47 protein-coding genes, 1 tRNA gene and 2 pseudogenes (2 of these 50 cut by a window edge) are annotated in these 57,671 nt (G+C 41.6%); 31 read left to right on the plus strand and 19 right to left on the minus strand.

Annotated features, from left to right (window positions below; all coding sequences use genetic code 11):
• The 3 genes from FTV11_RS03155 to FTV11_RS03165 form a co-directional block, all read left to right on the plus strand.
• Nucleotides 1-727 carry the 3' portion of an alkene reductase gene (locus tag FTV11_RS03155; RefSeq protein ID WP_111884475.1) on the plus strand. Its footprint begins 362 nt before the window's first position, so only the last 727 of its 1,089 coding nucleotides appear in the window; its start codon lies off the left edge, out of view; its stop codon occupies nt 725-727.
• An 87-nt stretch (nt 728-814) separates the two neighbouring features.
• Entirely contained in the window at nt 815-2,095 is a 1,281-nt protein-coding gene (locus FTV11_RS03160; protein ID WP_180073365.1) for a 3-deoxy-D-manno-octulosonic acid transferase, read from the plus strand.
• Between the two features lie 325 nt (nt 2,096-2,420).
• Nucleotides 2,421-3,131 carry a 16S rRNA (uracil(1498)-N(3))-methyltransferase gene (locus tag FTV11_RS03165; protein ID WP_180065201.1) on the plus strand — a complete coding sequence of 237 codons (711 nt, stop codon included), beginning with the start codon at nt 2,421-2,423 and terminating at the stop codon, nt 3,129-3,131.
• On the opposite strand, the gene FTV11_RS03170 is transcribed toward FTV11_RS03165, so the two are convergent.
• Complete coding sequence (locus FTV11_RS03170) at nt 3,117-4,088, minus strand: mechanosensitive ion channel family protein (protein WP_078193200.1); 972 nt, start codon at nt 4,086-4,088, stop codon at nt 3,117-3,119. The genes FTV11_RS03165 and FTV11_RS03170 overlap by 15 nt on opposite strands.
• 123 nt (nt 4,089-4,211) lie before the next feature.
• Nucleotides 4,212-4,790: a DUF805 domain-containing protein gene (locus tag FTV11_RS03175; protein ID WP_180073366.1), complete on the minus strand. Its 579-nt coding sequence runs from the start codon at nt 4,788-4,790 to the stop codon at nt 4,212-4,214.
• A 284-nt stretch (nt 4,791-5,074) separates the two neighbouring features.
• On the opposite strand from FTV11_RS03175, the gene acs reads away from it, so the two are divergent.
• Together acs and FTV11_RS03185 are read left to right on the plus strand one after the other, a co-directional pair.
• Entirely contained in the window at nt 5,075-7,018 is a 1,944-nt protein-coding gene (gene acs, locus FTV11_RS03180) for an acetate--CoA ligase (RefSeq protein ID WP_180073367.1), read from the plus strand.
• A gap of 305 nt (nt 7,019-7,323) precedes the next feature.
• Nucleotides 7,324-8,502 (plus strand): acyl-CoA dehydrogenase family protein, encoded by a 1,179-nt coding sequence (locus tag FTV11_RS03185; RefSeq protein WP_180073368.1) that lies wholly within the window; start codon nt 7,324-7,326, stop codon nt 8,500-8,502.
• A 70-nt stretch (nt 8,503-8,572) separates the two neighbouring features.
• Here the strand turns inward: FTV11_RS03185 and FTV11_RS03190 are convergent, their stop codons facing one another.
• The 4 genes and pseudogenes from FTV11_RS03190 to msuE form a co-directional block, all read right to left on the minus strand.
• Nucleotides 8,573-9,187, minus strand: a complete 615-nt coding sequence (locus FTV11_RS03190) for a riboflavin synthase subunit alpha (RefSeq protein WP_180073369.1) — start codon at nt 9,185-9,187, stop codon at nt 8,573-8,575.
• Between the two features lie 125 nt (nt 9,188-9,312).
• Nucleotides 9,313-10,731, minus strand: a complete 1,419-nt coding sequence (locus tag FTV11_RS03195) for a deoxyribodipyrimidine photo-lyase (protein WP_180073370.1) — start codon at nt 10,729-10,731, stop codon at nt 9,313-9,315.
• Between the two features lie 496 nt (nt 10,732-11,227).
• Nucleotides 11,228-12,334, minus strand: a pseudogene (sfnG, locus tag FTV11_RS03200) (dimethylsulfone monooxygenase SfnG).
• 39 nt (nt 12,335-12,373) lie between these two features.
• The gene (gene msuE, locus FTV11_RS03205; protein ID WP_078190544.1) at nt 12,374-13,105 is read right to left on the minus strand and encodes an FMN reductase; all 732 of its coding nucleotides are present in this window, start codon (nt 13,103-13,105) and stop codon (nt 12,374-12,376) included.
• Between the two features lie 374 nt (nt 13,106-13,479).
• Between msuE and FTV11_RS03210 the strand changes: the two genes are divergently transcribed.
• The gene (locus FTV11_RS03210; protein WP_078190543.1) at nt 13,480-14,130 is read left to right on the plus strand and encodes a response regulator transcription factor; all 651 of its coding nucleotides are present in this window, start codon (nt 13,480-13,482) and stop codon (nt 14,128-14,130) included.
• Nucleotides 14,131-14,555: 425 nt separating this feature from the next.
• Here FTV11_RS03210 and FTV11_RS03215 read toward each other — a convergent pair whose 3' ends face one another.
• Together FTV11_RS03215 and FTV11_RS03220 are read right to left on the minus strand one after the other, a co-directional pair.
• Nucleotides 14,556-15,305 (minus strand): hypothetical protein, encoded by a 750-nt coding sequence (locus tag FTV11_RS03215; RefSeq protein WP_171525947.1) that lies wholly within the window; start codon nt 15,303-15,305, stop codon nt 14,556-14,558.
• A 447-nt stretch (nt 15,306-15,752) separates the two neighbouring features.
• A complete protein-coding gene (locus tag FTV11_RS03220; RefSeq protein WP_180022766.1) occupies nt 15,753-19,241 on the minus strand; it encodes a PAS domain-containing hybrid sensor histidine kinase/response regulator in 3,489 nt (1,162 codons plus the stop codon).
• 181 nt (nt 19,242-19,422) lie between these two features.
• On the opposite strand from FTV11_RS03220, the gene FTV11_RS03225 reads away from it, so the two are divergent.
• Together FTV11_RS03225 and FTV11_RS03230 are read left to right on the plus strand one after the other, a co-directional pair.
• The gene (locus FTV11_RS03225) at nt 19,423-19,755 is read left to right on the plus strand and encodes a DUF485 domain-containing protein (protein ID WP_078190540.1); all 333 of its coding nucleotides are present in this window, start codon (nt 19,423-19,425) and stop codon (nt 19,753-19,755) included.
• 1 nt (nt 19,756) lies between these two features.
• Nucleotides 19,757-21,472 (plus strand): cation acetate symporter, encoded by a 1,716-nt coding sequence (locus tag FTV11_RS03230; RefSeq protein ID WP_180002715.1) that lies wholly within the window; start codon nt 19,757-19,759, stop codon nt 21,470-21,472.
• 88 nt (nt 21,473-21,560) lie between these two features.
• On the opposite strand, the gene FTV11_RS03235 is transcribed toward FTV11_RS03230, so the two are convergent.
• On the minus strand, nt 21,561-21,935 hold the full coding sequence (locus FTV11_RS03235) for a hypothetical protein (RefSeq protein ID WP_180008801.1): 375 nt from the start codon (nt 21,933-21,935) through the stop codon (nt 21,561-21,563).
• Nucleotides 21,936-22,189: 254 nt separating this feature from the next.
• On the opposite strand from FTV11_RS03235, the gene FTV11_RS03240 reads away from it, so the two are divergent.
• Nucleotides 22,190-22,885: an ion channel gene (locus FTV11_RS03240; protein ID WP_180025902.1), complete on the plus strand. Its 696-nt coding sequence runs from the start codon at nt 22,190-22,192 to the stop codon at nt 22,883-22,885.
• A 58-nt stretch (nt 22,886-22,943) separates the two neighbouring features.
• Here FTV11_RS03240 and omp33-36 read toward each other — a convergent pair whose 3' ends face one another.
• Nucleotides 22,944-23,819 carry a porin Omp33-36 gene (gene omp33-36 / locus FTV11_RS03245; RefSeq protein ID WP_180025903.1) on the minus strand — a complete coding sequence of 292 codons (876 nt, stop codon included), beginning with the start codon at nt 23,817-23,819 and terminating at the stop codon, nt 22,944-22,946.
• 1,098 nt (nt 23,820-24,917) lie between these two features.
• Between omp33-36 and FTV11_RS03250 the strand changes: the two genes are divergently transcribed.
• On the plus strand, nt 24,918-26,624 hold the full coding sequence (locus FTV11_RS03250; RefSeq protein ID WP_180073371.1) for a diguanylate cyclase: 1,707 nt from the start codon (nt 24,918-24,920) through the stop codon (nt 26,622-26,624).
• 59 nt (nt 26,625-26,683) lie between these two features.
• On the opposite strand, the gene FTV11_RS03255 is transcribed toward FTV11_RS03250, so the two are convergent.
• Nucleotides 26,684-27,493 (minus strand): toxin-antitoxin system YwqK family antitoxin, encoded by an 810-nt coding sequence (locus FTV11_RS03255; protein WP_168379426.1) that lies wholly within the window; start codon nt 27,491-27,493, stop codon nt 26,684-26,686.
• 202 nt (nt 27,494-27,695) lie between these two features.
• Here FTV11_RS03255 and blaOXA point away from each other — a divergent pair, with 202 nt between their 5' ends.
• A complete protein-coding gene (blaOXA, locus tag FTV11_RS03260) occupies nt 27,696-28,547 on the plus strand; it encodes a class D beta-lactamase (RefSeq protein ID WP_373685394.1) in 852 nt (283 codons plus the stop codon).
• Between the two features lie 552 nt (nt 28,548-29,099).
• Here blaOXA and FTV11_RS03265 read toward each other — a convergent pair.
• Both FTV11_RS03265 and uvrA read right to left on the minus strand, forming a co-directional pair.
• The gene (locus tag FTV11_RS03265) at nt 29,100-29,450 is read right to left on the minus strand and encodes a hypothetical protein (protein ID WP_180073372.1); all 351 of its coding nucleotides are present in this window, start codon (nt 29,448-29,450) and stop codon (nt 29,100-29,102) included.
• Between the two features lie 59 nt (nt 29,451-29,509).
• Nucleotides 29,510-32,341 (minus strand): excinuclease ABC subunit UvrA, encoded by a 2,832-nt coding sequence (gene uvrA / locus FTV11_RS03270; protein WP_180025908.1) that lies wholly within the window; start codon nt 32,339-32,341, stop codon nt 29,510-29,512.
• Between the two features lie 179 nt (nt 32,342-32,520).
• On the opposite strand from uvrA, the gene FTV11_RS03275 reads away from it, so the two are divergent.
• From FTV11_RS03275 to FTV11_RS03285, 3 genes are all read left to right on the plus strand, one after another.
• Nucleotides 32,521-32,904 (plus strand): hypothetical protein, encoded by a 384-nt coding sequence (locus FTV11_RS03275; RefSeq protein ID WP_180002741.1) that lies wholly within the window; start codon nt 32,521-32,523, stop codon nt 32,902-32,904.
• Between the two features lie 134 nt (nt 32,905-33,038).
• Nucleotides 33,039-33,377, plus strand: a complete 339-nt coding sequence (locus tag FTV11_RS03280) for a GlpM family protein (protein WP_180002743.1) — start codon at nt 33,039-33,041, stop codon at nt 33,375-33,377.
• Between the two features lie 189 nt (nt 33,378-33,566).
• Nucleotides 33,567-34,289, plus strand: a complete 723-nt coding sequence (locus tag FTV11_RS03285; protein ID WP_180010619.1) for a hypothetical protein — start codon at nt 33,567-33,569, stop codon at nt 34,287-34,289.
• 111 nt (nt 34,290-34,400) lie between these two features.
• Here the strand turns inward: FTV11_RS03285 and tenA are convergent, their stop codons facing one another.
• Nucleotides 34,401-35,066: a thiaminase II gene (gene tenA / locus FTV11_RS03290; RefSeq protein ID WP_078193179.1), complete on the minus strand. Its 666-nt coding sequence runs from the start codon at nt 35,064-35,066 to the stop codon at nt 34,401-34,403.
• A gap of 207 nt (nt 35,067-35,273) precedes the next feature.
• Between tenA and FTV11_RS03295 the strand changes: the two genes are divergently transcribed.
• The 3 genes from FTV11_RS03295 to ssb all read left to right on the plus strand — a co-directional run bounded on the left by FTV11_RS03295 (nt 35,274) and on the right by ssb (nt 38,518).
• Nucleotides 35,274-36,359 carry a DUF475 domain-containing protein gene (locus FTV11_RS03295; protein ID WP_180073373.1) on the plus strand — a complete coding sequence of 362 codons (1,086 nt, stop codon included), beginning with the start codon at nt 35,274-35,276 and terminating at the stop codon, nt 36,357-36,359.
• Nucleotides 36,360-36,514: 155 nt separating this feature from the next.
• A complete protein-coding gene (locus FTV11_RS03300; RefSeq protein WP_111884498.1) occupies nt 36,515-37,879 on the plus strand; it encodes an MFS transporter in 1,365 nt (454 codons plus the stop codon).
• Nucleotides 37,880-37,930: 51 nt separating this feature from the next.
• Complete coding sequence (ssb, locus tag FTV11_RS03305) at nt 37,931-38,518, plus strand: single-stranded DNA-binding protein (RefSeq protein WP_078193176.1); 588 nt, start codon at nt 37,931-37,933, stop codon at nt 38,516-38,518.
• A 123-nt stretch (nt 38,519-38,641) separates the two neighbouring features.
• Here ssb and FTV11_RS03310 read toward each other — a convergent pair whose 3' ends face one another.
• The gene (locus FTV11_RS03310) at nt 38,642-39,106 is read right to left on the minus strand and encodes a hotdog fold domain-containing protein (protein WP_180050626.1); all 465 of its coding nucleotides are present in this window, start codon (nt 39,104-39,106) and stop codon (nt 38,642-38,644) included.
• Nucleotides 39,107-39,239: 133 nt separating this feature from the next.
• On the opposite strand from FTV11_RS03310, the gene FTV11_RS03315 reads away from it, so the two are divergent.
• Together FTV11_RS03315 and ahpC are read left to right on the plus strand one after the other, a co-directional pair.
• Entirely contained in the window at nt 39,240-39,878 is a 639-nt protein-coding gene (locus FTV11_RS03315) for a TetR/AcrR family transcriptional regulator (protein WP_180059338.1), read from the plus strand.
• Between the two features lie 162 nt (nt 39,879-40,040).
• Complete coding sequence (gene ahpC / locus FTV11_RS03320; RefSeq protein ID WP_078190520.1) at nt 40,041-40,604, plus strand: alkyl hydroperoxide reductase subunit C; 564 nt, start codon at nt 40,041-40,043, stop codon at nt 40,602-40,604.
• 64 nt (nt 40,605-40,668) lie between these two features.
• Here the strand turns inward: ahpC and FTV11_RS03325 are convergent, their stop codons facing one another.
• Nucleotides 40,669-41,595 carry a LysR substrate-binding domain-containing protein gene (locus FTV11_RS03325; protein WP_180073374.1) on the minus strand — a complete coding sequence of 309 codons (927 nt, stop codon included), beginning with the start codon at nt 41,593-41,595 and terminating at the stop codon, nt 40,669-40,671.
• A 106-nt stretch (nt 41,596-41,701) separates the two neighbouring features.
• Nucleotides 41,702-42,334 (minus strand): isochorismate family cysteine hydrolase YcaC, encoded by a 633-nt coding sequence (ycaC, locus tag FTV11_RS03330; protein ID WP_180025950.1) that lies wholly within the window; start codon nt 42,332-42,334, stop codon nt 41,702-41,704.
• A 322-nt stretch (nt 42,335-42,656) separates the two neighbouring features.
• Here ycaC and FTV11_RS03335 point away from each other — a divergent pair, with 322 nt between their 5' ends.
• From FTV11_RS03335 to FTV11_RS03345, 3 genes are all read left to right on the plus strand, one after another.
• Nucleotides 42,657-43,535, plus strand: a complete 879-nt coding sequence (locus FTV11_RS03335; protein ID WP_180025915.1) for a pirin family protein — start codon at nt 42,657-42,659, stop codon at nt 43,533-43,535.
• Nucleotides 43,536-43,965: 430 nt separating this feature from the next.
• Complete coding sequence (locus tag FTV11_RS03340) at nt 43,966-45,264, plus strand: FAD-dependent oxidoreductase (protein WP_180073375.1); 1,299 nt, start codon at nt 43,966-43,968, stop codon at nt 45,262-45,264.
• 1 nt (nt 45,265) lies between these two features.
• On the plus strand, nt 45,266-46,093 hold the full coding sequence (locus FTV11_RS03345) for a cyclopropane-fatty-acyl-phospholipid synthase family protein (RefSeq protein ID WP_180073376.1): 828 nt from the start codon (nt 45,266-45,268) through the stop codon (nt 46,091-46,093).
• Between the two features lie 51 nt (nt 46,094-46,144).
• Here FTV11_RS03345 and FTV11_RS03350 read toward each other — a convergent pair.
• Both FTV11_RS03350 and FTV11_RS03355 read right to left on the minus strand, forming a co-directional pair.
• A tRNA-Thr gene (locus FTV11_RS03350) sits at nt 46,145-46,220 on the minus strand.
• 190 nt (nt 46,221-46,410) lie between these two features.
• Nucleotides 46,411-46,638: a hypothetical protein gene (locus FTV11_RS03355; RefSeq protein ID WP_078190515.1), complete on the minus strand. Its 228-nt coding sequence runs from the start codon at nt 46,636-46,638 to the stop codon at nt 46,411-46,413.
• Between the two features lie 710 nt (nt 46,639-47,348).
• Here FTV11_RS03355 and FTV11_RS03360 point away from each other — a divergent pair.
• From FTV11_RS03360 to FTV11_RS03400, 9 genes and pseudogenes are all read left to right on the plus strand, one after another.
• Nucleotides 47,349-47,764, plus strand: a pseudogene (locus tag FTV11_RS03360) (tyrosine-type recombinase/integrase); the annotation flags it as partial.
• Nucleotides 47,765-48,019: 255 nt separating this feature from the next.
• On the plus strand, nt 48,020-50,473 hold the full coding sequence (locus FTV11_RS03365; RefSeq protein WP_180073377.1) for a hypothetical protein: 2,454 nt from the start codon (nt 48,020-48,022) through the stop codon (nt 50,471-50,473).
• Between the two features lie 295 nt (nt 50,474-50,768).
• Nucleotides 50,769-51,740 carry an inovirus-type Gp2 protein gene (locus FTV11_RS03370; RefSeq protein WP_168378415.1) on the plus strand — a complete coding sequence of 324 codons (972 nt, stop codon included), beginning with the start codon at nt 50,769-50,771 and terminating at the stop codon, nt 51,738-51,740.
• A gap of 104 nt (nt 51,741-51,844) precedes the next feature.
• The gene (locus FTV11_RS03375) at nt 51,845-52,123 is read left to right on the plus strand and encodes a hypothetical protein (protein WP_117006646.1); all 279 of its coding nucleotides are present in this window, start codon (nt 51,845-51,847) and stop codon (nt 52,121-52,123) included.
• 22 nt (nt 52,124-52,145) lie between these two features.
• Nucleotides 52,146-53,177: a DUF932 domain-containing protein gene (locus FTV11_RS03380; RefSeq protein WP_180073378.1), complete on the plus strand. Its 1,032-nt coding sequence runs from the start codon at nt 52,146-52,148 to the stop codon at nt 53,175-53,177.
• 175 nt (nt 53,178-53,352) lie between these two features.
• Nucleotides 53,353-54,411, plus strand: coding sequence for a YqaJ viral recombinase family protein (locus FTV11_RS03385; protein WP_180073379.1), 1,059 nt, complete (start codon nt 53,353-53,355; stop codon nt 54,409-54,411).
• A 195-nt stretch (nt 54,412-54,606) separates the two neighbouring features.
• A complete protein-coding gene (locus tag FTV11_RS03390; protein ID WP_180073380.1) occupies nt 54,607-55,491 on the plus strand; it encodes a hydrolase or metal-binding protein in 885 nt (294 codons plus the stop codon).
• A gap of 79 nt (nt 55,492-55,570) precedes the next feature.
• Nucleotides 55,571-55,801 carry an AlpA family transcriptional regulator gene (locus FTV11_RS03395; protein ID WP_004884796.1) on the plus strand — a complete coding sequence of 77 codons (231 nt, stop codon included), beginning with the start codon at nt 55,571-55,573 and terminating at the stop codon, nt 55,799-55,801.
• A 265-nt stretch (nt 55,802-56,066) separates the two neighbouring features.
• Nucleotides 56,067-57,671: the 5' portion of a class I SAM-dependent DNA methyltransferase gene (locus FTV11_RS03400; RefSeq protein ID WP_180073381.1), read on the plus strand. It continues 681 nt past the right edge of the window; the window shows 1,605 of its 2,286 coding nt (coding positions 1-1,605); the start codon lies at nt 56,067-56,069; its stop codon lies off the right edge, out of view.

Below are 57,671 nucleotides of genomic sequence, written 5' to 3' on the forward strand. Positions count from 1 at the left end.
GGTACAACAGGCGGGTTATGTCAGTCTGCTTCGCCCAAAACGCGAATATGTCGTGCCACGTCCATTAGAGATTGCAGAAATCAAAAGCATTGTAGAACAATACAAACAGTCTGCGATCAAAGCCAAAGAAGCCGGTTTTGATGGTGTGGAATTGCATGCGGCCAATGGTTATTTGATCGATCAATTCCTACAAAGCAAAACCAATTTACGTGAAGATGAGTATGGTGGTTCTGTCGAAAACCGCGCACGTTTATTGCTTGAAGTGGTGGATGCGCTGATCGAAGTGTGGGGTGCAGGTCGTGTAGGTGTACATCTTGCGCCGCGTGGTGATGAACACGACATGGGCGATCATGATCCACGTGAAACCTTTGGCTATGCCTTAGAGCAGTTGGGGCAGAGGAAGATTGCATTTTTCTTTACCCGTGAATATCTGGCGGATGACAGTATTAGTGATTATCTGAAACAGCGCTCAAATGGTGTGCCATATATTGCCAATATGCGTTTAAGCCGTGAAGATGCTGTAGATTTATTGGCCTCAGGTAAAGCCGATGCGGTGTCTTTTGGTAAAGCCTATATTGCCAATCCAGATTTGTTTGAACGTTTGCTAGCGAATGCTGCACTGAATGAATTGCAGTTGGAAAACATGATTGGAACAGATGTTGCCGAAGGCTATATTGATTATCCAAGCATGAAAAATAAATTTGGTTCAGGTCGTTCAACCTATTAATCGACACTTGAATACGCATTATCCATTAACATGTGGATAATGCTCTGATATATTCTGCCGATTCAAACCGTTTTTGAGCGTAATAATTTGACTACTCCTTTTTGGTATAACGCAGCTTTGGCGCTGATTAAGCCGCTATATCAATGGCGCATCAAAAAACGTGCTGAAGATCTCCAACTATATCAGCAAGAGTGTCTTGAGCGCTTTGGGCCATTTCAGCCGGTTAAAAACCGCAATGCAATTTGGTTTCATGTGGTTTCCGTCGGAGAAACCAACGCTGCACAGCCGCTGATTGAATATTATCTCAAAGCAGGTCATCCGGTCTTAGTCACCAATACCACCAAAACCGGACAAGCGCGTGCGAAACAATTATTTTTAAAAGCACCGTATGAATCGCTGTTTCAGGCCGTGTATTTGCCGGCAGATCAAAAAAAATTAGTCCGTCGTTTTATCGAAAAATATCAACCGAAAATGTTGGCTCTAGTCGAAACTGAACTCTGGCCAAATTTGATGATTGAAGCCGATCAGGCTAACGTTCCGAGTTTATTAATTAATGCCAGATTATCTGAAAAATCGGCGAAGGGTTATGGCAAAGTCCCGAGTTTGACGCAGCCGATGCTAAAGAGTTTAAAACAATTATTAGCGCAAGATCAGGCAACTTTAACGCGATTTATTGGGTTGGGTGCAAACCCGCATACCAGTCAGGTCGTCGGTAGTATCAAGTTTGATATTCATGCGCCTGATAGCTTTGTGCAACAAGCAGCGCAGTTGCGTCAAGATTGGGCTTTGCAAGATCGTAAAATCATCACCATTGCCAGTACGCATGCGCCCGAGGAACAAAAACTACTCGCAGCGCTGCAGCCGATTTTGCAACAACAGCCTGAGCTGTTATGTATCGTCGTACCACGGCATCCTGAACGCTTTGATGAGGTTTTTGTAGAAGCGCAGAAACTGAATTTACGTACACAGCGCCGCAGTTTAAAGCAAACGATTCAGCCTGAAACGCAAGTGTATTTGGCAGATAGTATGGGTGAATTATGGCTTTGGCTGGCACTGAGTCAGGCGTGCTTTGTCGGCGGGTCTTTAAATGAACCTGGTGGTGGGCATAATATTTTGGAGCCCATTACGTTACATGTCCCGACAGTATTAGGTCAGCATTATTTTAATTTTCAAACCATTGTGGATGAATTTGTAGCGGCCCATGCGGTTGTGGTTGTGCAGGATTTTGAGCAGGCGGCCAGTGCATTGGTTGAGATCATTCAAAATACTGCGAAAGCGCAGGCTTTAAATGATGCAGCTCAGCTGATTATGCAAAAGAATACTGGGTCGCTGCAAAAGCATATTCAGGTGATTGATCAATACCTTTGAATTTACAACCATGATTTAAATTGGTTGATGCTTTAAATAGATGAATGAATAGGCTCGACAGAGTCTTACATTTAAGATTTGAAGAAAGGGGTTAGCCTTCGGTTGGAGGTACTCTTACGAAACGTTGTTTCTCATTCGGTAAAATGAGATGCGAAGCTTCGCAAGGAAATCATCTTGCGGTGCAATGCAGCTCACGACAAAACGCGTCGAATTTTTATGTCTAACAAATAATCGCTGAAATTTGAGTGATTCTATTGAGTGTTGCCTCGAACAGTTGTGGATGACGTTTTCGCGTATCCAATTGAACTGGGTAAGAGAATTTTTTATGAACATCGTCCTGCTTGACCCACGTCAAACTGAATCTGAACTGTGGAGTATCAGTGCTAAACGCCAAATTGAGCATTTAAAAACCCATGTTGATGTACAGGTGGGCGATACCCTCAAAGTCGGGATTCGGGAAGGAAAGCGTTATTTAACCCAAATCGTCAGTATTGCGGATCACGGCATTCAACTTAAACCCTTACAAGAAGAAGAAGTACCTGCAAAGCATCCGGTGACTTTAATTGTGGCAATGCCTCGTCCGAAAGTGTTGCGCCGTCTGATCATGGATGCCGTTACCTTAGGCGTAGAAAAAATTATTTTGCTGCACAGTTATCGCGTGGATAAAAGCTATTGGCAGACCCCATTTTTACAGCAGCTCGATCACTATGTGACATTAGGTTTGGAGCAGGCAGGTGACACCATTGCGCCCAAAATTGAATTGTATAAACGCTTTAAACCCTTTGTGGAGGATGTTTTACCGAGCAGGATCTCGTCAGACTATCCGGCTTATGTGGCGCATCCTTATGTTGAAGATGTGATGCCCGCAGGGATTCAACATGGATGTACGATCATTATTGGGCCTGAAGGTGGATTTATCCCTTATGAGGTCGATTTGCTCATAAAAAACGGTTGCCAAGCAGTCAGCTTAGGCAACCGAATTATCCGGACAGAAACTGTGATTCCGTACGTTTTAGGGCGATTATTTAGCTGTTGACGCTTCTGTCTCAGCTTGATCACCACGGTAAACTTTAACTTCCTGTACAGGGTAAGGAATTGAAATACCATTTTGATTGAATGCTTGGATAACGTGTTCTTGCACTTCACTGATCGAGTTCGCAGTGGTGGTCTCTGTGGTATCTACCCACCAACGGACATTCAGATTGACCGAGAAATCAGCCAAAGCATTCACGTTTACGGTAAACGCAGGTTGGCTCAAAATGGTTGGGTCTTTGTCCAAAATAGCCAAAACAATATTTTTAGCTTTTTGAATATCATCTTCATAACCAATACCCACCACAAATTCACAACGACGACGTTGATAAGCGGTATTCACCGTTACCGCACTGGTGTAAACCGTCGCGTTTGGAATCACGATACGACGACCATCTGGAGAACGTAGGAAGGTTGCACGGATCTGAATATCTTCAACTGTACCTTCCATTCCTGACACAATAATATCATCACCGATTTTGAACGGTTCGCCGAGGAGAATCAAAATACCCGACAGTAAGTTCTGGAAAATATCTTTAAACGCGAAACCGATTGCGACCGAACCAATCCCCAAGGCACTCATGAGCTGACCCGGTGTGAACCCAGGGATCGCAATGACCATTGCAATTAGGAAACCGAAGAACATAATGGCTGAGCTACCCACACGGTTCAGGACCAAAACTAGATTTTGTTTTGAATAAGAACGGTCAGTGAGCGCTTTACGAACAAAGAATCTAAAGAGTTTAGACAGTAGATAGAAGATCGTAAAAACAATTAATGCGATACAAATATAAGGCAGGCGTTCCCAAAATCCGTCGACGAATTTATCGATCGTTGAGTATGCGTCATTATATTTAGAAGTATGTTCCAGCACGGTTTGTGCGGTTTTTTCAGTTGCCTCTTGCAAAAGTTGAGTCGTGCCTTGAGTGACATCACTCAAGGCATTTTCTTTTTCAGCCACGAGTTTTCCAAATGTTCCGGTTTTTCGCTATTTTGCCTGAAATTAGTGGCGAAAATAACCCTCATTTACAGGCTTGCGAACAGATGTATCAAAATTCAGACAGGCTCAAATTTGGTTAGTGGCTTAGAAATATTCAGTACCTTGTTGAATGATTTCTGTTGGCGATTCAATTTCACCGCTACCCATCATATACGAGGTGATGCTACCTGTAGCCAAGAGCGACAAGACACTGATTAAAATCATCAACCATGCCAGAATTTTTTCCCAAACCGCAGCAGGGCGTGGCGCGCCGTATTGATTTACGGTCGGTGTGCCTGAGGCCAATAATAAATACAGGATAAAGAACAAATTGATCACGGGGATAAATAATAATAGTAGCAACCAACCGGCTTTATTGAGGTCATGCAGCCGACGCACGACAAAGACACAATAAAAATAAATGTAGAGAATAATAATCGCCAAATAGGCGAGGCCAGATACCCCAGTAAATATGCCAACAAATTGCTCATTTAACGCCATAGTATTGATATTGAAAATACCCACGGCAAGGCTTAAAGCGATCAAGGCAAAAAAGCTGATGATATTGAGAAAGCCGTACCAACCAATCATGCTCAGTCGACCAAAACGTCCATCAGGTTTCAGGGGATTATCCGCTGTAGTGGTCGTCTGACGGGAAAAGAAAGAAGAGTCATTGGTATTCATGCTTGGGTCAACTCAACGTGTATGGAAGAATAAAAAAGCGGAATGCTGAGTAAAATTACCTTTGCATTATAGGTTCAAATGAACTGATCAGATACTGAATTGAAACATGTTTTTGTTGAAATTTTGCTCAAAAATATGCTTTAAATGGGAAGGAATAATACGACCAAAGCATGATTGCTGCGATTAAAAATTAATCGTCATACTGCTGTGATGCAGAAATTATAAAAGTAGAAATGTGGCATGGCATCTCGTGATGAGATGAATCAGATCAAGGAAAATACAATATGAAAGAGATCTATCCAGTACCTGAAAGTTTTAAAAAAACCGCGCGCATCAATGAATCGGAGTACTTTGAGCGTTATCAAAAATCAATTGAACAACCAGATGAGTTTTGGGCGGAGCAAGCGCAAAAGATCGATTGGATCAAACCGTTTACCCAAGTTAAAAATACCAATTTTAAGCAAGATGATTTCAAGATCGAGTGGTTTGCTGACGGTGAACTGAATGTCAGTGCCAACTGCCTCGATCGACATTTAAAAGAACATCCACATAAACCGGCCATTATTTGGGAAGGTGATCATCCTTCACGGCATAAAATCATTTCTTTTGAAGAACTGCATGATGAAACTTGCCGTTTTGCCAATGTGCTGAAAAAACATGGCGTGGGTAAAGGCGACCGTGTGGTGCTGTATATGCCAATGGTACCCGAAGCGGCAATTGCGATGTTGGCTTGTACCCGAATTGGTGCAGTACACTGCGTGGTTTTTGGCGGATTCTCACCAGACTCATTGGCAAGTCGTATTGATGATAGTCAGGCGAAAGTCGTGATTACTGCGGATTGTGGGATGCGTGGTGGTAAGCCCATCCCACTCAAAGAAAATGTCGACCTTGCACTCGACATCGAAGGCACATCTTCGGTTCAAAATGTCATTGTGGTGCACCGTACAGGTAACCCGATCGAAATGAAAGCGGATCGTGATTTGTGGTATCACATGGAAATCATGTCGGTTAATGATATTTGTCCACCTGAACCCATGAATGCCGAAGACCCGCTGTTTATTTTATATACATCAGGTTCAACTGGAAAACCGAAAGGTGTATTGCATACCACGGGAGGCTATTTAACCTATGTGAATTGTACTTTCCGTGAAGTTTTTGACTTAAAACAAGATGATGTGTTTTGGTGTACCGCAGATGTCGGATGGATCACTGGGCATTCATATGTATTGTATGGTCCCTTGTCGAATGGTACCACGACCGTGATGTTTGAAGGGGTGCCGCAATATCCAAGTTGGGCACGTACCGGACATATTGTCGATAAGCACAATGTCACCATTTTATATACGGCACCGACTGCAATTCGCGCCATGATGCGAGAAGGCGATGCCTTTGTCCGAGAAAGTGACCGCAGTAGTTTGCGTTTACTGGGTTCGGTGGGTGAACCCATTAACCCAGAGGCATGGAATTGGTACTACACCGTGGTAGGTGAAAGCCGCTGTCCAGTGGTGGATACATGGTGGCAAACAGAAACGGGTGGTTTCATGATTACGCCATTGCCGGGGGCAACTGATTTAAAACCGGGTTCGGCGACGCGTCCATTTTTTGGTGTACAACCTGCGATAGTTGATGCTGAAGGCAATGAGCTTGAAGGCGCCGTAGAAGGTAACTTGGTGATTAAGGATTCTTGGCCGGGACAAATGCGAACCATTTGGGGTGATCCTGAGCGCTTTATTGAAGCTTATTTCTCCACTTATCCGGGGACGTATTTTACAGGTGATGGCGCACGTCGTGACGAGTCTGGCTATTATTGGATTACGGGTCGTGTGGATGACGTCTTGAACGTTTCAGGGCATCGATTGGGAACGGCTGAAATTGAAAGTGCGCTGGTTGCACATGATGCTGTGGCAGAGTCTGCGGTGGTGGGTATGCCGCATGATATTAAAGGACAGGGGATTTGCGCCTTTGTCACCCTACAAGCAGGGACAGCTGAGACGGATGAGTTACGTCAGGAACTGGTGGCTTGGGTACGCAAAATCCTTGGACCAGTGGCAACGCCAGATGCATTGCATTGGGCGCCGGCCTTACCGAAAACCCGTTCTGGTAAAATCATGCGCCGAATTTTAAGAAAAATTGCGGCCAATGAGCTGGACTCTTTAGGCGACACTTCGACCTTGGCAGAACCTCAAGTGGTTGAACATTTGATTGTGACGGTTTATCCGAAGTCATAAGAGCAATTTGAGCATGAGTGATAGCGTTCTGATGAAAGTTCACTATCGCTCATACGACGGGTTATTAAGGCAATATTGAACGTCCTTTCCCTTAGGAAAGTTGATTAGGAAGAAGGGATGTTCATGATGCTTTTAATCCACCGTACATACGACGTATAAAAAGACCAAGCCATAAGTCGCCTGAATTTAGGTGGCTTAGATTTCATGAGATATAGATTTTACAGATATAGACTGCAGGCATTGAGATAAGCTGAATGCCTGCGCTTTGTTAAGCTAAAACGGTAACAGAATAATCAGATAGACATATGAACGCTTCAACTCCATTGACTCAAGATCCAATCGATATTGCCCAAAAACTGGCGGCAGAATTTGCCACCACGGCTGCTCAGCGTGATAAGCAGGGGGGAAATCCCAAAGCTGAACGTGATTTGATTCGTCAAAGTGGTTTGCTTGCACTGTCCATTGGACAGCAATATGGTGGACAGGGTGCAGATTGGCAGACGATTTTTAAAACCATTCAAACCATTGCCCAAGTGGATAGCTCATTGGCGCATGTTTATGGTTTCCATCATTTATTGATTGCAACCGTACAGTTGTTCGCGCAGCCAGAGCAATATGGCCCATGGTTTGAACAGACTGCACGTGAGCATTTATTTTGGGGCAACACCTTAAACCCTTTAGACCGCCGTACTACAGCGACGCAACTGTCTGAACATGAATATGTGTTTCATGGCGATAAAAGTTTTTGTTCGGGTTCCATGGATTCTGACATTTTGCTGTGTTCTGGGTTCAATGATGACGGAAAATTATTGATCGGGGTGATTCCTACAGCACGTGAAGGCGTCAGTTTTCTCGGCGATTGGGACAATATGGGACAACGTCAAACCGACAGTGGAAGCAGTCATTTTGAACAGGTCAAAATTTCCAAAGATGAATTACTACTGAACCCGGGGCCTTTGAGTACGCCGTATTCCAGCTTGCGTCCATTGATTGCACAGTTGATCTTTGTGCATTTGTTTTTAGGGGTGGCAGAAGGAGCTTTTGAAACAGCAAAACAGACGGTTCAAAACCAAAAGGCGTGGTCAAAATCATTGGCTGAAAATGCAGTGAATGACCCATTTATTCAAAAGCATTTTGCTGAGTTTTATGTGCAATTAGAAAGTGTACGTTTATTGGCAGATAAAGCGGTTCAGCGTTTGCAAGGGGCTTGGGAGATTGGTGAAGCTTTGACGGCGGAACAACGTGGAGAAGTCTCTATTGCGATTGCAACAGCCAAAATTGCGGCCACCAATAGTTCGCTGTACATTACGCAAAATATTTTCCAAGTGATGGGCGCACGTGCCACGACGGCCAAACTGAATTTAGACCGCTTCTGGCGCAATGTGCGTACCCAGACCCTGCACGATCCGATTGATTATAAATATCAGGAAGTTGGTGAATGGGTGCTCACAGCCAAAGTGCCAGATCCAAGTTTTTATTCTTAAACGTATATTGCAAATGAGCCAATAAAAAGCCTCCGAAAGGGAGGCTTTTTGCAATGTGCTGTCAGTCGATTTAACGCTGATGAATACTTTCTAAGGTATCGACTAAGGTTCGCGTTGTTTGATCAATTTCATAATTCACGGCATCACCGACTTGGACATCTTTCCATGTAGTGAGGCGCAGTGTTTCAGGAATGAGATCGATTGAAATTTCACTATTGGCACGATCAACACGGTTCACAGTCAAACTGCAACCATTGAGTCCAATAAAACCTTTGAGAAAGAAATATTTAATATTGCCTGCCGGAATGTGAATATCGAGATGAAAGGTTTCCCCGCGATGTTCTAAGTTTTTGATCGTGGCTGTGCCTTCGATATGTCCATATAGATTGTGACCACCATTTTCTGCGCCAACTTTGGCTGAGCGTTCGACATTGACCTCATCACCGGCCTTGAGAGCTTTTAGCGTGGTGAGTTGATTGGTCAAATCTGAGACATCAAAATGTACTTGGTTGGCTGCCAAATCAATATGTGTGGCCGTTAAACACACGCCATTAATCGCCACACTTGCCCCGATAAAGACATCATGAAAAAAATTCTGATGATTTGAAATCACCAAGGTTGTGAAGCCATTGCCTTGACGAATGTCTAAGACTTTTTCTAAACCTTGCACGATGCCTGTATACATGTGAGCGTCTCTAAAATGATTTGCGTTTTCTGTATTGTAGGGACAAAACGACCGATCGGCTATGCCTTAGAGTGACCATTTCAGTACAGCGTTTTGATCCCTAGCAGTTCGATCTTGGCAATGGCCTACAATGCTCGGAAAGTTTCAATTGCAGCTAAGCGAGACTGCTTTAAATCGACGATCGGTTGAGGGTAGTTCAATTCTAGTTGAGGATTTTTGGCAAAGGGTTGGTGAATTTGTTTGGCATCCAAATCTGCCAGTTCAGGTAGCCATTGACGTAAATAATCCCCGTTCGGATCAAATTTCTGAGATTGGCTGATCGGGTTAAAAATCCGAAAATAAGGTACAGCATCTGTACCCGTCGAGGCGCACCATTGCCAACCGCCATTATTGGCTGCTAAGTCACCATCGACAAGGTGCTGCATAAACCATTGCTCCCCCAACCGCCAATCGATCAGTAGATTCTTACTGAGGAACATGGCACAAATCATCCGCACCCGATTATGCATCCAACCCGTAGCCAGTAGTTGACGCATCCCTGCATCGACAATTGGAATGCCTGTCTGACCTTGCTGCCATGCAGCCAAGTCTTGTGGTGCATGGCGCCATTTTATTTTTAAGGTTTTGGTTTGAAACGGCTGGTGCTGAGATACCTGCGGGTAGTCAAATAAAATGTGTTGGTAAAATTCACGCCAAAGTAGCTCATCGAGCCACGTTTGTTGCCCTCTGTGGTCGATCTGGAAATAGCCACCTTGTTCACGAAACAGGGCTTGCAGACATTGGCGAATAGACAAGATGCCCAAGTTGAGATACATGCCAATTCGACTGGTAGCATTGAGCGCTGGATAGTCCCGATCATCAGCATAACGACTCAGATGTTGTTCTATAAATTCATCTAAGCACTGCTGTGCATGATTTTCCCCAATCGGCCAAAGCTCGATTTGAGCTGCTAACAGCCCTGCGGGATAAAAAGGACGAAGATCGAATTCGGTTTGCCACAGAGGATGCTGGGCGAGAGCCGTTTGGGCTTCGATCGCAGGATAACAACTGGGCACACTGATGCTCAATTTCTCGTAGCAATTTTTCTTAAATGCACCGAAAACTTGATAAGGATGTCCAGATTGATTGCGAATACTGCCAACAGGAAACAGGGTGCGGTCATGGTACAGCTCAACAGAGATGTGCTGCTGTTCTAATAACTGTTGTACTTCGCGATCTCGTTTAAGTTCATTCACACCATGTTCAATATGTGCATGAACAGTGTGTATATTGAGCTGAGTACATAAGGTTAATAGCTCAGTGGCGATGTCTGACCAATGGGGAATATGCTGAATAATCAGTGGAATATTTAGTTCAGCCAATTGCTGTCGCAAAAGTTCCAGTTGGGCAAGATAGCGATGGATTTTAATAGGGGCATCATCATGCCTTGCCCATTGTTCAGGAGAAAGCGCAATAAATGCAACCGTTTGACCAGACTGTGTCGCCTGCCACAGTGCGCTATGGTCATGTTGTCTTAAATCTTGTCGAAACCAAACAAGTTGCATGTTTATTGCCTCGTTTTTGTTGGAAATATCACCAGAATTACGGGGGTATCTATTGGTAATGAAATTATCTAAAAAATCGATTTCTATAAAAAAACCATATAATATCTATGGTTTAACTTAACCGATTGCGCACAATCCTGTCAGCTTAAGCGTACAAGTAACGAAGTTTTTAGACGCTATGCGCGCTTTTAAATTTTACCTAAGATTAACTTATACAGGAACAGGACGTTCCGGAACATAAAACAATAACAAAGTGTTCACCATCAGGACTGTGAAGCAAGACAGGAGTCATGCTTAAGTATCCATATAGAAAAAGCCCGACAGGATGTCGGGCTTTTTCTTTGTCTATAGTGTTAGCTCATTTTCTAGAATCAAAGCATATCTTTAAATGGGACTCGAGATAAAAAATCCCCTAAGCCGAGCCTTAGGGGAGGAAAGTGAAGTGAGCCGATTGTGATTATTATGCTGATTTTATGAGCTGTGACTGCATCAACAATTATGCTGATTTAGCCTGCACAACTTGCTGCTGTTGAGCTTCCAGTTCACGAACCAGTGGCAACACTTTTTCGCCAAAGTATTCCACTTCTTCAATGAAGTGGAGAAAACCTGAGAGAACCAAATCGACGCCTACACTTTTGAGTTCCACAATGCGTTCTGCAATTTGTTGTGGCGTGCCAATCAGATTGGTTTTAAAGCCGTCGTTATATTGAACCAAATCTTCAAAATTTGATTTTGCCCAGTTACCTTCGCCTTCTTTGGTGGATGCACCTGCTTCACGAGTTGCATCGCCAAAAGCATTGACCGCTTCGGTATTGGCATTGTCGATAATAGCTTGAAGCACCGCTTGGGCTTCTTCCTCCGTATCTCGGGCAATGATGAAGGCATTCACCCCGATTTTGACCTGATGGTTGTTGGCTTTGGCTTTTTTACGAATATCATCGATCTGCTTTTTCAACTCAGCAGGGGTATTGCCGTTGGTGAAGTACCAATCGGAAACACGGGATGCCATGTCACGTGCTGCACGTGAACTGCCACCTTGGAAGATTTCGATATGCGGTTTTTGCACCGGTTTTGGAGATAGGGTGTAGTCTTTAAATTGATAGTATTTACCATCAAAACTAAAGTTATCCTGCGTCCACACGCCTTTTAGGCTACGAATGAATTCTTCAGAGCGCGCATAACGTTGATCATGCTCGGGCCATTCTTCACCAATCGCATCAAACTCTCCACGGAACCAACCACTCACGACATTAATCGCAATACGGCCATTGGTAAGATGATCGATGGTCGCCAATTGTTTTGCAGCCAGAGCCGGTTTCCAAGGGCCGGGTAAAATCGCTGCAATGACTTTGAGCTTTTCGGTTTTGGCCAAAATACCATGACTGAAACTAACCGATTCATGTTGATTTTCCGCGTTATAGCCTGCGGTAAAACGAATTTGAGTCAGCGCATAATTAAAGCCACTTTTTTCTGCAGCTTGTGCCAAACGCACGTTATAGTCATAGCTCCAATCGGTACGCTGTTAAATATTACTGACCACCAAACCACCACTGACGTTTGGTACCCAATACGCAAATGTAATGTTTTTTTCTTGTACTGACATTTTGCAAACCCTCGGGATCGAATTGTTATGCTGTGGTGTTTAGGCCACTTGCGTTTTTGGCTTTTTACTATGCAGTCGAGCTTCAGCGGCATCCAAACTTGGAACAGCTGCAGAAGGAAGGACTTCTTCTTGCTCGATTTGCTTATTAATGCCCAAGTTTTGGTTGGCTTGTTGAGACTTGGCTTTCACCACTTCAGCACGCTGACCTTTGGCTGGAGCCCATTCCAAAATCGGCAGCGCACGTGCTACAGCTAAAGTAATGCGGTCACGCAGTAATTCACTATGAATGGTGTATTCAGGGGTGAAATCACGATCTGTTGCATAGACACCGATCGGTAATGTTTGCGCTTGGAAGAAACTGAACAATGGACGCAGTTGATGTTCAAGCACTAAGGCATGGCGTTCAGAACCACCCGAAGCTGCAAGCAAGACAGGTACATCGACCAATGCAGTTTGTTCGACAAAGTCAAAGAAGTGTTTAAATAGACCTGTAAATGAAGCACGGTAAACTGGCGTTCCAACAATCAGTGCATCAGCAGCTTCAACGGCAGCAAGGTCATCTTGTACACGTTGTGGCAATTGGTTACGGTAAATCGCGCCACCTAATAAATTGCCAATTTCACTAAACTTAATAAAATGCACATTGATTGGAGTCGCATCACCGAGCTCATCAACAATGGCTTGTACCAAAGCTTCAGTTTTAGATGGATTGTTTAGACCACCTGACACAGCAACAATATTCAGGGGTTTTTGTAGATTAACTTGAGACATTTTTTAAACCTAAAAGTGTGGTTTCTCGGAATGCCTTTTATTAATCCCGATGGGTGGATCACTGTAAAATAACGAAAATCAGAAAAGTTATCTGATTTTTAGATATATTGGAAAAATCACAAGATTCGTGAAATTTCGAATTTTAAACTGTTGATATTTCAACATATAATGCTTAGATATAAGCATTTTTACTGTGTTGATAAAATTTATATGAAAATATGATTAGATTTAAAGATTTATAGAAAATGTGAAAAAAGACGCATTTTAGGTGAAAATCTACATTTTAAATGCAAAAAAATAAGTTCTTGCATATCCTTCACATAGCATGTGTGGTTAGAATAGGGTCATTGTGCACAAGATCTCTCACGTTGCTTATGAATATTTTAATCGTTGATGATCACCCGCTGTTTCGTCATGCTTTAATTCAGGCGGTTCGTTATAGTTTGCCTCAGGCGCAAATTCATGAGACTGCAGCAGTCAATGAATGCTATGAACGTCTTGAAAATGGCCCTGAGCCTGATCTTGTGTTATTGGATTTAAACTTGCCAGGTGCTTCAGGCTTTTCTGCCTTGGTGCATATTCGCGCACAATATCCATCGATTCCAATCATTGTGGTCTCTGCGCATGAAGAAGCGTCGATTATCCAACGTGCGATTGCACATGGTGCGATGGGTTATATTCCAAAATCTGCGCATCCAAGCCACATTGGTGAAGCGATTCGTCAAGTCTTAGAAGGCGAGATTTGGTTGCCACCAAATTTACCTGCCAACATGAACTTTGACCCACGTGCTGCAGATGAAACAGCATTGGCAGAACGTATTCAGTCTTTAACACCGCAACAATTCCGTGTGTTAATGATGGTGGCGGAAGGTTTGTTGAATAAGCAAATTGCCTATGAGTTAGATGTATCTGAAGCAACTATTAAAGCGCATGTAACGGCGATTTTCCGTAAGTTAGGCGTACAAAACCGAACTCAAGCTGTATTGGCAATTAATGCATTGAATATTGAAGAAAAGAAAATCTAAGGATTTTTTCAAAAAAAAGACCTCCATCGTGGAGGTCTTTTTTTATGCTGTTTAAGCGATAGAACAATGCGAATTAAACCAATAACTGATATTACGCACCTAAAAGTAATTTCGCATTTTTAAAATGATTTTTAAGTCAGTTCGACGGAGTCTTACATCTAGGGATTAAATAAAGGGATCAGCCTTCGGCTGGAGGTACTTTTGTTTCGGCAAAAGTACCCAAAACCATTGTCATCCGCAAAACTCGTTCACTTGCGCCAAATTATTCAAAGTATCGCAAAAACATTTGTGATTAGAAGTCGTCCTGTCTCAAACACTTGCGGATGACGTTACCGCGTATCGTTCTTTTATTTGAATCAAATTGTGCTTCTGATGTTACTGCGTAACATCAGTTAATACCTTATATAAACAACTTCAACAATAACTTAAGCAATATAGTCTTGCTTAGGCGTCAGATCGGTACAGTACAAAGGGTTGAGCGCACATTGTAATTCATCAATTTGTTCATCGGACACATAGCCGCGCGCTTTGAGATAATCCGCGACACGGTCATCACGTAAACTCAGGAAAGCAGCATCATAAACACCCAAATCCACAAATAGAGCTGCGGTTTCTAAGCTGTTAAAACGGTCCAGATAAACATCATTGTCATACATCAGGAAGATATGGTCTTGCTTGGAGTTGGCATCAACATTTAAACGTTGTGCCAATTCAAATGGCGCTGTTTTAATAAATAGTAAATCGGATAATTCATCAAACTGTGTTTTATCCAGCTGGTTTTTGTCGGTTTTGACTTTACCGAGCCAAGCTTTAAATACTAAGACCGCACCACCACGCAGTAGCATGCTCCAAATCTGATGACGGGTGTCCAAACCTAAGCCATTGGATTCTGCTTCTAAATTTTGCAGCAGTAGGTCTTCTTGCTCTGCCAGTCGATCGAATAAGCCAAGGCCTTGAGGTTTGTAGGCATTCGGCGCAAAGACATCAAAATTCAGTTCATCAAACACTTGTAACGCGAGAGGAACGGCACTGCGATAGAGTGTTTCCAACGCTTCGACTTGCACATCACTTAATTTGCTGAACTTAAATAGCTGACGCCAATCGATCTCTGGCAAAATGGCATTGGCACCATACTGACGATGAAACTGTAGATTTTGATCAAAACCATGCGGCATTGTTTCTGAAATATTCACAAGATCACTCCTAATATGCGGGGGAGATCAGCTTCTCAAGTGTTGAGTTATGACGCTTCTTGAATTGGCTTGAAACTGATCAACTTCTTATGAATATTTTTAAAACGAACGGCCGCAGCTAAATATACGACTAAAGTTTTAGTTTTTATTTTTGGTTATAAAAATATGATTTAAATCAAATAGATTTTTAATTGTAACTAAGTGTACAAGTGTTCACTCACGCATTCGATATCTTTTGCCATAGGCAATCTTAATTTGATATTTATGGCTAATAAATAGACGAAATATCGGGGCTATTTTGAATGGTCTTGCCGTTGAGACAAATTTTTTTGCCAGTTAGGTAAGTTTAAGTAAAAGCAAGGTAAACAAAAGCCCATTTCATGTGAATGAAATGGGCTACTTTTCACAGAGCGATGTCCTGTAACAACGCTACTGATTTGAAATTTTTAAACCAGATAACCATGAACGCAGTGAAGCCGGTTTCAATGGTTTTTTCAGTAAGACGATGTTTAACTCTTTTAGACGTTGCGGTAGTTCAGGATCAGAATCTGCGGTAATCAGCGCCACAGGGACATTTTCCTGACGGTTATCTAAAATAAAGTCGAGACCGATCTTGTTGTTATTCAAGTGTTGGTCAACCAACCAAACTTGAATATTTTCTTGTTGAATCAACTCCATGGCCTGTTCAGGTTCAGTGGCTTTAAAGACTTGATAGCCCCATTTGGTCAGTAAGGTCGACATCCCTTCCAAAATGGTTTCATCATTGTCTAAGCACAGAATCTTATAGGCTTTGGTCTTCAGCGGAACCGCTTGAGTCGGTGCAGCGACCACTTTTGGCGCAGCGACCACAGGCACTTCAATCATAAAACACGAACCATGACCAAGTTCTGAGAACACATGCACTGGGTAGTCGAGTAGGCTGGTCATGCGTTGCACGATGGCTAAACCTAAACCTAGACCCTGTTCGCCCCAAGGAGAGGTATGTCCACAGCGTTCGAACTCTTGGAACAACTTAATGCGCTGTTCTTCCGCGATCCCTGGACCTGTATCCCAAACGCCAATACGAATATGTCCTGGACGTGCTGAACGTAGCACACCCACCACAACACGACCACGCGCCGTATAGCGTAGGGCATTGCTGACGAAGTTTTGAATAATACGACGAATCCACTGTGGGTCGGTGTCAATCCAGAACTGAGCATCATGTACGGTCAGTTTGATATTACGCTGTGCTGCAATCGATTTAAATTGCAGTTCAAGATCGCTGAGTAAGTCATGCAGCGGATAAGGTTGACGTTTCGGTTGAATGGTTCCGCCTTCGAGTCGTGCAATATCCAAGAGGGCAGAGAGCATACTTTCCGCACCATGCAGCGCACGATCTAGTTGCTGAAGCGTTTTACGATCATCGTCATTTTGTACGCTTTGCTCGAGGGCGGTACTGAACAGGCGAGCAGCATGCATCGGTTGCAATAAGTCATGGCTTGCGGCAGCAATAAAGCGGCTTTTCGACATATTGGCTTTATCGGCTTGCTCACGTGCCAATTGTTGTTCAGACAGGGCATCTGCCAACTGTTGCGTACGGTCTTGTACACGTCCTTCAAGCAAGGCTTCATTTTCACGGAATGCAGTAATATCGGCAAAGGTCGTCACGAAACCGCCGCCTTCGATTGGGTTCCCGCGCATCTGAATTACACGGCCATCTTTACGGATCCGTTCAAATTCGTGTGCGCTGCCGACTTGCATCCAATGCATACGTTTACGCACATGTTCTTCGACTGAACCGGGACCACATTCGCCGCGTTCAGCGTTATAACGAATTAAGTCTGAAATTGGACAACCGACATAGACAATGTCTTTTGGATAATCAAACAGTTTGAGATATTGATTATTCCATGCCACCAAACACATATTTTCATCAACCACGGACACACCTTGAGTCATATGGTCGATCATGGTCATGATCAGGTTTTGGTTAAAGCGCTGCCACTGTGAGGCTTGGTCAAGAATATTGGCGACCTGACCGAGTGCTAAACCATTATTGACCATGGCTGTGGTGAGTAGGGTACGGGCAGATGCCGCACCGATGGTGCCGGCAAGATACTGTTCGGTAAAACGCCACCACATGCCGTTGGCGCTGCTATTTTCATTCAAAACGACATTGTTTTGTGCGCAGAACTGGTTGAAGGCGCGCATAGTTGGACCTTCACCGGTAATGCGTTTTGCCAAAGTAATCAGATCACCTACTTTTAAGCGTGCCACATCATGGTGAATATAGCTGATGTCGTTTGATGTACTTTGAGCCGGGAGGGGCTTGGTTTCATAATAAAAGAAACTTTCGGCCTGAATTTGCTCGGCAACACTTGGACGGAAGACGCGGGAAATCCAAATATAGAGGGTGATATTTAAACCCAGTGCCCAAACTACGCCATGGGTAAGTGGATCGAAAGATTCAAACCCTAACAGTGCTTCAGGACGTAACCAACTCAAGCCTAGCGGACCCTGACTTAAAAGATTTTCGGTAAATGTTTTAAATTGTTCAGGCAGGCTACGCAATACGGTTGGTAATAACAGGGTATAAGCCCACATGCCAAAGCCGACCAACAGACCTGCATATACGCCTTGCTTACTTCCGCCGCGCCAATATAAACCACCAATTAACGCCGGTGCAAACTGTGCCACAGCACTGAAGGCCAATAGGCCAAATACCGATAATTGGTCAATGTCATTGAAGAAATGGAAGAACAAGAAGCCCAATAACATGACCGCTAAAATACATACACGACGTGTGAATTTCAGTACGAGTGGTAGGCGTTTGTCATGACGTGACAATAAGCGTGTACGCCACAGTGCAGGCATGATCAAGTCATTACTGAGCATAATCGACAAGGCCACTGACGACACCAACAGCATACCTGTCGAAGCTGAAAAACCACCGAGAAATGCAAGTAAGGTCAACCAGTCTTGGTTATAACTCAAAGGCAGTGAGAGCACAGCAACATCGGGGATTGCCAAGTAGGCAGGTGCTGCATGCAGCGCCCAACTGGCAATCGGGATGATCGCGATAATAGTTAAAATCAGATAAATGGCAAACCAACGACGAGCACCACGGATATGCTTTTCATCTCGCAGTTCAACCACCGCGACATGGAACTGACGTGGTAGACAAATAATCGCTAATGCAGCCAATAAAGTTTGAATCCAAAAGCTTTCTGGCACACCTTTGAGCTGAACATCTTTAAAGGTGGTGTTGATGTCATGGCTGATTTGAGCCATGTTTTCAGGTGATTCAAAAACAAAGAAAAATGCGACTGCAAGTAGTGCAAACAGCTTGACGAAAGACTCAAATGCCACAGCCAACATTAAGCCGCCGTGCTGTTCAGTATTGGCAATCTGTCGTGTCCCAAACATCATCGCCAAAATCGCCAATACACCAGTCAAAAACAGCACACTATTGGTGGTGCTGGTCAGACCAGCGGTCGGTTCTAAAATGACCGTTGCACTTAGGGCAATTGCACGTAGTTGCAAGGCTAAATAGGGAATAATGGCAATCACGGCAAGGATCGTGACTAATGACGCTAAGGGGCCACTTTTACCATATCGTGCTGCTACAAAGTCGGCAATCGATGAAATGGCATGATGCTGACGGACACGGCCTAAACGTCGCCAAATATCATAGCCGAGCGCAACAAATAGCAGCGGTCCTAGATAGATCGGCAGGAAAATAATGCCCTCACGAACCGCGGCACCTGTTGCGCCATAAAACGTCCAAGATGAACAGTAAACCCCTAAAGTTAGACTAAAGAGAAGCATTCTGCCGCGAGTACTGAGCCTGCTGGCATGCTTTTCACCAAAGAATGCACATACAAAGAGTAATGCGATGTAAAGGGCCAATACCCCGACGATAAGCCAACTATTCATAGAGCCTGCAGCATATTAATTCTCGCTTAATGATAACGCATCCATAGGCTTAGGGAGGTTATTGCTCAAAATTTAACGACCAAAGTCTAAATTACAAGAGATAAGGAACATTGGTAAGTTTAGCTTCGAAATAATTCGAATTAGAAAATTGCGCGCCAAGGTTCGGCGTAAGGAGAACATTATGGATGAGAGACAGGTAGAACAAATTCTACAGAATCCAAAATTTAAGGAAATGGTTAGCCGTAAAAGTAAGTTGAGCTGGACTTTGACGATCATCATGTTGGTGGTCTATGTCGGCTTCATGCTACTTGTGGGCTATAACAAAGAGTTCTTGATGCAATCCGTGAGTGGTGGTGTAACCACGATTGGTATGCCATTAGGTTTGAGCATTATTGTATTGTCATTCCTACTCTGTGGTGTGTATTCGTACATTGCAAATAATAAATTAGATGCATTAAACGAAGAAGCAATGCGTGAAGTAGAAGCAATTACTCAAGAAAAAGGACTTCACTAAGATGAAATGGAATTCATTGAAAGCAACAGCACTGGCGGCTCCCGCTCTGCTCATGTCAAGCATGGCAATGGCAGGACCAGATTTAGGTGAAGCACAGCAGCAAGCGACCAACTGGCACGCAATTATCATGTTTGCCATCTTTGTAGGTTTTACGCTGCTAATTACTAAATGGGCTGCAAAACAAACTACCAACACTGCAGATTTCTATACTGCTGGTGGTGGTATTTCAGGTTTCCAAAATGGTCTAGCGATTGCCGGTGACTATATGTCAGCAGCATCGTTCCTCGGTATTTCCGCAATGGTATTCAGTTCAGGCTTTGATGGCTTGCTGTATTCATTGGGCTTTATGGTGGGTTGGCCAATTGTATTGTTCTTAGTAGCAGAGCGTCTGCGTAACTTAGGTAAATTCAACTTATCTGACGTTGTATCGTTCCGTTTGGCTGAAAAACCAGTACGTACATTGGCAGCAATGAGCTCGCTGGTGGTTGTAGCGTTCTACCTAATCGCACAGATGGTAGGTGCAGGCCAGTTAATCAAATTGTTATTCGGTCTAAACTACAACATTGCGGTTGTGATTGTTGGCTTGCTGATGATGGCGTATGTAATCTTCGGCGGTATGTTGGCAACGACTTGGGTACAGATCATTAAAGCAGTGATGCTACTTTCTGGCGCAACGTTCATGGCATTCATGGTCATGAAGGGCGTGGGCTTCAGCTTCTCTGAAATGTTCTCACAATCTATTCAAGTTTTCTCTAAAGTTCACGAAGTGACTTTGGCAGAAGCGGGCAATATTATGGGGCCTGGTAAATTGGCTGCGAACCCAATTGATGCGATCTCTCTAGGTCTGGCATTAATGTTCGGTACAGCAGGTTTACCACACATCTTAATGCGTTTCTTCACGGTTAAAGATGCCAAAGAAGCGCGTAAATCAGTGGTTGTAGCAACAGGTTTCATTGGTTACTTCTACCTACTGACTTTCATCATTGGTTTTGGTGCGATCCTTTACGTTTCAAACAACCCACAATTCCTTGATGTTGCAAAAATGGCGGTAACTGGCAAGCTAGAGCTTGTTGGTGGTAACAACATGGCTGCGGTGCATTTATCTGATGCATTAGGCGGTGATTTGTTCATGGGCTTCATTTCAGCGGTGGCATTCGCAACGATTCTTGCAGTTGTTGCAGGTCTAACATTGTCTGGTGCTTCAGCTATTTCACATGACTTGTATGCAAACGTATTCAAGAAAGGTCAAACAACGCCAGAATCTGAACTTCGTATGTCTAAAATCGCGACTTTAGGTCTTGCGATCTTCGCGATGATTTTAGGTATCTTGTTCGAGAAACAAAACGTTGCATTCATGGTTGGCTTGGCGTTCTCTGTAGCAGCATGTGCAAACTTCCCAGTGCTTGTATTGTCGATGTTCTGGAGAGGCTTGACCACTCGCGGCGCAGTGATTGGCGGTTTAGTAGGTCTGCTTACAGCAGTGACCCTAATTATCTTATCTAAAGCAGTTTGGGTAGATACATTCGCAATCTCTGAAACACCAATTAACCCATTCAATGGTCCTGCTATCTTTGCAATGCCATTGGCATTCATCTGCTGCTGGTTGTTCTCTGTGACTGATAATTCAGCACAAGCACAAGCTGAGCGTAAAGCATTCGATGCACAGTATGTACGTTCACAAACTGGTATTGGTATCTCTGGTGCTTCAGATCACTAATCTGAATCGCCTAAAAAGCCCCTAATAAGGGGCTTTTTTTATATTTAGTGAATGATATGACGCAGAGGTTTGTAGACAAATCTCTGTCCTATTTGCGTGTATAATTTTCTCCATTGATCGACATTTTCCAATGGCCTTGATCATCTTGATAAGGCGAGCGCTGAATGGTGAATTGTTGAGAGAAATTATCCTGACCGATGCTAAAGCTCTGATCACCAAAACTGCTCAAATGGGCTTTTATTCGCGACTGTTCAGCACCACTGAAGGTTTGGTTGGCAATACTTTTTTCAGTATGTTCTTGATGGTAATACGTCACTTCGCCCGACGATTTGATCACTAATTCACTGTGGTTGTTTTGCCAAGTCCCCACATAATTTTCATGGCCTTTGAGGAGCGGACTGTTTTGTGTACAGGCAGAGAGCATGAGCAGACAGAGGGGAGCAAATACGAGATGTTTTTTCATAATGAAATCTACCACGCAGGAGATTTCTTTAAATGTGCGCCTGAATGCTGAAACTTACAATAGGCTTTTTGAGGCTCATAGGTGATAAAAAAACTGAGGCAGAACAGTAGGCATATGTGATGTTTTTCAGGACACGCTCAACAAATCTTTGCAGTAGAAGAAACTTGCTTCATGCTAATTTAAAATCAATCAGTTGATGATGCTTCAGATTGATCATTTCAGCGCATGATAAAAAAATATAGAGATTGAACATAATGCAAGGATTCGTGGATTTTTGGAAAAGCTTTAGACTTTTACCCTCAGCATGGCTGTTACTGGTGCAGTTTCTGATCTTGGTTTTAACCGCGATTACCCGAGAAAGTCTGTCTTTTCGTGCGCTAATTTGGGTACTTGGGGTGTCGGTACTATTGATCATTGCCAAAGTGATTCGCCAAACTCCAATGTTTACGATTCTAGGACTGAGTTTTGTTGGCTGCGCCGTATTGTTTTCTACTTTGATTATGCTCGGTGTAAATCATCCGAATATTCAAATTATTGCGCATGGTTTTGAAGCCTGTGCGTATTTTAGTGCAGCCTATGGCTTATTACGCTATATGTTTGCCGATCGCTATTTAACCAAAGATGAACTTTTTGCAGCAGGGGCAGTATTTACCCTCATCGCATGGGGTTTTGCTTTTCTCTATAGTATTTGTCAGCTGATTTATCCGGATAGTTTTGTGAACTCTGCAGAGCCGGGCATGCAGTCGTGGTTAGATTTATTATTTTTAAGTTTTAGTTTGCAGTCTGCCACGGGCTTGTCGGATCTCATGCCTGTGAGTGCGCCTGCACGGGTCTTGGCTATGCTTCAAATGTTCTGTGGGGTGATGTATTTGGCTCTCATCGTTTCACGCTTAATTGCATTGCAATATATTGCCCATTTACCGGAACGCCATGAGCCCAAAGACAAATAATGGCAGGAAAAAAAAGGACGCAAATGCGTCCTTTTTGGTATTCAGTATCTAATATGAATTAGAAACGGAATTTAGCGTTTACGCCAACAGTTTGAGTGTCAAGCGCAATTTCTTCAGCATTAGCATTTACATAGCTAGCACCAACTGCAACAGCAGGAGTGATGAAGTAGTTTACGTTCGCGCCCCAAGCTGAGTCTGGAGTACCAGCAAAGCTAGATTCAGCGTAAGAAGCACCAACGCTTAATTTAGGAGTTACGAAAAGATCAGTTTTGAATTGGTAAGCAGTGTCATCACCGTAGATGATGCCTGATTCGAAACCAATTGCCATGTTAGTGTCGTCGATTGCGCCAACATATTTAGCACGTGCAGTGATTGCGTCTTGGTCTTGGCCAATAGTTGTAGCTTCAGCAACAGCTTTAGCAACACCGTTACCCATAACGTTGAACGCGTCAACAGCAGCTTGGTCAGCAACGCTAGTGTAACCAACAGCAACTAAGAAGTTTTGAGTTGGAAGCGCACCAACTTCTAATGCATAACGGTCGCCGTTGTCATCAGTGTTGTTTGCATTTTTGCTGTCAAGGATAGTGTGGCTGTAAGAAGCACTAGCGTATACAGGAACAACTTTAGTTGGAACATAAGCTTCAGCTTTAGCACCAAAGTTATGAGCAACTACGTCAACACCTTGTGAACCAACTTCGCCGTAGTTGTAAGCAACAGCTACGTTAGAAGCTTGGTTTAAGAATGCAGCTTCTGCTAAAGGACCTTTTGTAGAGTCAACATTTTTGAAGTAGTAAGTACCTTGAACACCACCAATGAAATCTTTGTCATTTGTAGTTGTGTCGATGTATTCTGCTTGGCCTTGAACTTCAAATTGGTAAGCTTGAGCACCGGTCATGGCTAATAATAAAGCAGTGGCTAAACCGAGTTTTTTCATGATTTTCTACCAGTTGTTACAAATGGATTAAACATTGAGCATTGTATTGTAACAATATATTAAGTCAATGATCCTAAAGGTTATTATTCAGTCTCTGACTCAGATCTTTATTTCATAATAAGAAATTCAGTTTTTACTCTAACTAATAAGTCACTGAAAAAAAATCATTGAGAACAATTAAGTAAGTTTGATTAAATTCTTAATTAAAAAAATACACTTGAAAAAATACACAACTTTTCAATCTGAAATAACAATTATTATTGTTATTTTAATTCAAAATAACATTTATTGTAGTGGGTAAATTCTAACGCTTTTCACGCATTTGAAGCGATAAATTGCGGCTTTGACTGCCGAATTGTTGGGCAAAAACTGTTTATTTGCATAGTAAATGGACGTTTTTGTTTTAAATCTGAGGTCTACTTCACTTAAATGAATATCTTAGTGATAAATTTAATATCCTTGTGAAATACTTGGCTTTACATCAGGTTTTATTTGATTCATAATTTGCCAATCGAGTCGTCACACAGTTTAAAAGTGTGACTTTGACCCTGATTCTCCATCATTTGTTTTTTATTCGCCCAGCTTTCCCCAAGGTTGGGCTTTTTTTTGTCTAAAAATGGAACTTTACCGCAAAGATTATAGATAAAACGGAGATGGAATAAAAATAAATGCCCTTTTATGGTGCATATATTATTGAATTTATCATCGAGTTCAGTAGGTCCAGACAAAAAAAATCCTGATTTTCATGGAAAATCAGGATTTTTTAGCCAAAATTTTCGGGAAACTAAAATATTCTGCTGAGGAAGAAATTTAGTGTGCCCTAATACGGTGCATTCTGCACCAATTTATTGCAATTGTAAATATTTATTTAAGCAAGTTCATAAAAAAATTTATTCCTTTCAAATATGTTGCTGTTTTTTAGCAAATTATCTCGTTTTAAAATGATAAAAATGTGACAGATTCAACACATTTGTATAGAATTTAGCTGTATAAATGTTCATTTTATAAATTAATAAATTATTGATCATTAATTTAAATATTCCCGCGTTTAGTTGATAAGTGGGTTGGGGTATGCAACAAGTGTGGGGCATAAAATAGATGGAAACATTACGAACAGAGCATATTAGTAAGCGCTTGCAACTTGCGATGCTAGTAATCGTCTTGTCTATCGTATTTATTAGTGTTCCACTGATTGTGAGCAGTTATCAAAACTACCTCAAAAATGCTCAAGCGCTGAAAGAAATTCAGATGCTAAAAATGGTGGCAGATTTAACCAACCAAATTTCTCGTGAACGTGCGCCAGCTAACAGTGCAATGTCGAGTCAAGGTGAACAGCGCGAGCAAAAAATTATTGAGTTGGCTGAATATCGTCAAGGCGTTGATCGGCAATATCAAGATACACTGAAAGTTTTAAAAGAAACGGGCTTTGCACCGATCGCCCAGCAGTTAGAGTCCAATTTATATCCATATTTGTTGCAGGGTCGCAAAACGGTCGATCAATATATTGCGCTGCCGACACAACAGCGTGAAGCTAAAAAATTGGATCATGCCATTTTGGCGATGTTCCAAGCTTGGGATCAAAGCTATATTGCCATGCAGAAATTGGTCAATCATTCACATGGTAAAGATACCCGTGTATCGAATTATTACACGCTGATTTTATTACTGGCAGAATTACGTGATCAGGCGGGACGAGTCGCATCAAATATTATGGCTGCGGTATCATTTCAACAGGAAATTCCAGAGCAAAATTTAGCGCGGAGTTTACAAACCCAGCGTCAAACACGCTATCTATGGGAATTGATCAATGTCGTGCAGTCCGAACATGACAAAACACCCGAGTTTAAACAGTTACATCATGCGGTACGAACGGAATTTTTAGATAAAGGTTTGCCAATTATTGATGGTTTGGCTCAAAAAAGTCTTCAACATCAGCGTTATCACATGGATGGCACCCAGCTCACTGATGTAATGGTCAATAAATTTGTCACAGTGGTGGAATTGCAAAGTTATATTTTAGATTACAGTCTCAAAGTAGCTGCGGATGAACAACGTGAAGCGCGAAATAAATTGATTTTCACGCTTTTTGTCTCGCTCGTGTCATTACTGACTGCATTATTAACGATGTTCTATGCCAAGAAATGGGTGTTTGAACCTTTAATTCGTGCTCGTAATCAGTTATTTAAACTGGCTCGGCACCGACAAATGGATCAAGGCGTGATTGAACCTGCCAAAGTAGGTTATCTCAGTTTATTTGATGCCATTCAGCATATTGAAAACATGTTGGAACAACGTGATGCCTTTGAATTTCAGCTTAAACATATTGCCAATACTGACTCACTCACCAATGTCGCCAATCGTTTTGCCTTAGATGAATATATTAAATTTCGCGACAGCCAAAATTCAGGCTTTTTACATACAGCACTGATCGTGATTGATATTGATCACTTTAAACAGGTGAATGATCGCTATGGGCATATTGTCGGCGATTTGGTGATTCAACATGTTGCCAATCAATTACGACAACATATTCGTTCATCCGACTTGGTGGTGCGATATGGTGGAGATGAGTTTTTAGTCCTGATCGAGGGGATTGATATGCTCAAAGCCCAGCACATTGCCGAAACCATACGGCATGATATTCAGCATGTGAATTTCAATTTGGCAGAAGACGAAGCAGATCTCATCGTGACGGTGAGTATTGGTGTTGCAGTGGGTGCCAAAAGCTGGATCGATTTATTAGAGCGCGCAGACCAAGCATTATTTAAAGCCAAAGCTGCGGGGCGTGACCGTGTTTCAGCCTAAACGCAGCTTGATATTCATAAATATCTTGGCAGATTCATAAAGTTAGCTAGAAAAATCAATTAATCTTCATCTTTATATAATTTATTGCAGGCTTGTTGGTTCATTTGACTACCATCTTCATTCCAACACTGGGCTTGGGTAATTTTGCCTAAATCGTACTGAAGCACCGCTTCAGGTTGCCCATTGTCATACCAAATTTTATAACTGTTATGACGAACGCCATTACGATAATAACCTTGGCGTTCTAGTTTGCCGTTTTCAAACCACATTTTCAGCTCGCCAATCAATTTATTGTTTTGAAAATTGGCATAGGTCCACGGTTTACCATTACTGTACCAGCGTTGGCGCAGGCCATGCTCGATACCATTTTTATAATTTTGAGAAAAAGCCAGTTGGCCATTCGGATGCCAAATTTTGTAATCCCCCTGAGATTCACCATTGATGATGCTACTTTCTTGCTCTTTTATCCCATTGGCAAACCAAAACTCGAGTTTGCCTTCGTACTCCCCATTTTTATAGGCAATGCGGCTACGGGATTTGCCGTTGGGGAAGAAACTTTCAAATACGCCTGAGCCTTGAATACCATCTGGAAAGTGAATTAGATGTTCACATTCACCATTTTTAATTTTGCTGTTGCTCAGAAAGATGGTGGTTAGGGCATTGCCATTGGCATAGACATATTGATTTTCATAGATCCCTTTGTGTGAAGTCGGGGTACTGAGGGCTTTACACTGCGGCTTATCTTTCCATGGGCTAAGATCAGGGTCTTCTTGTGAGACAAACAGCACCATGTATTCGTTTAGATAGCCATCGGCAAAGCTATATATTGGACATAATAAGAGACTGAAACTTAAGATAAATTTATTCATTGTTAGTATGCTTTTATATTTTAAAAAGTTAAAAATTATTCGTTGTTGAGTCCACGATAGGCGTCATCATAAGGATGTTTTGTTTAAAAATAAATAGTCGATATGCTAAGTTTGGAACAGATACAAGACTGTTGAAAAGTACACAATTCAGGTTTGAACTTCATCTTATACTGTGGACTTTAAACGCCATAAAAATAGTGCAATGAAAAAAATATATCTATCGTTGATGACTGTCCTGAGTTTGACAGCATGTACAGCAAATGAAGGCATGTTGGATTCATCTCAACACTTAAAACAAACGGCTCAAGCCAATTTAGAAAATTCATGGGTGAGTGAGATTCTGTCTTTATTTAATCAAGCACAAACACAGGCAGTTTTTGTCACATTTGATGGTCAGCGCGTGAGTCATTATGGCAATGACTTACAGCGTGCCCAGACAGAATACATTCCTGCATCTACTTTTAAAATGTTAAATGCTTTAATTGGTTTGCAACATCAGAAGGCGACAGCCACTGAAGTTTTTAAATGGAAAGGTGAAAAACGTGCTTTCCCGTCATGGGAAAAAGACCTGACTTTGGGTGAAGCCATGCAAGCGTCTGCTGTACCGGTTTATCAGCAGTTGGCACGGCGGATTGGTCACGACTTAATGCAAAGTGAAGTCCAGCGGGTTGGTTTTGGCAATGCCAATATTGGCAAACAGGTGGATCATTTTTGGTTGGTAGGGCCGTTAAAGATTACGCCTGAACAAGAAGTCAAATTTGCGTATCAGCTTGCGACAGAGAAATTACCGTTTGATGTCGCGGTACAAAAGCAAGTCAAAGACATGCTTTATATTGAAAGCCGTGGGGATGCGAAGTTATATGCCAAAAGTGGTTGGGGTATGGATGTAGAGCCGCAAGTTGGGTGGTATACCGGTTGGGTAGATGATTGTCATGGCAAGATTACAGCGTTTAGTTTGAATATGCAGATGGCTGCAGGGGATGATGTGGCAGAGCGTAAGCAGTTAACTTTGGATGTGTTGGATAAGTTGGGTGTGTTTCATTATTTACGTTAATTTTTTGAGTTTTAAGTTTGCATGTCCTCGCTTTGCATTGGGGTTGAGTTTCCATTGTGTAGGACGTTGCTACTTTTGAAAGCACAAAAGTAGGCAAAATGCTTTTGTTTGGTTGAAGGTAAGTCCGAAAAGTTCCAGTTGAATGTATAAATAATGGTGCGAATTTTGTTGATGGATTTAGTTAAGGTTATTTTCAAAAAAATATGCTTTTCTAAACGTCCTCGCTTAGCATTGGGTTTGAGTTTCCATTGTGTAGGAGATTCCTACTTTTGAAAGCACAAAAGTAGGCAAAATGCTTTTGTTTGACTGAGGGCACATCCGTGCTGCCCCAGTCAAACAGGCGACATCCATGTCGCCTTCATGTGATTGAATATTGTGAAGAACAAGAATTTATGTAGAAATGGCTTTGTTTAAGCTCGTATAAAGTGATTTTCTAGCTTCTAAAATTTTAAATCTATATTGAGCAGTTGTTTCAACATTGATAGCTCCATTTTTACAAAGTGTATAAGCGTTAAATTTTCCGAGTAATTCGCCATAAATTCTTAGCTTTTCTTATTGTTCAATATATCCATGTAAAAGAATTAAACCTTCATTTTTGCTAAGCAAATTAAAGTCATTAAAAAGTGCGTGTCTTAGAGGTTTAAGTCTGTCTGAAATCTCATTAAGAGCTGGTTGAGATTGTTTTGTTTCAAATTCAAAAAATGCCCAAATTTTTAAAACGAGATGATTTATTTCCTCGAGATCTTTGGAAATATTGGTCAATAAATTACGATTATATAGAAGGTTATCTTTTGCTACTGATGCTGAAATATTTGCCTTTTGATTTAAGTAGGTAATTACGCCAGTTATCAGTGCTCCTAAACCAATTTTTACGGCTGTATCAATTATCTCTAATAAAGTCATATAAATAAAAAACGGTGAATGAATCACCGTTTTATCATGCACTTAAAGGAAAGTGAATCTTATTTCAACATCGGCTTTAAGAACTTCGCTGTATGTGACACTTTATTCTTCGCAACAACTTCAGGTGTACCTTCGGCAATAATCATACCGCCACCCGCACCACCTTCAGGGCCTAAATCCACAATCCAATCGGCCGTTTTAATCACATCCAAGTTATGCTCAATCACCACGATGGTATTGCCTTTATTACGTAGCTCATGCAGGATGTCGAGCAACTTGGCAATATCATGGAAGTGTAGACCAGTTGTTGGTTCATCAAGCACATACAAGGTTTTGCCTGTATCGCGCTTCGCCAACTCACGAGCCAATTTGACACGCTGCGCTTCACCACCTGAAAGTGTGGTTGCAGACTGACCCAAACGGATATAGCCCAAGCCCACTTGGTTCAAGGTTTCCAAACGACGGTGGATCACAGGAATGGCATCGAAGAAATGCATCGCATCTTCAACCGTCATTTCTAAGACATCAGAAATGTTACGACCTTTATAGCCAACTTCTAACGTTTCGCGGTTATAGCGCTTGCCGTGGCAGGCATCACAAGGCACATACATATCAGGTAAGAAGTGCATTGCAACCTTAATCATACCGTCGCCTTCACAGGCCTCACAGCGACCGCCTTTCACGTTAAACGAGAATCGACCTGCAGCATAGCCACGTGCTTTGGCTTCAGGGGTTTGCGCAAACAGTTCACGAATAGGGGTAAACAAACCGGTATATGTTGCAGGGTTTGAACGTGGTGTACGACCGATTGGGCTTTGGTCAATATCAACGACTTTATCGAGGAACTGTAAGCCATCAATCGAATCAAATTTCTCAGCCGTTAATGTGGTTGCACCATTCAATTGAGTCGCTGCAAGCGGCAATAATGTCCGGTTAATCAGCGTCGATTTACCTGAACCTGATACACCTGTCACACAGGTCATCACACCTAAAGGAATAGTCAAATCGACATTTTTCAGGTTATGACCCGCAGCGCCCATTAACTTAATTTGCTCTTCAGGTTTTGGCGGTTGTGTGCGTGTTTTCGGCACATCAATACTGAGCTTTCCTGATAGATATTGACCAGTTAATGAATCTGGATTTGCCAAAATTTCATCATACGTCCCTTCGGCAATCACATGACCGCCATGCACACCTGCACCGGGGCCAATATCAATAATATGGTCGGCGGCACGGATCGCATCTTCATCATGTTCTACAACTAATACGGTATTACCTAAGTCACGCAAACGTACTAGGGTTTCCAATAGGCGGTCATTATCACGCTGATGCAAACCAATAGAGGGTTCATCCAGCACGTACATTACGCCCATCAGGCCCGCGCCAATTTGCGAAGCCAAACGAATACGCTGAGCTTCACCACCCGACAGTGTTTCTGCCGAACGCGATAAACTTAAATAGTTCAAACCGACAGAGACTAGGAAGTGCAAACGTTCACGAATCTCTTTGAAAATCTTGTCAGCAATTTCGCCTTTGGCACCACTTAAGTTGAGGTCTTGATAATAGCTTTCAGCATCGCCAATCGACATCTTGGTGATTTGCGCGATGGTTTTATCTTTAACTCGAACATGACGTGAAATTTCATTGAGACGTGAGCCACCGCAAGCATCACATGCGGCATTGGATAAATACTGTGCTAAATCCTCACGCACATAGTTCGACTCCGTTTCACGATAGCGACGCTCTAGGTGAGGTAGAATCCCTTCAAAGGCTTGCACACGTTTGTGCGAACGACCACGTTCATCAATATAGCTGAGGTCAACTTTTTCCTTGCCTGTACCATAAAGGAATTTCTTTTTGGTCTCGGCATCGAGTTCATTCCACGGTGTGTCTAGAGAATAACCAAAATGATCGGCAACTTTTTGGATCATGCTGTAGTAATACGGACGTTGACGGTCCCAACCACGGATTGCCCCTTGGCTAATCGAAACTTCATTATTGGGAATCAATTTGTCAGCACTAAAATGGCTGCGTGTGCCTAAACCATCACAAACAGGGCATGCACCGAATGGATTGTTGAAGGAAAATAGCCGTGGTTCAAGTTCACCAACGGCACGTTCACATTCAGGGCAAGAGTGTTTCGCAGAAAATACGCGATCTTCTTGTTCGCCTTTCATCCACGACAAAATGGCAATATCGCCACCCATACGTAGTGCAGTTTCAAAGCTTTCTGCAATACGGTTACCGAGGTCATCACGAACTTTAAAACGGTCAACAACGACTTCGATGGTGTGCTTTTTCTTTTTGTCGAGTTCAGGCGGAGTATCAATATCAATGACTTCACCGTCGACACGCGCACGGACAAAACCTTGACCTTGTAATTGTTCAAATAAGTTGGTGTATTCACCCTTACGGTCACGGACCACAGGGGCAAGCAACATAAGCGCCGTGCCTTCTTCTAGACCTTTGACGGTATCGACCATTTCAGACACAGTCTGAGCCACCATCGGGAGGTCATGTTCAGGACAATACGGCGTGCCGACACGGGCATAGAGTAGACGTAAATAGTCGTAAATTTCGGTGATTGTTCCCACTGTTGAGCGTGGGTTGTGGCTCGTTGATTTTTGTTCGATGGCAATCGCAGGACTCAAGCCTTCAATCGAGTCAACTTCGGGCTTTTCCATTTGCGAAAGGAATTGGCGTGCATAGGCAGATAAGGACTCAACATAGCGACGTTGACCTTCAGCATACAAGGTATCAAAAGCCAAAGAGGACTTCCCTGAACCAGAAAGACCCGTAATGACCACAAACTTGTCGCGTGGAATATCGAGTGACACATTTTTTAAGTTATGGGTACGTGCGCCTCGAATACGGATATGGCTTTGGCTCATGCAAGGGGTCCTAAAAGATTCATCGAAAAACCTATATATGATAGCGCATGAAAAATGTTCAAGTGTAATTTAAACCTAGATTTATGCGTGACTTTGTGAGAAAAATGGCCGAATCAAAATATAGCTGTCTGTGCCGATGCCCTAAAACATCCGCAAATCAGCAATCTAGGACTTTTAACATGAAATGGCAACTTCATCTCAATCCAACATTAGGTGTGATGGGTTTATTGATGTGTAGTGTGTTTTTGAGTGCATGTACCCCGAACCAAACACCGAAAGCGCAAAATTATGACAGCTTAGAACAAGCAACTTTGGCGCTGAATACCGAAAGTGAAAAAATTGATCTGTATATTGCAAAATTAGGTCAAGCCAAAACAGAAGCTGAAAAAAAGCATCTGGCTTGCGAAAAAATTCCTCAACAGTTTGATTTGGTTTTGGCAATTGTTGAAAACAATCAACATTTGATGAGTGCTGAAGATTTAAAAGTTCAAGCGCAGTTTAAGCAAATGGCTGAGCAACAAAAAGCGCGCTTTACATCTAGCCTATGGTGTAAAGGTGCATAAAGATCACGGCACTATGACTGTTTTAAGTTCATCGTTTAAATCTCCTGTGCTATGCGCATAAAAATGCATTAGAAAATCTCAGGACTATCGCAGAAAAGGCGTAAAATGCAGTTTTATCGAAACCATAGAATGCCATGTTGTCCTTATTTCTCAAAAGCTTAATGGGTGCCTTTGTTGTGGTATTAATTGCTTTGCTGTCTAAAAGTAAGGTGTTTTATATTGCAGGTTTGGTTCCATTGTTTCCGACTTTTGCGTTGATTGCTCATGTAATTGTGGCAAATGATCAGGGTGCAGCCGCATTACAAAAAACTGCGCTGTTTGGACTCTGGTCTCTCATCCCATATTTCATTTATTTATTGATGGTGTACCTGCTCGCAACACGTTTGAGCTTAACGGCATGTTTGAGTGTAGCAACTTTGAGTTGGGTGCTTGCTGCGGCTGTTTTGATTTATGCATGGCAGAGTTTTCAGTAAGCATCAAAAGCCTATATCGATGCTGTTTCAGATTAACTTTTTATCGGTTCTAGATCATTTATAAAACAATAGATTTGTATTAAATTATGATGAATTTCCAATCACTAAATGTGTGATTTAAAATGTAAGTATTTGAATAATTAATTATAATTCTGCCAGAACAGAAAATAATCATGATAAGAGCAAATAATGTTAAAACAATTTTGGGTGATCATCTGCCTCATGTTTTCAAGTCAAATCCTGTGGGCTGAAGACAGTCAAATCCTCGCGTTTGAACAGTTTATTGACCCGGTAGCCGAGCAGCGTTATAGCGTGAGCGTGCCTGCGGTCGGGCAAAATGAACAGCTATGGTCTGTGGTCTATATGGTACTGCAAACCAACCAAGTCCCTGACAATACTGTTCTGGACTTTAAAGTCGTTCCGCAAGGTTTATTGTTGAAAAATAATCCTGCACAAAAAATACAAGAGTATGCTTTTGATGGTGTACAGTTGGCACAGAAAAAAGACTATGTACTGTCCCAATTCTCAGATTTGAGTGAACAACTGGAAGATCAAACTGGCAAGAAAGTGCTGGATGCATCACTCTTTGATACCAGTCGTGCCCATGTATATGCCCGCGTAGAAGATTGGGTGCCTGACTATAATGCACAAGCTACTCAACTGAATATTGAACTGGGAAAACTCAATGAAATGCAAGTCAAAGGGCTTTATTTCATTTTAGGCAAAGGTGAAAAGCCCAAAGATTTATTGGCTATTGCTCAACTAGATCCGATGGTCAAATCACAATTTCATTCAGAAGAGATGCAGGAACGCAAAGCAGCACGCAGTGAGTTGCGTGAAGCACGTTTTGCGATTTTTTTGGTGATTATCGCGATGGGGATTTTTCTCGGATGGTATCGTTTTAAACGCTAATGCCTGAAATGATCGTGCATGGTCATTCTAAAAACCGAATCTAACCATATTAAAAAAGGATCTAAAAGCAATTTTAGATCCTTAATTTTTTATACAGTTTAAATCAAAGGTTTATTCTACAGGCCATGTCCGCTGTTGATACGCGCTGTCCCAGAACATCCATTCTAATTTTGCGCCGTTCGTATAAGCCGCATGCATTTTTTCACGTGTATCTGCATCGCAGCGAGCCGCCACTCGATCAATAGTTTGAATCACGTTTTGCACAGCAGTATTGAAGTCTTCACCTGAGTAGGTATCGATCCATGCTTGGTAAGGGTTATTCGGTACAGATTGGCTGACAATGGCTTTGCCGACTTCCGCATAGATCCAAAAGCAAGGCAGGAGTGAGGCAAGGACCACAGGGTAACTTTCTGACCATGCTGTTGCCGTTAGAAACGAAGTGTAATGATGACAGGCAAGGGTCAGTGGAGTATTTTCAAACTGTTCTTTGCTAATGTTGAAACCTTGCATAAAGTCATTGTGCAGACTACGTTCCACCACGATGGCAATTTTTGCCGCTTCAGAAAACTGAATCACATCGTCGGCATCAAACGCCTTGGCTGCACACACTGCAAGTGCACGACCATAGGCCAATAAATAATGGGCATCCTGAATGACATAGTGACAAAAGGCGTCGCGGCTTAAGCTGCCCTGAGCCAATTCCTGATTAAACGGTAGATGGAGTATCTGCTGATATAACGCGGTATTACGTTGCCAAACTTCTTCAGAAAAACGCATTGAACATTCCTGTCGTTAAAAATGAAAGACGGGTCTACACCATGATGCGATGTAATTGAGAGACTCCATCTTAGAGTGTTTATTCAAAATGTAACGAATAATTTTTGGTTTCAATCCTGAAAAGCGGCATAATTGCGCCATAAACTTAGCTTCAAACTGGGTATTCCCTCATTTTGAAATCTTATTGAATGAATAGGTCGATCTATCATGATGAAACATTTTGGTTTCTCAATCGTCTTTACAATCGTGTGTCTTGCCATTTCTGCATATTGGGGTCTGAATCATGGCCCAAATGCAGGTGTGCAAGCCATGCTGACAGCACTGACCATTACTGCAATTTTGGCAGTGATGGAAGTATCATTATCATTTGATAACGCTGTAGTGAATGCATCGGTACTCCGTGGTTGGGATCATTTCTGGAAAATGATTTTCTTAACTGTCGGGATTGTGATTGCTGTATTCGGTATGCGTTTGATTTTCCCAATCGTCATTGTTGCTGTAACGGCTGACATGGGCGCTATGGAAGTGGTGCAATTGGCATTGAATAATCCAATTGAATACTCTGCAAAATTGATGGCACATCATGCAGAAATTGCGGCCTTTGGTGGTGCTTTCTTATTGTTGGTATTCCTGAACTTCTTCTTAGATGAAGGGAAAGATACCCATTGGTTCCGTTGGCTAGAGCGCCGTTTGGCCAATCTTGCAAACGTTCCTGCGATGTCCGTGTTTATTGCTCTAATTGCGTTATTGGTAATGGCAGCAAACGTGGCCGAAGTCTCTCGTTTAGCAGTTGTGATGGCGGGTATTTGGGGGATCGTGGTGTATATCGGTGTCCAAGTACTGAGTCATTTATTGGGTGGTGAACCTGAAGTTGATGAAAATGGTAATGCGGTTGGACATGACGCAAATGGCGTACCGACGGGCGTGATCAAAGCAGGTTTTGGTGGTTTCCTTTACCTTGAAGTACTCGATGCCTCATTCAGTTTTGATGGTGTGATTGGTGCATTTGCGATTACCTCTGATGTCGTAATCATTATGCTCGGTCTTGCTATTGGTGCTATGTTCGTGCGTTCAATGACCATTTACTTAGTGGATAAAGGCACCTTAGATGCTTATATCTTCCTTGAACATGGTGCGCATTATGCGATTGGTGCTTTGGCCTTCATTATGTTGGCGAGTGGCACAGGTCTTCATGTCCCTGAAGTGGTAACGGGTCTAATTGGTGTGGCATTTATTGTTTGGGCTGTGATTGCCTCAATTCAATATAAAAAGCGTCAAGAAAATTTAGGCTAATTTAAATTTGCCTAAAATCTCCCAAAAAGCGCAGCGTCAGCTGCGCTTTTTATTTGTCCAATCATCAGGATATTTAAAATCAATAAAAATCCTGCTTCGCTTTAAGCTGAATGTCCTATAATCCCATTCCAAGATTAATGAATTTTTAACCAGCTATGATGAATGCTCTTGAACGACGCTCAACTTTTGCTTTGAGTAGTATTTTCGCCTTACGTATGCTGGGGCTGTTCATGATTATTCCTGTTTTCTCTGTGGCAGGTCAGCAATATGCAGGGGCAACACCGGCACTCATTGGTTTAGCGGTGGGTGTCTATGGGTTGACCCAAGCGATTTTACAGATTCCGTTTAGTTTGATTGCAGACCGTTATAGCCGTAAACCGTTGGTGGTGATCGGGCTGCTGTTGTTTGCTTTAGGCGGTGCAATTGCTGCAATGTCCGATAGCATCTACGGCGTAATTATCGGGCGTGCGATTGCCGGTGGTGGTGCTGTATCTGCCGTAGTGATGGCTTTGTTAGCCGATGTCACACGTGAAGAACAGCGTACTAAAGCCATGGCCATGATGGGGATGAGTATCGGTTTGTCCTTTGTGGTCGCGTTCAGCCTTGGGCCTTGGCTCACAGGTTTAGTCGGCATCTCGGGTTTATTTTGGGTGACCACCATCATGGGACTTGCCGCGATTGCGATGTTGCTATTGGTACCGAAAGTAACGCGTCATCATAAAAATTTTCAACAAGGTTATCTGACGCAGTTAAAGCAAGTACTGAAAATGCCTGATCTAAATCGTTTACATGTTTCAGTCTTTTCATTGCATTTACTGCTCACCGCGATGTTTATTTATGTACCGTCTCAGTTGATTGACTTTGCCAATATTCCATTACATTCACATGGTTTGGTGTATTTGCCGCTTTTGGTCGTGAGCCTGTTTTTTGCCTTTCCAAGTATTATTTTGGCGGAAAAATATCGCAAAATGCGCGGCATTTTCTTGACCGCCATTGGTGGCATTATTTTAGGATTGGGCATCTTAATTTTTGGTTTCGAATCAAAATATATTCTGCTTACTGGCTTAGGATTATTCTTTATCGCATTTAATGTGATGGAGGCATTATTACCGTCATGGTTATCGAAAGCAGCTCCAATTCAATCCAAAGCGACTGCCATGGGGGTGAACGCCAGCAGTCAGTTTCTGGGGGCATTTTTTGGTGGTATGATTGGCGGGCAACTTCTGTTGCTAAATGATACGGCAATGGGATGGGGCATCCTGACAGGGCTAGCCATTTTATGGTTGATCATTAGTTTTGGGTTGGCTCAGCCGCGTTATTTATCGTCTATGGTTTTCAGTTTGCCTGAAGATAAAGAAACGGATGAATGGACTTCTCAGCTTTTAGCAATTCGTGGTATTGAAGAAGTTGTGGTGATGTCTGACCAGCAAGTGGCTTATGTAAAAGTGGATAAGCAGCAGATGGATGAATCTGCGCGACAACATTTAACGCACTTGTTAGGGAAAGAGGTAGCCATTTAAGCATAACTCTTATAAAGTAAATAATAGAAACAAATAGGAAGAATACGTCTGATGCGTGGTGTAAATAAGGTCATTTTAGTTGGTACTTTGGGTCGTGACCCTGAAACAAAAACTTTCCCAAATGGTGGTTCTCTCACTCAGTTTTCAATTGCAACGAGTGATTCATGGACAGATAAAAATACAGGTGAACGTAAAGAGCAAACAGAATGGCACCGTATTGTGTTACATAACCGCTTAGGTGAAATTGCACAGCAATATTTGCGCAAAGGTTCTAAAGTTTATATTGAAGGTTCATTACGTACTCGTCAGTGGACAGATCAAGGCGGTCAAGAGCGTTACACGACTGAAATTCGTGGTGAACAAATGCAAATGCTTGACAATAATCGCCAACAAGGCGAACAAGGTCAAGGCGGTGATTTTGGTCAGCCTCGTTTTAATAATCAACAAGGTGGTTATAACAATAACCAAAACCAAGGTGGCTACGGTAATAGCTCAAACCAAGGCGGTTATGGCAATAACCAACCGGCTCAAGGCAATAGCTATGGCAATAACAACCCAGGTGGTTTTGCGCCAAAACAACAGCCTGCACCGACACCGGCTCCTGCAGCAGCAGATTTAGATGACGACTTACCGTTCTAATGAACCTTAAACACAGCGTTTAAAACGGTAGATCATCATCAAAAAAAGCCCTCAATCTTGAGGGTTTTTTTTCGCAGGTCTCATCTTGAAAGATCAGTTTCATTTTGAAATTGAGTCGATGACTTATTTTTTTGCAGAAACCCACATGGTAATCACGGCTTTAAAAACTGCTTCATTACGTGTGTTGTTCACCACGACATTCACCAAATAATCACTCCCTGCATTCCACGTAAAATTAACATCGACAGGCGTGGCAATGGCTGTTAAATCTGTATCGGCTTTTTTCAAATATTCCACAGTCATGCCTTTGGGAATCCAACGATGGCTGCTCGGAACGGTCACATCGGTCATGGTTCCGCCAGCCAATTCAGCCATATTACACATGGCAATCGCGTGGACAGTGCCAATATGATTCAGCACGCTGCGCTGTTTTTTTATATGTAGTTCACAGTATTGGGGCTTTAATTCATCAAAAACAGGCGAAATACTGCTGAAATACGGTGCTTTCAAACACAGCAATTTTGAAAAAGTCCATTTCCCTGCGGGTTTGTTTTGGAAGGTCTTCCATAATTTTAATGCTTGGCTCATGCTTAATTATCCGTCATTATTCAGAATATAATTCTAATACAGAATATTGTTCTGTTAATGGCGTAAATGACGTCACAGCTATTAAAAAAAGCCAACATTGTTTTAAAATGACCCGATCAAAGGGAAGGTATCGATGTCGTCAAATCAAGCATTATTGCAACGAATTTACAGTGGTCGCCGAGCGGAACTTAAACGGCAGATCTTAGGAGAAGCCCTTGCATGTTTTTTAGAGCAAGGGATTGAAACGACGACGATTGAACATGTGAGAGACCGTGCAGAGACCAGTGTTGGCGCGATTTACCATCATTTTAAAAATAAAGATGGTTTAGTGGCGGCATTGTATTTTGCGGCGTTGCAAGATCAATTTGTGAAAAGGGCAGATGCATTGACACAGGCCCAATCGCTGCAGGAAGGCATTCAAGCCATTTTGTGCTCGTATATAGACTGGGTCGAAGCCTATCCAGATTTTGCAGGATTCTTGTATGCGGCAGGGTTTAGTATGCGTAAGGAAACGCTACAAGCCGAGTTAAAAAAACATAATTTGCAATGCAATAGCGCACTACTGGATTGGTTGACCGCACAACCCGATTGGCATTTGATTGAGCATTTACCCAAAGAATTAATGATGTCATTGGTCTTAGGGGCAACGGAAAATTATTGTCGGGCATGGTTATCACATAAAGTCAAAACGCCACCATCACACTATAAACAACAGTTTACACAGGCTGCTTGGCAGACCCTCTTTATGGATATAAAGGCTTGCACCCATTGAACTTGATTGGTTTGCACGATGGAAAGGCAAAGATTGATTTAAATAACAAATCTAAAAATCCGATAGTTTTTATAAAAAAGTTCGGTTTTACCTATGGTTTGATATTTCGTATTCTAGCTTCAACAGATAAGCAATCCCTGAAATGAGTTAGAGGAATATCAAATGAGTTTAATTAATACTGAAGTAAAACCATTTAACGCTACCGCTTACCAAGACGGTCAATTTATTGAAGTTTCAGAAAAAGACTTCTATGGTAAATGGTCTGTGGTGTTTTTCTATCCTGCTGACTTTACGTTTGTATGTCCAACAGAATTAGGCGATCTTGCTGATCACTATGCTGAATTCAAAAAAATGGGCGTAGAAATTTATTCAGTATCTACTGATACACACTTCACGCATAAAGCTTGGCACGATTCTTCTGAAGAAATTAAGAAAATCGAATACCCAATGGTTGGCGATCCAACTTGGACACTTGCGAAAAACTTTGATGTTTTAATTGAAGCGGATGGTCTTGCTGACCGTGGTACTTTCGTAATTGACCCTGAAGGTAAAATCCAAATCGTTGAAATCAATGCAGGTGGTATTGGTCGTGATGCTTCTGAATTGATGCGTAAAGTAAAAGCTGCTCAATATGTACATGCACACCCAGGTGAAGTATGTCCTGCAAAATGGAAAGAAGGTGAAGCGACGCTTGCACCATCGATCGACCTAGTGGGTAAAATCTAATTTGGTAATCCAACCGTAGATTTAAAAAAGCCAGAACTCAGTTCTGGCTTTTTTGTGGTTTAGATCATTGGACTAAATAGCCATCATGTTCTGGAGCATAGCCACGAACTCCATCGACTAAATAGTCAATTAATCTTTCCATGACTAGGCGTTGACCTTTGCGCGAAACATATACCAATTGCACCGTACCGACATTTGAGCACCATTCGGGGAAGAGGTGAATTAAACGACCTGCCTCAATATCTGCTTGCACGGTTAAATAGGGTAAGTCTGCAATGCCTAAACCATCGAGTGCTGCATAATAAGCACCGGCTAAGTCATTGCTTTTAATCCGAGGCTGTAAGGCAATTTCAATCTGTTCTTGCTGTCCCGTATGATGCAAATGCCATTGATAGCGGTTTTTCTGTGTGCCCAAAACGATACTCGGAAATTCTGTCAATTCCGTAATATGCTTTAACTCGCGTCCTTGTAAAAGTTCAGGACTAATCACTAAGCAATGCACGGTTTTAATCACGTCACGTACAATAATGCTCGAGTCTTCATTCTTACTAAAATTGGTGCGAATCGCCAAATCAATGTCGTCATGTAAGACATCCACACGGCGGCTAGACAGCTCGAGTTCGACCTGAACTTTGGGATGATCTTTTAAAAACTGATTTAACAAGGGGCGAATTTGATGTTCCATCATGACCGGTGGACAACTAATTTTAACCAAGCCTTCAAGTTCACTTTTTTGCTTCAGGAGCACCTGATGCGCACATTCAACTTGTTCGATTACTTTTATGCATTCTTCATACAATTCTTGGCCTAATGTCGTGACCTTAAAGTGTCGGGTAGAACGCTGAATAAGGGTGACATTATATTTGGCTTCAAGATCTAAAATGCGTCGGCTTAATTTTGATTTTGTAATATTCGATGCTTCACTTGCAGCGCTAAAACCGCCATGTTTCACCACCAAGTAAAAGTAGTAATAATCATCAAATGAATGCATGGATCACCTTATGCAGTGAAAATTATTTCAATTCAAATCATCATACGTCAATTTATACATCAGGTATAAAAAAAGCGGCTCGAAGCCGCTTTTTACTACTGAAGGATTATTTCTTTTCAGTATTTTGCGTATAGCTGTTGATTAGGTTGCGGTAGTCCGGTATATGGTTGCCGAAAAGCGCACCTAAACCTTCAATATCATTACGCCAGTCGCGGTGTAATTCACACGCGGTACCAAACCACGTCATAAGCTGCGCACCCGCTTGCGTCATACGTTGCCAAGCTGAGTCACGGGTTAAATGGTTGAATGTACCTGAAGCATCGGTCACCACAAAGACGTCAAAGTCTTCTTCTAAAGCAGACAAGGTTGGAAATGCAACACAAACCTCAGTCACTACACCGGCAATAATCAATTGCTTTTTGCCTGTTGCTTTGACGGCTTTCACAAAGTCTTCATTGTCCCAAGCATTAATTTGACCTGGGCGTGCAATATAAGGTGCGTCAGGGAACATCTCTTTGAGTTCTGGAACCAATGGACCGTTTGGACCTTGTTCAAAACTGGTGGTGAGAATCGTTGGAAGATTAAAATATTTTGCGGCTGCAGCCAGTGCGAGCACATTATTTTTAAATTTATCTGGATCAATGTCGCGAACCAATGAAAGTAGACCTGTTTGATGGTCAACTAAAAGTACCGCGGCATTATCTTTGTCTAAACGAACGTAAGGTTTGCCCCATTTTATTGTCCTCTTTCCTGTTTGCAACTACGCAGGATCAGATGAAATCTGCGTGTTAACTAGATTTAGAATAGTTGTAAAAATGAGACAATGAAATGGGTTTAAATGAGAAGCTCAATCATAAAATTGGGATAATTCATCGTTATATATGACTTAAAGCTTAGAATTTCGAAATTAATGCTTGGTTTTGAGTGAGGTGCAGATTTTATGTCTGAGTATTGTTCTAATTTTGAGATATAGAATGCTATCTGGAAGATGGTCAGTAAGTATTTCAAAGCTTAAAATAAGCGCTATGTTCATCCTATCGTATGAATATAGGAGCTAAGAAATGAAAAAAGTAATTGGTGTTTATCGTAATCAGCAAATGCACTGGGTGGGCGATGGTTTTCCAGTCAAAAGCTTATTTTCCTATGATCGTCTAGGTCAGGCGATTAGCCCATTTTTGCTTTTGGATTATGCGGCACCTTATCAGTTCGATCCCACCACTGCACGGCATGGTGTAGGTTCACATCCACATCGTGGTTTTGAAACGGTGACTATCGCCTACAGCGGTGAAGTGACTCATAAGGACTCAAGTGGTGGTGGCGGCACAATTCAAACAGGCGATGTGCAATGGATGACCGCAGGGTCGGGTCTGGTGCATGAAGAATTTCATTCGCCTGAATTTGCTCAAGCAGGTGGTCTTTTTGAAATGGTTCAATTGTGGGTGAATTTACCGGCAAAAGACAAAATGACCCAGCCTCGTTATCAAGCGATCACACGCCAAGATATTCCTCGCATAGACATGGATGAAGGTGCAGGGCATATTCGGGTGATTGCTGGTGAAATGGGTGGTCACCTTGGGCCTGCACAAACCTTTAGTCCAGTGAATGTCTGGGATGGTGAATTGAAAGCTCAATATGAAACCACCTTACATGTACCTGAAGGGCATAACACCATTTTGGTGGTCTTGAAGGGTGAGGTTGTGGTGAATGAAAGCCATAAAGTTCAAGACAGTTCGATGGTCATGTTTGCCAAAGATGATATCGCCATTCAGCTACAAGCGTTGCAGGACACACAATTTCTGTTACTTAGCGGTGAGCCACTAAATGAGCCGATTCAAGGTTATGGCCCATTTGTGATGAATAGCAAAGCTGAAATTATTCAAGCCTTTGATGATTTCAATAACGGAAAATTTGGTGAAATTGCGCTAGCGCATGAGGCTTAAGTGAAATTCATGCCGTTGAAATAGCCGAAAAAAAAGCCTCTGAACAGTCAGAGGCTTTTTTATTGAGCGCTGTAGTATTTATAGTTGTCATGATTTAAATATCATTTTACTTTTTATAAATTGTGATGAATTTATCACTTTATTATGTGGCGCATCTTAGCGAGACTTGGCTTTAAAGTAAACCGAAAGTTATAAAAATGGTTAATTTAATTGTTTGGTTTTATAGAGTAATTAAAATTTTAAAGAAAAATATGTTTAAAAAACAAAGCTTAAATTGTGTGCTTTTTGACTGTAAATATTTGTAAATTTAACTTAAAAACGGCTGTACTGAAATCCATACAAAAAGTGCGAATCTGGTATTTTTTAATAGCTATTTTTAACTTCTGATCAGTCATACTTTTAAACTGTGTTTTATAGATGGAAAAGAAAATTGGAAATTGCAGTCATCGGTAGTGGCATGGCTGGGCTGGCTACCGCAAGAATTCTTAAAGACGCAGGGCATAACATTACAATTTTCGAAGCTCTGCCTGGTCGTGGTATGGATAGCCACAGCACTGAGTTTGAAGGCGGCTTGATCGATGCCCCTTTGCGTGTGATGAATCCACATCTTTGGAAAAATACCTTAAGTTTGGCGACCCATTTAGGGATTAAAACTTTCCCTGTCCGTACCTATATGGCATGCAGTTGGCTATTTGAAGATCGTACAGAAACGTGGTTGACCACCAGTCGTAGCCGTATTGGTAATTTCCCAATTATTAATAACCGTAAAGGCTTACAACAATATGGCTGGCGTTTAGTCAAAGGAATGTTGCAACTTAAAGCCGCGATCACTCGATTTTTTAAATCAAAAAATCAGGATATTACGCTTGCTGAATTCATTAATAAAAATGAAATTGAAGAAGTATTTTGGCATGGTGCAGTCATGCCTGTGTTGTATACCATTTGCACTTGTAACCCGAAAACGATTGGCGAATGGCCTGCGAAACCGCTGTTGATTTTCTTGCGTCAATTGACCAATGGTGATGCCTTGTTGCGTATCCAAGGTGGTACACCTGCGTTGGTTGATAAACTGATTGAAGGTTTAAATATTCAAAGTGGTACGGCAATTACCAAAGTGCTCGAGCAAGACGATAAAGTCTTGGTGGAAACTGAGGCCGGAACACATCATCTATTCGATCGCGTGGTTGTTGCGACACCAACCACCAAAACGGAAGAATTTTTAGATTCAACCCAGTTTGCTGACGATATTGAGCTTTTAAAGAAATTTAAATTTGAGCAAGGTCAGTTGGTGATTCACACTGATCAAACCGTGATGCCACCGAAGCGTAAAGATTGGTCTGTACTAAGTTATATGATGGACCGTAAATTTACCCGTCAGCAATTTACCGTGTGGCTCAACTCAATCGAGCCGAGCTTGGTGGGTAAAACCCCAGTGTTCCAAACCTGGCAGCCAGTGACACCGATCGATCCTAAAAAAGTGATCTCTTCGGTTAGTTTGACACGCGCAGTGGTGGATTCACATACCGTGGCGCTGAATAAAGAGTTACAGCAACGACATTTATCCCCTGAGCGTAAAGTCTTCTTCTGTGGCTCATGGTCTTGTGACGGTCTGCCGATTTTAGAGTCTGCGGTAACGTCTGCTATGCATATTGCAGAAATTTTTGGTGCGCCATTGCCGTTTGTGGGTTTAAAACCTAAAGTGGAGGTTGCCCCTCAACTCGGTTACTAACATGAAATGGCTTCAAGCAATTCGTCAGCACATCCCTAACCATAAATATGCGATTAACAGTCGACTACTCGGAGATGATGCGGAACTTGCTTGGAGCAATTTGGGCTATTGGGATGATGCAAAATCATCCTATCCTGCAGCCTGTCAAAAACTCGCTTTCCATCTTGCCGAATCCATTCAATTAAAATCTACAGATCGTGTTTTAGACCTTGGTTGTGGGCAGGGCGCGAGCTTGGTTTTTTGGATGGAACATTTTCAAATTCAAAACTTATCCGCAGTCGAATTGCAAACCGAATGTGTGGAAAAAATCCAAAAAAATTTAAATTCAAAAATCAAAATACAACAAGATTCATTTTTGAATTTAAAAAATATTTATCCACAAAACTGTATGGATGCCGTACTGTGTATTGATGCTGCGTATCATAGTGATTTGAATTTATTGCTTTTATCAGTTGTTAATGTTTTGAATTCAAAGGGACGCTTTGCTTTTCACTATTTGATGTTGTCCGATGCGTTTTTGAATTTAAATTCAGTGCAACGATTGAAATATCAAAGTCTGTTGAAAGCAGCAGATGTGAATTTGAAAAATTTAAATTCAAAGCAAAATTTACAACACCAAGTGCAACAGGCAGGTTTCGAAAATATCCAGATTGAAGATATCAGCGAATTCGTATTTCAGGGTTTTGCCGATTATATTCAAGAACAAAAAAGTCAGATGAGCCTGAGTCATGTGGATCAATTCAAAATCAAGATGACGGCAAAATTGTGTGAGAAGTTGTATCGAGACGGGCTGATTCGTTATGTGCAGATTAGCGCGAGGAAGCCATAAAAAAGAGGCTTTAAAAACATCAAAGCCTCACTAAAAAGTGAGGCTAAGAAATGGTGCCGGCACACGGATTCGAACTGTGGACCTACTGATTACAAGTCAGTTGCTCTACCAACTGAGCTATGCCGGCGTTGTGGAATGCATTCTACAGATTTTTTGAAGTGGTGCAAGTTAAAAAAACAGCAAATCGAATGTAATTTATACGTTTGATTTATTCAGCATTCAACCGATGTTTCGCTCTAAAAACCAGAGAAATAAAAATAGGTAATGTTTCGCCCACAAGATGTGGGCGAAAAAATAGGATGGGTGAGCGTTGAGTGCTATTTCATTCTTAAAATTTGGTCTAGATCCTGTGCGCATTCTTCAAGTGTATATGCCATCTCCAGTTGCATTTGGGGGCGGAGTTCATTGGCGAGCTTTCGCCATTCGTCAATCAGACGCTGTGCTTTTTGAATTTTATGTTTATTGATGTCTTTGGCAAGGGTTGGGGTATAGCCACCACGTTTGGCGTTCTTGATCTGCTTAACATAATTCTGGCTGTTATTCATGTTCTCTCCCGAATAGCAGTGATATATGAAATGTGTTTTTTAAGTTTTTCGTTGATCAAGTTAAAAGTACCGCAATCGCGTTTCAGTTCTATGATGTTTAAATTAATGAATAATTTTTTGAATAGTACCTATATTGAGAGGATGATTTATTTTTAGCATAGGCTTAAGTAATTGTCTTTAGAATATAAAATTTGTATTTGTAAATATACGTGTACTTATTGCTGCCAATAAAAAATCCATAAGTCGTGCATTAGGAAAAAAACGTGTGATTGAAATCCGTCAATCAGGACTTAAATATACTGTGAAGTTATTGAGCTAAACAAATAGAAGATCAATTAGGGGGATATTTAATATTGAGAACAATAAAATTAAAAAAGGCCTAAATTTTATCAATTTAGACCTTCATTCTGCTTGGCATTGCAGTTTATTCTGGCGGTTGAAAGAGGGAGTCATCTTTTTATATTAAGCATATGATAATTAATTAAAATAGAAAATTATATTTTTATTTTACCCCCAATTTTACCCCCAGTTAGATTGAGGTGGTGGTGTTCTTTTAAGTCCATGGAACCATAGAACAACTATAAGGTTATTTTCACATACATTTTTCAAAATGACATGTTAATAGTAGTCCACTAAATGATTCTCAGATGTACTGTGTCGTTATACTGATAGGTGTTTAGTGAGTTACTATAAACACACTGGGAAAAAATGATCTGGAAGGACGTAAGTGGGATACTCGCTGAAGAATGGATGAAGAACCGTCTTCCGCATCGTGTACCGTTGACGGACATGATGATTACTGAGTTAAAGGCTTTGAGACTTACTCATAATCAGGAACTGCTATTTCCACATCGTTTAAACAATAGAGAACCGATGCGTAGCGAGTCTATTTTGGCTGTGATCAAACGTTCGGGCTATGTCGGTCGGATGACCACACATGGTTTTAGATCTCTATTCAGTACAGTTGTAAATGAATCGAATCTGTTTAATCTATATGCAATCGAACGTCAGTTAGCTTATGTACCACAGAACCGTATTCGCTCTGCATATAACCGAGTGCAATATTGGGATGAGCGGGGGAGATTGATGGAGTGGTATGAGGGGAGTGAAAGATTGGCTGAATTAAATGACTAGAAAAATCACAAAAACCACGCTAAAAAGCGTGGTTTTTTTTTCATCGTTATAGCTGAAACCTGAGTACGTATAATGTCCTAATAGTTCTTAAATAGGGGGGTAAAATTTTATAATCTGGGGTTTAAGAGTATGTAAATAGGGTATAACAGTTTTTATTTTATTTAGATGGGAGAAAGAAAGCTTGAAAAATAAGGGTTAGAAGTGTTAATTTTTAACTATTATCTAAAAGTACTAGAAGATTCCAATCATGAATGAATCAAACTTTCAATTTTTTAGGGAGCTTCCTGAAATCGGGCAATTAGAAAAACTAACCGATAAAGAAATTTTTGGATTTTTGAAACGTTACTATACGGATAGCTATCGGCATTCAATTACTCAAAATAGGAAAATTCATAAAGGCATATTTCGGGAAACTATCGAAACTTTAGAAAGACTGTATGAGCGTTTAGAGTTAGTTGAAAAATTTATTGGTTATGAGAAAGTAGATTGGAAAGATGCCTGCCTTTCAAAAAATGAGGTGAGAAAAAAGCAGATAGTTGATTTTTATAATGGTCTAGTAGTAGATGTTGCACTTATGAAATTAGCAACTCCATATTACAAGTTGCCAGAAAAAATTCATGCTTTCATTAATTTTTTAGATAAACAAGGATCATGTATCTTCAGAAGTGAGATTCAATCTGACAAGTGGAAAGTTGAAGACTTTCCTCATGAGGACGCCTTTGAAACGATTGATCAATATAAGCAGTATTTAAAAGAGCAAAAAAACTACAAATTTAATTTCGATCAAGATAAAGGCGATGAGATTGCGCGTGAAATTTTGGATGTGCTACATGGCGCTAAGAAGATTAGACAAGCGCTTGTGTTGGTAAAATTTCAGGTACAAGATTTCTCTGATAGGGAGATTAAAAATCTAACTCAAACTAGTCAAGTAGATCATAGATTAGCTACAACTTCGGTCGAAAGAAAAACACACTTGTTAGTAGATGAGTTAAATGATCTTGAGCTAGGAACCCATTTACCTTGGTTATCTATCCTTAAAAAAGGTGAGATAGAGCTGAATGGTGAAGTTCGATTAATGTTTGGATTTATTCTAGACAGTTCAACACATCAAATAGATACCAACCAAATTAAGGAGTCATTACATCGTGAGTTAGATAATTTTTTTTATGGTAGTAAGATTACTGCTTTTGTTCGGTCGGAAATTATTGCTATTGATCAAATTCTCGATCACTTAGGTGTAAAAGAAATAAAAGAATTCAAACTCCCTAATCGCAAAAAATTAGCTCTTATGTTGAAGTGGTTTGTGGGATTGTTTTATGGAATGGGAAAAATTATTAGTCCTGATAATCATACTGCTGAGAGTGAACTAGTTGATACGCCTATACATCTAATTACAAGAAAAGCTGATGGTCGTTTAAAAGATCGAGATGATAAGAGAAAGTCAAAAAGACAAGAAAAGCATGATCTAGCAAAAAAAACATATGATTTTAATTCAATCTGGGATGATGCCAGTTTAGTTAAACGTGCTCCAGAATATGCGAAGTCTATCCACAAATTTTACGAGATGCTGAAATATTTTGATGAGTTAGATGCACAGCAAATAAAACTATTGCAAAGGGTCAATTTGTTCCTGGCGTATTTGGAGCATACATATATTGACAGTTTATCAACTTCTCTATTGCTCAACCAAGATCCCTCTAAATGGCCCTGTGCAGCTAGGATGTATTTAGCCTTATTAGATAACGGAATTGATATTAATTTTTCTGTATGGGCATCTAATTGGACTCTCTACAATACTTTTTCGCTTCCGGTAAGTTTAAATAATTCATCATTAACGTATGACTTACACGATATAAATCTGGCGGAAGTAACAAATCTAATAGCGCCAGAGCTAAAGCTAATCAAACAACACAATATCTCTATTCCCCGAAGCAGATTAGCTTATATGGAAATGCTAGTGCAAAAAAACACGAGATCAGCACAGTGTTATTTAGAGACAAGTTTCAAAGAGAACACGATATTATTACGCTTTAAAATTGATAATAGCCAGAGTCGATTAGATATCAGCACCTTAAAGACAATTGTTACTCAATTCTTTAAGAAAGCGAAGCGTGCACCAAAGAGTATAGGAGCATATTTAGACGCTTATATCGGATATTTTGTTTTTAAAGATGGCTGCTATTCTATTGACTGTACAGCTATTTGTTACCTTCGTTCGGACGTTGTTGCTGATGAGGTAAAATTAAAATTTAAGGATTATTGGGGAAAATTTACTAAGAGGTACAATGCCAAACAGATAATTGATAGAAATTTGCCGGATTTGAAAATAATCCCTACATTATGGTTTAAAGAAGGTGAATCGGACTATTTAGTTGTGAATAAAGAAGATAAACGGCTTATTCCCCAGCTGAAAACTGATCTAGTGAACTTTTATACTACGTATGAATATTTCAATAAATATAAAAGTACAAGCCATCGCAATCATAAAAGACCAGAGCTATTTTTGAGGGGTAGAATTAAAGAAGCTATACCTAAAAAAACGGATGAAAAGAATACTCCACAAGATGAAGTGAGTGCGCCTGAAAATGAAAAAAGCGTAAATGCAATCAATGAAAATTCATCTCAAGATGGAATGAATAAGCCAGCTGATTTTTATGAGAGGAGGGCAGAAAGACTAGCACGGTTACTACTACCTCTATAGTAAGTAAGTTTGATCAATTCCTGATATCACGCCTGCTTTTAGACAAAAAAGTTGTCGCTTCACAATATGATCGGCAAAACGTGTACACGAATAGAAATATGACTATGAAAGCCTAATGAATCACTGCATTTGTAGATGAAGTCTTAGTGGGTATTATAAAGCTATATAATAATATCTATTAAATATATGGACTCATATACATATTCATTATATAGAGCTCTTATCTAATTTAAGCCTATATGTAATTTCTTATTAATTAGCCCTATTGCTATGTAATAACTACAGGTACATAGCAATGGAACAAACCAAGATCAATCATTCTCCACTGATTACAGCAGTTGAAAAGTTCGTAGAAGAAACTATCAAGCGTCAAAGACGATGGAAAGGCTATTGGGTTGAGTTAGTAGAATTACTAAACGAGATGCAAGAGGAATATGATCCAGATTTATGGTACTCGGCTTATAATGGAGCCATGATCGCATTGATGTTAGACCTAGAGCAAAATTTAGAAGCATCTCAAGATATCAGTATCTTAACTTTAAAGGGATTAACTTTCAGTGATGTACAATCTAGGTTTAGAAAGTTTGAAAGACAGCATAAAAGAGAAGTCCAAAAATTTATAGAAGATGAGTTAGCTAATCGTCGAAAGGCAATAATATATACTGAGTTGCTTTTGGAGCATTATTTAAGATTAATGGTTTTACGATGTGATCTTTCTTATCGTATGGAAAGACGTCCCTTTATTGATATTTCGGATTTCAGAAAGCATATTCGAAAATTATTAGATCGCTTACAAGATAGAGACCGTCATTTCAAAGATTTACAAGGATATATCTATGCTTTAGAACAAGGAACCGACAAGGGATATCACGCCCATTTTTTACTCTTTTATGATGCTTCGAAGGTAGAGTTTGATCGTTATCATGTAGATCTTATTATTGATACTTGGAAAGAGATTACAGATGAAGAAGGCACAGGCCATAACTGTAATACGAAACAGAACCGTGACAGCTACAAGGCTCAAGGTAAAGATGCATTAGGATGTATTTATCGAGGGGATGAGTCAAAAAAGGCTAACATAATGGAGATAGTTCGCTATTTTACAAAGCCTTCTAAAACGGAACAGTATCTGCGAGTCAAAGTTAAGAATATGCAGACCTTTGGTCATGGAAAGTTTCATAAGCCATCAAGACGAGGAACAACTCATACTGTGGAACGAGTAATGAATAAAATGCGATTGGAACGAATCTACTCTCCCAAATGCTAAATGAAAATAATCTCAGATATACATTATCTAGATGAAAACAAAGTTATTTCAACTTTCAAGGCTTACCAATCGGTGAGCCTTTGTCATTTCTAGAGGTATATATTATGAGTTTAAATTGTCCTTATTGTTTTTCCGATCAGGTTATTCAAGTGGTTAATCAGCAGGTGAATGGTTCTGATTCTACAGGTCTAGCAGCATCAGCTTCGTTTGCCACCATCGGTGCATCCATTTCAAAGGGTTTACCTTTGCCTGTATCACCACTGCTTGGCGGGCTTGCAGGTGCAGTGATTGGTGGCCTATTCAGCAGCGTGTTTGATGAGCCTAAAAAGCCAATCACGCTGACGTATTACCATTGCAACCACTGTCAGCAAAACTTTCGTTGAATCATCATAGGAGATAAGAACGATGGCACATCAAATCGAACAAATCGCCTATGTGGGCGAAACCCCTTGGCATGGTCTCGGTAATCAGCTGAGTCCGAATCAACCACTCGAAGTATGGGCACAGCAAGCGGGGATGGACTGGCGGATCGAATCCTCGAATGTCAGTTATATGGCACAGAATGAACGTGGTCAGAGCATCATCATGCCTTTTGAAGAGCAGCGAGTGTTATACCGTTCAGATACCCATGCGCCGTTATCTGTGGTTAGTCAGCGTTATCAGGAAGTTCAACCCAAAGAGATTTTGGAGTTCTATCGTGATCTAACAGAACAATCAGGCTTTGAGTTAGAAACAGCAGGTGTCTTAAAGGGCGGTAAGAAGTTCTGGGCATTGGCGCGTACAGGTCAAAGTACAGCATTGAAAGGCAAGGATGTCAGTAATGGTTATATCTTGCTGGCTACTGCATGTGATGGCACGTTGGCAACGACAGCACAATTCACAAGTATCCGAGTGGTCTGTAACAACACTTTAGCAATTGCTCTACGTGGACAAAGCAATAGTGCAGGTGTGGTGAAAGTTCCACATAGCACCAAGTTCGATGCAGAGAAAGTGAAACAGCAATTGGGTGTTTCAGTTCGTGCTTGGGATGAGCACATGTATGAGATGAAACAGCTCACACAGCGTAAGGTGAGTCAGCAGGAAGCCAAAGCTTACTTTGATGCCGTGTTCAATAACAGCACCATGTCAATTTCTGATCCTGAAGAAAACATCATTCAGTTCTATCGCAATGTCGCGCAGCAAGCTCAGGAGAAAAAGCCTGAACCGAATGGTCGTGCCATGAATAAAGCTTTAGAGATGTTCAATGGGCAAGGACGCGGTGCTGACCTGTTATCAGCCAAAGACACGGCTTATGGATTACTTTGTTCGATCACAGAATTTGTGGATCATGAACGACGTGCCATGAGTACCGATCATCGACTAGATTCAGCTTGGTTCGGTGCAGGTGCGGGTGTGAAACAAAGAGGATTGGAGCAAGCACTTGCTTTGATCGCCTGAAATTAACTAACTCACTTATGTTGAAATCAAGTCACCCCAAACAAATGCTCATCAGAGCACTCATGTAACCCCTTTCAATTAAAACAGCAAACAAATCGCCATACCCGACCTTGTGTCGGGTATGGCTTTTTTATGCATTTCTTTTACAGAGATCAGAATTTATAAGGATAATTCCATGAATCAAATTGTATCTATTTCCCATCAGCCTACGACTGTAGGATCAAAGATCGTAGTCAATCCAACTATCACCACCAAACGCTCAACAGCAGCCAAGCGATTGGTCAACACCAAAGGGATGGAATATCAGGATTGGCTTGAAGTTCGTAAACAAGGTATCGGTAGTAGTGATGCCGCGACTGCCTGTGGTCTTAATCCCTACATGTCCATGTTAGAGCTTTGGCTGATCAAAACAGGTCGTCAGACTCAATCTATTGAAGATGAAAGTTCAGGTGTGGCACCGTTGTATTGGGGTAAGCAGCTGGAACCTTTGGTGGCAGAGTTCTATAGCATGCACACCCATAATAAGGTGCGACGGATCAATGCAGTACTTCAGCATCCTGATCCCGATAAATACTTTATGTTAGCCAATCTGGATTACAGCGTGGTCGGCAGTGATGAAGTCCAAATTTTGGAATGCAAAACAGCAGGTGAGCATGGAGCAAAATTGTGGCGTGATGGTGTGCCTTTATACGTGCTGTGTCAGGTACAACATCAACTGGCGGTGACTGGTAAACAGGCAGCGCATGTTTGTGTCTTGATCTGTGGACATGAAACCAAGATCTTCAAAGTGACACGCTCTGAATCCGTGATTGAACATATTGTTCAAGCAGAACAATATTTCTGGGAATGCGTGGAAAAGGATACACCACCATCCGTGGATGCAAGTGAATCCGCAGCTAAAGCGATTCAACAACTTTATCCAGCGCATGTACCTTTAACGGTAGAGGATCTTTCGCAAAATGAAAATGCCAATTTGATGTTCGACCAGCTCATCAAAATGAAAGAAGAGATTCAGCATAAGCAGGAACGCTTTGACCAGCTTAAACATGAAATTCAAATGATGATGCAAGACAAGGAAAGGGCGGTCTTTGCTCATGGCTCAGTAGTCTGGAAGAAAGCCAAGGACTCTATCAGCCTCAATACCAAAGCATTGCTTCAGCACCAGCCTGAACTCATCGAGCTTTATCCACTTCAAAAGCAAGGCAGTCGTCGATTTAACATCTATACCGACTAAGCCCTATCTACAGCACCAAATCAAAAATTCACAAAAATCGCTCCCCGCTCTCTACCCTTCGGTAGAGAGCAAATCGGTCGCGATCTCTGTAGCACTTTATCTGGCTCTACATTCTTTGGGTAACTTATTTGGTCCTTGTTCTGACCTACATACATAGACCCAAATTTGTAAGGTAATACATTAAGGAATATCAACATGATTAAAGGTTTAGCAATTACCCCTCCAATTTTGGGGCGTATCAGTATCGGTCGTATGGTTGAAAAGAGTGGCAAACGCTTACCGGAAAAAGATGATCAATTCACCATTACTTCCCAGATTCAAAGCAAAGAAGGCTGGATCAAACATCCATTAGATGATCAGCTTCGAGCCAATACGCCTAATCAAAAGTTGCGCTCAATCCCCGTCAGAATGATCTTTAATGATCCTGATCTGAACTTACGCGCTGAATACACCTTATTTGACCCACAGACTGGAAGACCTATCTGTGTCGGTAATGGAGAAACCTGCCAACGTTTAACCAACCAAGGCGTGGAGCAACATCCCTGTCCATCCCCCGATTTATGTCCATTGGCTCAAGGAGGGAACTGCAAGCCCTACGGGCGTTTGCATGTGAACTTAGATGAATCGGATGAGTTTGGTACCTTCATCTTTAGAACCACTGGCTTTAATAGTATTCGGACTTTGGCAGCACGGTTGAACTATTACCATGCAGCTTCAGGAGGGTTGTTGTCATGTCTACCCTTGCAATTGATATTGCGGGGCAAGAGTACGACACAGAGTTATCGTCAGCCGGTGTATTACGTGGATCTAACTTTAAGGGAAGGGATTAGCTTGAATGAAGCGATTATTCAGGCGAAGCAAATTGATGAACAGAGCAAGCAGGCTGGGTTTTATCAGGAAGCTTTAGACTTTACCGCAAGGAAGGGTTTTGGGAATGGAAGGATGGATGTGGATATAGAGGAAGGTTTGGATGTGGTTGAGGAGTTTTATCAGCTTGTTGAAGGCCAGCAGATTGAGGAAACGCAGCCTGAATTTAATATTCAGCAGGGATTGAAAGGATCAGTGACGGCTTTGAATTAAATCTAACAGGGTAAAACCTTACGAGATTGCCGTATCTCATGAGCGAGTTGCTCGAAATCATGAGATAGGAGTAAACATCATGAATGCATTTGTTGGTCAAACTTTCCCGATGAATCAAATCGTTAATATTAAAGAGGTGGTTCAATTTACAAGTATTAGTCGAGCTAAAATCTATGAAATGATCAATGAGAAATCAAAATACTACGATCCTACTTTTCCAAAGCCTGTGCGACTAAGTGAATCTCGTATTGGCTGGTCAGCTTGGGAAATAAATCAATGGATTGAAGATAAGCTGGAAAATCGTGAATAAAAGTGGGGAGCTTCGGCTCCCTTATTTTTTGGTTTTCAGTAAACTATGGAAATGTTAAAAATCTAAAGAATAAAATGAATCAAGCCATTCACTACTACAATCAAAAGATGCTTTAAACGACATTTTCTGTCGCTGAGTGAAATCAATTCAGTGATTAATCACTATTTTTTTCCAAAAGTTCAACAAAATTTCAGTAAGATAAAGGTAAGCAAGTTTTCAGTTGATGCTACTGCGTCAAATAAGAACCAGGATTTTTCAGAACACTATGACCAACAATAACTTTTCACAAATCGCTTCTTTCATCTGGTCGGTTGCCGACCTGCTGCGTGGTGACTTCAAACAATCGCAATATGGCCGCATCATTCTGCCATTTACCTTGTTGCGTCGTCTGGAGTGTGTACTGGAAGAAAGCAAGGCGGCGGTACTGGCAGAACATGAAAAAGTCTCCAAGCTGAATCTGCCAGAAGAAGCTCAAGAAAAGTTATTGCTGCGTGCCACCAACGGTCTAGCCTTCTTTAACACCTCCCCAATGGATCTCAGCAAAATGGGGCAGAGTGATATCAAGGCCAACTTAAGCACCTATGTGCAAAGTTTCTCTAAAGATGCCCGTGAGATATTTGAATACTTTAACTTCATCGAATTTGTGGGCCTCCTCGATGATGCCAACCTTTTGTATAAAGTCGTGCAAAAGTTTGCCACCACGGATCTGAGTCCAAAGAACGTATCCAACCATGACATGGGTTTGGTGTTTGAAGAACTGATCCGTCGTTTTGCCGAAGGTTCTAATGAAACCGCAGGGGAGCACTTTACCCCGCGTGACATTGTGCGTCTGACCACGGCACTGGTGTTTATGGAAGATGATGACGTCCTGACTAAAGAAGGCATTATCCGTACCATTTACGACCCGACAGCCGGGACGGGTGGCTTCCTGTCTTCAGGCATGGAATATCTGCATGAGCTGAACCCAAATGCGGTGATGCGTGCCTTTGGTCAGGAACTCAATCCGGAATCCTACGCCATCTGTAAAGCCGACATGCTGATCAAAGGGCAGGATGTGAGCCGGATTAAACTCGGCAACACGCTGTCGAACGACCAGCTTGCTGTGGATCAGTTTGACTACATGCTGTCGAATCCACCCTTTGGCGTGGACTGGAAAAAGATCGAACAGGACATCAAGGACGAGCATGAACATAAGGGCTTTGATGGACGTTTCGGTGCCGGCTTGCCACGTGTGTCCGATGGTTCATTATTATTCCTGATGCACCTGATCAGCAAGATGCGTGATGCCAGTAGTAGCGAGAGCGGTAGCCGCATCGGCATTATCCTGAATGGTTCACCGTTATTTACGGGTAGTGCAGGCAGTGGCGAAAGTGAGATCCGTCGCTATATTTTAGAAGCCGACTTGCTGGAAGCCATTATTGCCTTACCGAACGACATGTTCTACAACACTGGCATTGCCACCTATATCTGGGTACTCAGCAATAAAAAAGCCGCTGAACGTAAAGGCAAGGTACAGCTGATCAATGCCTCAAACCTCAGTACCAAAATGCGTAAGTCGCTGGGTTCAAAACGTAACTATCTGACTGAAACTGAAATTGCCACCATTACTCAGAACTACGGTGACTTTGTGGCAGTGGATACCTTGGCGCAAGATGGCGAAACCGAACAGCAAAAACCATTCGCCAGCAAAATCTTTGACAGTCATGAATTTGGCTACCGTCGCGTGACCATTGAACGTCCATTACGTTTATCGGCACAGATCACGGATAGCGCGATTGCTGCATTACGCTTTGCCCCGAAACCTTTTAATGCCGTGATGCAAAGTATCGATGCGCAATTGGGAACAGCCTTTGGTACAGCGTGGACAGCA

This window comes from Acinetobacter sp. YH12231 (assembly GCF_013417755.1).
In the GTDB taxonomy this organism is placed as follows: domain Bacteria; phylum Pseudomonadota; class Gammaproteobacteria; order Pseudomonadales; family Moraxellaceae; genus Acinetobacter; species Acinetobacter amyesii.

What these genes read in the sequence shown, in the direction of transcription:
- FTV11_RS03165 (WP_180065201.1), top strand. Translation starts at nt 2,421, where the DNA reads ATGAACATCGTCCTGCTTGACCCACGTCAAACTGAATCTGAACTGTGG.
- FTV11_RS03175 (WP_180073366.1), bottom strand. Translation starts at nt 4,790, where the DNA reads ATGAATACCAATGACTCTTCTTTCTTTTCCCGTCAGACGACCACTACA.
- acs (WP_180073367.1), top strand. Translation starts at nt 5,075, where the DNA reads ATGAAAGAGATCTATCCAGTACCTGAAAGTTTTAAAAAAACCGCGCGC.
- FTV11_RS03185 (WP_180073368.1), top strand. Translation starts at nt 7,324, where the DNA reads ATGAACGCTTCAACTCCATTGACTCAAGATCCAATCGATATTGCCCAA.
- FTV11_RS03190 (WP_180073369.1), bottom strand. Translation starts at nt 9,187, where the DNA reads ATGTATACAGGCATCGTGCAAGGTTTAGAAAAAGTCTTAGACATTCGT.
- FTV11_RS03195 (WP_180073370.1), bottom strand. Translation starts at nt 10,731, where the DNA reads ATGCAACTTGTTTGGTTTCGACAAGATTTAAGACAACATGACCATAGC.
- msuE (WP_078190544.1), bottom strand. Translation starts at nt 13,105, where the DNA reads ATGTCTCAAGTTAATCTACAAAAACCCCTGAATATTGTTGCTGTGTCA.
- FTV11_RS03210 (WP_078190543.1), top strand. Translation starts at nt 13,480, where the DNA reads ATGAATATTTTAATCGTTGATGATCACCCGCTGTTTCGTCATGCTTTA.
- FTV11_RS03215 (WP_171525947.1), bottom strand. Translation starts at nt 15,305, where the DNA reads ATGCCGCATGGTTTTGATCAAAATCTACAGTTTCATCGTCAGTATGGT.
- FTV11_RS03220 (WP_180022766.1), bottom strand. Translation starts at nt 19,241, where the DNA reads ATGAATAGTTGGCTTATCGTCGGGGTATTGGCCCTTTACATCGCATTA.
- FTV11_RS03225 (WP_078190540.1), top strand. Translation starts at nt 19,423, where the DNA reads ATGGATGAGAGACAGGTAGAACAAATTCTACAGAATCCAAAATTTAAG.
- FTV11_RS03230 (WP_180002715.1), top strand. Translation starts at nt 19,757, where the DNA reads ATGAAATGGAATTCATTGAAAGCAACAGCACTGGCGGCTCCCGCTCTG.
- FTV11_RS03235 (WP_180008801.1), bottom strand. Translation starts at nt 21,935, where the DNA reads ATGAAAAAACATCTCGTATTTGCTCCCCTCTGTCTGCTCATGCTCTCT.
- FTV11_RS03240 (WP_180025902.1), top strand. Translation starts at nt 22,190, where the DNA reads ATGCAAGGATTCGTGGATTTTTGGAAAAGCTTTAGACTTTTACCCTCA.
- omp33-36 (WP_180025903.1), bottom strand. Translation starts at nt 23,819, where the DNA reads ATGAAAAAACTCGGTTTAGCCACTGCTTTATTATTAGCCATGACCGGT.
- FTV11_RS03250 (WP_180073371.1), top strand. Translation starts at nt 24,918, where the DNA reads ATGGAAACATTACGAACAGAGCATATTAGTAAGCGCTTGCAACTTGCG.
- FTV11_RS03255 (WP_168379426.1), bottom strand. Translation starts at nt 27,493, where the DNA reads ATGAATAAATTTATCTTAAGTTTCAGTCTCTTATTATGTCCAATATAT.
- blaOXA (WP_373685394.1), top strand. Translation starts at nt 27,696, where the DNA reads ATGAAAAAAATATATCTATCGTTGATGACTGTCCTGAGTTTGACAGCA.
- FTV11_RS03265 (WP_180073372.1), bottom strand. Translation starts at nt 29,450, where the DNA reads ATGACTTTATTAGAGATAATTGATACAGCCGTAAAAATTGGTTTAGGA.
- uvrA (WP_180025908.1), bottom strand. Translation starts at nt 32,341, where the DNA reads ATGAGCCAAAGCCATATCCGTATTCGAGGCGCACGTACCCATAACTTA.
- FTV11_RS03275 (WP_180002741.1), top strand. Translation starts at nt 32,521, where the DNA reads ATGAAATGGCAACTTCATCTCAATCCAACATTAGGTGTGATGGGTTTA.
- FTV11_RS03280 (WP_180002743.1), top strand. Translation starts at nt 33,039, where the DNA reads ATGTTGTCCTTATTTCTCAAAAGCTTAATGGGTGCCTTTGTTGTGGTA.
- FTV11_RS03285 (WP_180010619.1), top strand. Translation starts at nt 33,567, where the DNA reads ATGTTAAAACAATTTTGGGTGATCATCTGCCTCATGTTTTCAAGTCAA.
- tenA (WP_078193179.1), bottom strand. Translation starts at nt 35,066, where the DNA reads ATGCGTTTTTCTGAAGAAGTTTGGCAACGTAATACCGCGTTATATCAG.
- FTV11_RS03295 (WP_180073373.1), top strand. Translation starts at nt 35,274, where the DNA reads ATGATGAAACATTTTGGTTTCTCAATCGTCTTTACAATCGTGTGTCTT.
- FTV11_RS03300 (WP_111884498.1), top strand. Translation starts at nt 36,515, where the DNA reads ATGATGAATGCTCTTGAACGACGCTCAACTTTTGCTTTGAGTAGTATT.
- ssb (WP_078193176.1), top strand. Translation starts at nt 37,931, where the DNA reads ATGCGTGGTGTAAATAAGGTCATTTTAGTTGGTACTTTGGGTCGTGAC.
- FTV11_RS03310 (WP_180050626.1), bottom strand. Translation starts at nt 39,106, where the DNA reads ATGAGCCAAGCATTAAAATTATGGAAGACCTTCCAAAACAAACCCGCA.
- FTV11_RS03315 (WP_180059338.1), top strand. Translation starts at nt 39,240, where the DNA reads ATGTCGTCAAATCAAGCATTATTGCAACGAATTTACAGTGGTCGCCGA.
- ahpC (WP_078190520.1), top strand. Translation starts at nt 40,041, where the DNA reads ATGAGTTTAATTAATACTGAAGTAAAACCATTTAACGCTACCGCTTAC.
- FTV11_RS03325 (WP_180073374.1), bottom strand. Translation starts at nt 41,595, where the DNA reads ATGCATTCATTTGATGATTATTACTACTTTTACTTGGTGGTGAAACAT.
- FTV11_RS03335 (WP_180025915.1), top strand. Translation starts at nt 42,657, where the DNA reads ATGAAAAAAGTAATTGGTGTTTATCGTAATCAGCAAATGCACTGGGTG.
- FTV11_RS03345 (WP_180073376.1), top strand. Translation starts at nt 45,266, where the DNA reads ATGAAATGGCTTCAAGCAATTCGTCAGCACATCCCTAACCATAAATAT.
- FTV11_RS03355 (WP_078190515.1), bottom strand. Translation starts at nt 46,638, where the DNA reads ATGAATAACAGCCAGAATTATGTTAAGCAGATCAAGAACGCCAAACGT.
- FTV11_RS03365 (WP_180073377.1), top strand. Translation starts at nt 48,020, where the DNA reads ATGAATGAATCAAACTTTCAATTTTTTAGGGAGCTTCCTGAAATCGGG.
- FTV11_RS03370 (WP_168378415.1), top strand. Translation starts at nt 50,769, where the DNA reads ATGGAACAAACCAAGATCAATCATTCTCCACTGATTACAGCAGTTGAA.
- FTV11_RS03375 (WP_117006646.1), top strand. Translation starts at nt 51,845, where the DNA reads ATGAGTTTAAATTGTCCTTATTGTTTTTCCGATCAGGTTATTCAAGTG.
- FTV11_RS03380 (WP_180073378.1), top strand. Translation starts at nt 52,146, where the DNA reads ATGGCACATCAAATCGAACAAATCGCCTATGTGGGCGAAACCCCTTGG.
- FTV11_RS03385 (WP_180073379.1), top strand. Translation starts at nt 53,353, where the DNA reads ATGAATCAAATTGTATCTATTTCCCATCAGCCTACGACTGTAGGATCA.
- FTV11_RS03390 (WP_180073380.1), top strand. Translation starts at nt 54,607, where the DNA reads ATGATTAAAGGTTTAGCAATTACCCCTCCAATTTTGGGGCGTATCAGT.
- FTV11_RS03395 (WP_004884796.1), top strand. Translation starts at nt 55,571, where the DNA reads ATGAATGCATTTGTTGGTCAAACTTTCCCGATGAATCAAATCGTTAAT.